The sequence below is a fragment of the Vibrio sp. Isolate22 genome (assembly GCF_022398115.1).
Classification (GTDB): domain Bacteria; phylum Pseudomonadota; class Gammaproteobacteria; order Enterobacterales; family Vibrionaceae; genus Vibrio.
Genome location: NZ_JAKEUW010000022.1, coordinates 1 through 54735, shown reverse-complemented (window position 1 = coordinate 54735; position 54735 = coordinate 1). Strand labels below are relative to the sequence as shown.

Here is a 54735-nt window from a genome sequence, read left to right as displayed (position 1 = left end):
GCCTAGCGTGCGTTTGAGCGTCTTAGTTTGATAGGCGCTCTCCCAGTGATACCCCATACGCATCCGAACCCGGCCCAGTATCACGTACTCAGGTCCATCATGAGGCGCCGCTTGTCTCAGCTTGAGCAAAGAGCGCAACGTATCAGGGCCATTGAGCACCCACACCTTGGCATTGTGAACGGTATCGAGAATTTCTCGGCGCCATTTGTACACCAGGTGCGGCGGGGCTAACAGCAAAAAGCGTTTGGCCTTACCTTCATGGTAGGCTATCGCCGTGGTGGCGATACCCATGATGGTTTTGCCGGTCCCCATTTCGCCGTTGAGTATGCCCGCCGGGGCACGCTCATCGAGCAATAGGGTACTGATGGCCTGAATCGCTTCGGCTTGCGCCTCAAACGGGACCCGCTTGAGCGATTGCATCACCGCCGCGCGCTTTTCACACGCCGACTGATAACGCGCTGGGTGCGCCGCTTCGATGTTGGCCAATAGGCCATCACCGAATTGGTCGATAAAGTCATGCAGAGACAACACGTTGTCTTGCTCGTTTTGTTGAGTGGTGTCTTGAGTGATTTCTGTCGAGTCGCTCATCCCATCGCTCCTTGCGGTACGGTTAACACGCCTTGCTGCAGCGCTTCACTGACTAAGGGCTCCATCACATCAATCTGCAAGTCCAAGTGATACGCAAAGACCCCATAAGCGGGCAGCTCATGAATCATGGATTGCAGTCTCGATTGCAGGGCCGGTTGCCAATGTTCTAACAGCGGCAAATGACACAGTTGCTTGAGCGTTGGCCATAACGCGGTGTGAGAAAGCGGGGTTTGACTCATCACCGTCATACTTTGACCGCTAGGTTTCAGTAACGACGGATGAATAAGCCAGGTGTGCACCCATTCGCCCACAGGCGTGTGTTTGGGTAACCGCGTAGTGCGCTTGGTGAGTGACTTCGCCTGGGCAAAGTCGAGCACCAGATTACCGCTTGGCAATTTAACGGTCATGACGCGTATTCCGCCTTCGCTCATCGGTAGCGTGAGCGCGGCGAAAAAGTGTTGCATGGCGCCATCGCGTCCCCATACGGAGAGAAATTGCACTTGGTTGTCAGCGGTGGTGACCACCGCATCGAGATAAAGCCCGTTATCGAGCGAAATCAGTGGAGTCTTCATGGTTAGGTTCCTTATTAAAAAAATAAGGCGCCTTCCCGTCAGGAAAAGCGCCTGACGGGCAGTGAAGTTATTGTATGACCACGATGCGACCAAAGCGCTCACCGGGGGTGAGGTCAATCGCTCGAATGAGCGGTTGAAATTGGTCTATCACCGTGGTGATGGTTTGACTTTCATCAACCGTCGTCACGGTGCGCTGCACTTTTTGAGTGCCGCCTTTGACCAGCAGGGTCTGAGCGCCATCGTTGCTGTGCACCTGGCCGGCAATTTGTCCCGCCGCAAGCGACAACGACAAATGCCAAGGTGACAGTTTTCTTAACGGCCGAGGCACTTGGTGGTGCCTCGCAAGATTAAATTGGGTGTCAAAGGTCGGCCAAAGCCCCCCATGCGTCCCAAACGCTTGTTCCAGTTGCTCCGTGTCTGGCCGTATCATTTCAAAACGAAATGGCGCGTCATTGACCGGGGCTATCTCAAACGGTCGAGCGGGGTGAGGCAACATCACCTTACCTTCGCCTGCGCTTATCAACAGGGTCGCCGTTTGTGTGCGCTCCGCTTGATGCTCAGGCCCTCTCATGTCCGCTTTGCGCCCTAAGATGACCACTTGTTTAAAGCGGCCCGTTGAGGCGGCGAATACTTCGACTTGTCGTAGCCGCATCGCAAGATAACGACTAAATGCAGGCGAAAGAGAGGGATAGGGCACCACTAACGCCAATACACCGTCACGCCTTAGCGTGGGGAGTAGGCGTTGAGTGAACTGCACTTCCAGTCTGGCCATATCACGATGCTGTTTGTCCACCTGGTCGGTGACCACCGCGCCATACGGCGGGTTTAAAAACAGTAACGTTTGACTGCCTGAGCCGATTTGTGTGTCAAACGCATTGCTGCGCAGCACCGAATCGAGGCATTGAGTGGCAGTGACGGCTCGCGCTTCATCCAGCTCCACCCCATAGGTGTGAAGCGCGCTCTGCTCATGATGGTCGATGTGACTCGCCAACTGAGCCAGCGCCTTGCCTTCCCCGCAACACGGGTCGAGCAAGCGCTGAGTGCCCGCTTTGAACCGCAGCCGCTTGGCTATCTGGGTTAAGGTCGCCTCATCGGTCGGGTAATACCCGTCTTTAAGGTAGTTGTGCGCCACGCGCGGGTGCATCACGGCCATCAGCTTACCTCCTCATCAAGACGAAGGCGCATCCAATGCTGCGCTTTGGGCTCAAACTTCCACACGCGCTCATCATTGATGCGACGCTTGAGGTAAGCCAGTTGTTTGCCCATCACTTCTCGCCCCACTTCTGGGGTGAGTTTGACGATGTCACCAATGTGACTTGGTAATGGCCACAGCGCCCCAAACAAGCTGACTAAGTCCTCTTGACTTTCGTGAGGCGACGCCAACGTCTGACTGGCCACGTCTCGCTGCTCGGTCAGTTGCTGCTGTGCCTTGCGCTCTTTGGCTAATGGATCTTCTTCCATTGGCTCGTCTCGTGGCTGCGCCTCTTCTTTGTAATCACTGAGCCAAATGCCGTTAAGCTCGGCGCGCGTTTCAATCACAAATCGGTTGCTGGTTTGATAGCTGCCCGGATAGATACGTTGTAACCCAAAGGTGCCTTGATAGGTGCCTTCGCTGTATTCATCTAAGACCGCGTCTCGAACGGAGAATTGACCAATATCGGTATCGAGCATGGCGACGTTAAAGTCGCCATAACGCCCGCTAACGGTTTTGATGGTGAGTGTGCCGGGTACTTGGACCATGTTGGCCTCCTGAGTTAAAAGTCAAAAGGCCTCCCACCGGAAGACCTCTCCGGTTAGGGAATGATAAAAGTTAAAGCCAGCCACGCTCAGCAAACGAGGTGACGGTTTCACCGACCACAAAGTGGTCGAGGATGCGCACGTCAATCAGTGCCAGTGCATCCGACAATTGCCGCGTGATGCGCCGGTCTGCCTGACTGGGCTCGCTGCATAGGCTAGGGTGGTTATGACATAAAATGACCGAAGTGGCATTCCAAAGTAGGGCGCGTTTCACGACCTCTCTGGGATAGACACTGGCCGAGTTAACGGTGCCATAAAACAAGATCTCAAACTCAATCAACTGGTGTTGGGTATTAAGAAAGAGCACGCCAAAGACTTCTCTATCCATCCCCTGCAGTAAACCACTGAGGGTGCGTTTCGTTTGCTCTGGGCTGTCTAAGGTGGCCCCGCGTGATAAACGGTCGATGGCGATGGCTTTTGCCATATCCAGCAGTTCATCGGGGCTCACCGGCTCGGTGAGTTGGTAGTATTCGCCAGGGGCGTCTTGCAGCTCTTGCAATTTGCCTTGGCCATAGGAGGATTGGTATCGCATATCATCACCAATCCATACTGGTCATCGGAAGCGCCGCCGGTTGCTCAGGCAAGTGATGGACGGCTTGACAAAACAGCCACCACTCGAAGGCGCTTTTAGGGTGACACACTAAGCGAAATGCTTGTTCATCCCCATATAGGCCGGTTATCGGCTCAACCGACATACGCGCGAGCGTTTGCATCAGCAGCGTCTGAGATTCTGACAGTGCATCAAGTGGCGGCATTGAGTAAAAAGACTTTTCGCATCGGCGTGGGCAACGTGATAAAGGCTCGGCCTGTTTCAATTGCTGCTTAATGCGTTTTATCCAACTCTCAGCCGTACTCCAGCGTCCATTGGGTTTCAGACTGCCAGACTCGACGTCTTCTGACCAACGAATACCAAGGTAACGCACGGCATCAGACGCCGTCAGAAAACCATGGCAGGACCATTCGTCTCGTACGCGCTTGCCGTCATCATCAAACAAGTTGCTCTCACCAAACTCTCCGGTAAAAACAAACGTGTCAGTGCGAGGCAGTGTCAATCCTAAGTGTTCTTTCACATCGGAATGAAAAGCGTCAGTGACGCTAAGGCCTTGCTGCTCAAACCACGCTTTCGCGTCACTCACCAATGCGGTGATGGGGTAGTGCCACGCTTGCATGGCATAACAGATTGAATAAGACATAGGGTGTGCTCCTAATAAAAAGGAGCACCCATGAAGGGAAGCCCCCTCATGGGTAAAGGTGGTGCAAAGCACCACCGTATTGACGGTCAATGATTATGCGTCGTGCACCTCGTCCTCTTTGGTCGTGATGATGAGCATAGGTTGATCGTGTTGGTCTCGCTCAATGCTCGCAATTAAGTCGAGAGAGCGGTTTACGTACAGGTTATCGAGGCTGGGTGGTTGGCACACCGTAAAGGGCACCTGCGACTGAGCCGGTACTTTACGGGCGGCTCGCCGCGCCAGTTTCAGCAATTGAAGGGTGAGCTTCTCTTTGCTGCACTCAATGATAACGTCCGGCACATCAACCGCTTGAAAGTACGCTTGTTGACTGATGCCTGTGTACGGGAAGTAAAAGCCCGCGTCCTTGGCCGTGGATGTAATATCAATAAAGCCCGAAGGATCGAGGGCGTCATTAAGTACATAGTGACCAAATAGCGGTGGGGTGGTTTGACTCATAATCGCTCCTAATAAAAAAGGAGCGACCCCTTTAGGAGAAAGCTCCTAAAAAGGTGAGTTGATTCGGCAAGATAGCTTGAGTGTTAACGTCTTCGGCGTGCGAACTTCATGCGAAGGATCGGCGCCGCGTTGCGTTGAAGCAGTGTCCAATGCGCAGCAAAAAACGTCATGGGTGCATGACTTTTCCAAACCAGCCAAAAGACCAGTAGAAAGATGCACCAAAAAACGAAGTTATCGAGTAGGGTTGTGTAGTCCATGTGTTTCTCCTGTTGTAAAACAAGGAAACACTTGCCCAAAGGAAAGGTTTCCTATGGGTGGTGAGGGGTAGCTGATGGATTATCAGTATGCTTTCACTTCTTTAAAAAGAAGCCGCGACACGTTTCAGAGAGCCATTTAAGGGCGGTTAAACCCGTGTGCTTAATACTGGTGCGTCAGTATTCAACGTTTGAAGTATTTAGGTTAAAAGAGGGTAGGAAGCGTGTCAACCACTTTGTGTTAGTGGGGGGGCTGGCTAAAGGTGAGATTGGTATGACGACGATAAAAACCGAAATACGCATCTATGTCACAAAACTTAGAGAAGGGCTCACAATATGCTTATTAATGTGCGTCTCCCCTACCCAAAATTATTGTATTATAAGGTGATAAAAACGACAGTTAGTCGACTAATAAGCGTTATAAGTTAGAGTTAACTTTGGCATGTGTTTACATGTCTTTTTTGAAATCGGTAAGTAATCAACGAACTTATAATTATCGAAAGTTCAGCGCATTGGTCAGACTTGTCTTTAATGTTGCTGAGAATACGTTCTTTTCATTTTTGGGGAGGGACAAGAGCTACCAAAGGTTGAACAGTCCAAAATCGAAGATTTCATTATACAGGTGCTAGTCCATTCCATCCAAATAGTCTGTTTATCTTAGTTGATGACAGTATAGGTTTTAAGGGAGTGGGGCATAACAGGTATTGATAAAATAAATTTTTAATAAGGCTATGTGGTTCTATGGTTCGAGTTTACAACGCAGATAGGAAAAGCCCGAAGAGCAATAGCTTTATCATGAAGCATTTAGGTACCTCTCCAGTTGCTGCTGCTGAGAGGATTGAGGGGATGTTCGCTCATCAAAAAATGTGCTCTCTTAACTCTGATTGTTCTGTAAATACGTATGATAGTATGGGGCATGTAATTAGCCGTCAGCCTCTATTGGCGCATTTATATGAATTTTGTAGTTATGCGAAAACTTTTGATATTTTTGAATATTCATTAAAGATTAATACCCCATTAAGACTAATCGATTTGTGGGAAGATGATCCTATAGGCAGTGCTGGTCCAAAAGTAGTTGACTCAAGTAAGTTGACTTCATCGCTACAAAAAGAAGTCTATGCGCTGTTTGCACCGTTTTTGGGTGTTATTTATCCACAACATATATTGAGAGTATTCTCTTTCCAGGATATCGAAAACATAAAGCGATATTATGCGGACAACAAGTTATTTATAAATGAGTTTAATAAAAGGAAAGAGCGTTCGAAAGCTATTGGTGAAGATTTTAATCGTTCACAGTATCAAGAAATTATTTGGCTCGATTTTACTATCAAATTAAAAAATTGGGCATTAAAAAATGGTTTTGACTCCTTTGTTTACGCAAATCATAAAGAGGGCAATGGTGAAGATACATATGTTACGTTAATACCGGACCAAGTTAGTTACTCGGGTACATCACTTGAGTTTAATGAAGGAAAGTATCTAGCTGAAATGCCACAACTAATAAGTGAAATGATAATTAACATGAGAAATAAACCTCTACATATGGCTAATCATGTTCTTTGGGCACAGAAAGACCCTATGTGTTTTTGGACAGAGCGTTAAAAAACATACAAGTCCTTTAAAAGGACAAAAAACACTTGGTTTTGCGGTGAACTTTAAGTTCACCGTCTAGAAGGAGTTAGTTCAAAAGAGGAACGCCATTGCTAGATAGGTAAGCTACTGCTCCGCTAGCAGCTGTAGCAATGGTTACTACATTTGCTAGATCTCCTAAAATATCTCGAATTTTACTCCCTGTTTCAGTCTTTTTAAGATCTTCTTTAAACTCAGGGTCTAAAACCGCATGACCAAGTGTCGCCTCTAAAGCGTCTAAGATTGGTTGGGCTCCAGATATCATGTAGTCGTTAATTGCAGTTAGAATTTTTTGTAAGTAGTGGGTTACATACTTTTTAAACTCAGTGCTTAAATTAGAATCAATGGACTCATCTAGTACTGTTTGAATTCTAACCTTAAATTCTGATAGCTCATCAGCATCAATTAACTTCGTATCTAATTTATGTTCAAGCAAAGCCGCTGCCATCGAAAGTGTACTTAAGCTGTGTTGGTCTATGTGACCCGAAAATGATGACCATGATCCACTTAGATTTTGCTTTAGAATCGCTTGATGAAGCTTATTCATTGCATATCGTAGATTGTCGGATTGCTCAGGATAATATAATGAGATTAGCTCCTCAACTTCATATGGGAGTAATACAAATTGACTTAGTTTGGACATCAATATTGACTCTTGCCCAACGCCTTGGTCATCAATATTTAATAGTTCGCTCCATGCGTCCTTAGTCGGTGTACTAGTTGGAAACTCTTGACCTTGTTTGAGTATCTCATGTAGGCGTGCTGCTGGGTTGTCTTTGATCATAAATATCTGTTAGTTACGTACAAGTTAGATAATGATATCAAACTAGGCTCATTAATGCTCTGTAGATGTTCTAGAACTTCACACCGATTCACTGAGGTGACTATGGAATAGGCAAAGGAGTATAATTGGGGTCATGAAGTAAAGTGTACAAAATAATTGAATACTAGAAATGCGGCTCGATAACTCGAAGTGTAGTAGGTTGGGAAATTTGGCCAACAAATTAAATATTTTACCATACCTTTGAGGTATGGCAAAAGGCACGAGTTTTTGATGGATAAAGAAAAGTTTCTCATGTACGAGACTTGAATGTTCTGTTTACTATCTCTAACCTTTAGCCGCCAAAGTCTACGAATAGGTTACAGTGGTTGGTTAGTTGTCGAATAAATGCGTCAACGCTAGTTGAAGCACTTAAATTACGATAATCACCTGCGCCACTATTTTCACTTGAAGCTGCCATGACCGCCGCCGAATCATAAATACGTCTAGCCATAAGTTTACGACACAAAATTTCATAGCGTTCTAGATAAGAAACACCAGCAGCTTGTGGATATTTGCCGTTTATTGGCTGGTAGTGTGTACCCCTGCTATTTTCATCAGCTAAGAACCCCTGCATCACAGGGAAGTGATCCATACAGATTCGAGCAGAACGTCTCGTAGTTTCTGAATCTTCAACTAAAATAAGATACCCCATAAATGGGCGTACGCTTGGCAAAAATGCGTTTTCTTCGATTGCGGTGCTAAGATCTAATCCACTCCCCAAAACCTCTTCTGTACGATTATTAAAGTTATTACCTATTGATCCTACTTGCGATTTTAACTCAACAGCTGCGACTAAATAACCGTGGGAAGTTACAACAATATCCCATGACTTATGAGGCCTGAAATACCCAGGTAATTGGGAGGTGTTTTTCCCTGTGTGGATTTGAAAATCTTCAAGATTCGAGGACTCAACAACTTGGATTATTAGATCAATAAATCCATCTAACGTTTTTCCACCTAATACACCAGTACCACCATTTCTTACTGCCCAGAAGTTTCTAACTGCATTTCTCACTAATTCATTCATTTATTAACCTAGTAACTGTCTTTCTTGTTTATTTAAATTATATAGTTTGGATGTTAAGATAATTGATTTCTCAATGTCATTATTTATAGCAGCCTTTGAAAGAGCTTTAGCTAGATCAGAATCAACGTGTTCCCACCTTGGTAAGCAAATTCGTCTTAAATGTTGAGCTTGAAATCTCAAGTTACCCCCGGCTACTTTCGTTGAGTAGTTCTCAACGAAAAGTTGTCCGATCCCAGATATTAGAACACCTTGTAAAGATCTCAAATCCCAATTAGATGAGCAGATATAATAAATGGAGTTATTTGGGTGATACTGGCCCGAGTCATATACAGTGGTCAACTTAGACTTGATATCAGGTATCAAAAGTTTCTCTTGGGCCGCACGTTCTGGATAAACTCGATCAATGGTCTTAAACCAATGGTGTGGTGATTTTTTAGCAACATGTCGTTTTTGTAAAACTTCTCGAAATTGAGTTAAGTATTCTTCGAGCATTGGAAAGTATTTCAGTTCGACTACACCATTTTTGTCATAAGTGTTCACCATGAACTTCCCCGAGGGAATTAGTGTGCCTGTACGAATGTCAGTTGCAGTAACCAAAGGTACTTTACGGCTTGGCTCTAGCACCGCATCATCACCAACGATATATACTTTATTATTTCCCGTTGCAGCCCCAATGTAGACCTTGCAACCGACATCTTCCATTGTAGGGAAGTCTTTCTCTAATCTTTTAATTAGATTTAGTTCGTCTGCACAACCAAACAACCAAGGCTTCTCAGCATCGATAATGTCCCTTCTTTCAGTTAGTTTATTTGAGCACTTTTCTTGCCCAGTAAGTACTGAGTAAACTGTATCTGAAAGGTCGGAATCTATCTCTGGGTTATGCAGTATTTTTGTTGAGTTATGTTTCTGCCTTGAGAGTTGCGTAATTGCTGGGTACGTTAACACATCAGATTGAAATGCTGATTGGCCATAAAGATCTACGTAAAGATCGAGTTGATAGTTAGCTGATATAAACCTGCGTAATGACGAACCGTAACTGTTCTTAGTCCACCTATCCGTACAAATAAAAGACAAGACCCCTTTTGCCTCGAGTAGCTCCAAACATTTCTGATAGAACGCAATGTATAAATCTGCACGTTCTTTCATTGTTTGGTAACGCGAGCGATACGCAGAAAGCAGTGATGGCGGGATGTTCTCGATCCGAACGTATGGAGGGTTGCCAATTACATGACTGAAGTATGTAGAGAAGTCAGTTAATAAGAAATCGCTGTGATAAAACCAGCTTTCAACAATTGAGTAGGCCTCATTATCTGTTAGGACTTGCATTAAAACTTCACTGGTTTTCTGCTTAGCAATTGCAATATTTTCAGCTGAAATATCGAAAGCTTGAACAAGGCTTTTTATAAAATCTACAGAGTAGTGTTCTTGAGTATCTGCTAAATTTGCAACCAAAAGCTTAGCAATCTCGATAACAAATTCACCTTGTCCGCATGAGGGTTCTAGTATACGAGTGCTCTTTGAGTTTAGAGCATTGGTAACACCAGAGGTTTTTAGCATGAAACTAACAATTTGAGGGTTGGTAAAAACCTCGCCTTTTTCTTTATCTGAGGCTCCCCATGTTAAGGAATCTAAATTTTTTTCAATTTCTAGAAAAGCTAGCTGCATGTATTGATCGATAGTATGACAAAATTAATAAATCGTACCAGAAATTCAGGTTCAAACATACAGTAAAGCGTAATTTCTATATGTCCTTAATTAGGAGAACTTCAGGTAGGGAAAATTCATATCGTTATACGACGCGTATCATAAAAATATGGTCAAGCGCAAGATGGGGTGTGGCAAGATAGTTTTATCGTAACTCCCTGATTTGAGGCGTGATGAGTCAACACAATGATATCCAGTTAAGGCGCCGTATTGAGCGTATTCTAGAGCGCCATCCTAACGCCTCGTCGTTGGCGGTTCGCCAGCGTTTGATAGTCGATGTCAAACCTACTCACTTTTATCTCCACTTAATCCCTTTCTATGATCAGGACCGCATCGATGACAGTTCTGATATACAGCGTGAGCTTGATAAAATGATGGCTATGCATCTAGGGTTGAATGTCATAGCGAGAACACTGTCAACAAAGCCCTATAATTATCGTCAGATAGAGCGGGCGTTACTTAAGTTGACGTTAAATTTTAATCACACAGAACAAGCCCGGCTTTGTAAAATCGTGCATTTTGGGCATGATATGGCGAAAGACGAGCATCATAAGTCTAAGATGGTCATGCACTTGCAAAAGCTTGGGCACCGCTTACCCGACATTTTTTTGATCTTACGGCAAAGTACCAGAGTTGAAATTATCGACCGTTAATCTTTGAATTATCAGTCAGCTGTCCAGTATTTGCGAGCGTCTCAGCAATGTCGCGATATCAATGATATTGGTGCTTGCGAAGTGTTCATTGGATTTTGCACAATGACTTGTGCGGCTTTTCGGGCTGTGGGTTAAAGTGAGCGCATTGAGTACAGCTATAGGGACGTACAAGGATGTGAGAAGCCGCCTATAACAATATTATGTTTGGTGTATGCCTACCTGCAGAATGCAATACAACTATTTTTGAGACTCACGAAACACGACGAATAAGGCAATAACAGACCCCTCGATATTTATCCGTAACTCGCCATCTTTCTTGTTGTGCCTGTGAAGCTGTCTGATACTTCGATGCGTTTCATTTCGATGTTCATGGTGGGTTCGACTTTTTTAAGGCGCGCTATGTCACTGGCGATGCGCTTACAGCCTAAAAACAGAATGCCATCGAGTGGTGTTATGATCTCTCCAGCCTTGAGGCAATCAACGAGAGAAGTGCCTGACAGTGGTGTTTTTATCCCATCAACGTAGCGGGTTGCCACAAAATCATTCGTATAACGGATTTCTCTTGGCAACATTTGTTCGCTTTTGGCGTAAATCATCCCGCTTTGTTTACCATTAATGACGCGATGTTCTTTATACACTCGGGTTTCTTCACCGATGATGGCCATGGCTTGTGGTGCTCGGGTGATGAGTAAGCGAAAAGGCAGATCTTCACTTGTGATGTAATCGACAAGGTTAAACGCTAATCTTGCTCTCGCGACCTCTCCGAGTGGTTTGTCACGACAGATTTGTCGAACCTGATCCCACTGACTGGTCAGGCGAGCGCTTTCTTTATCGCTTCTAACTTTAACTTGCTGAATGTCATAGTGAATTGTCTTTGCCATGGTTGACTTAGCCTTCCGTTTTTTTCGTCGAATTCCAACTTAACATTATGTTTTTATAACACATTAAAACAGTTATCCACAAAAATTGGGCGTAACCTGTGTGAAAATCAGTCAAGCTTAATATTCGATTTGCAACCGCCTGCATAAAGGCGTAATCTGATGGTAATTTAACCGTATTGAGTCAAAAGAGGCCGAAATGTTAGCATTCCTGAAAAAATGGCGTCAGGCATACCGAGATGAGAAAGGTGATCGTCTGCATGCTGAAGTAGAAGCTGAGCGTAATGTTTTGTGCCGTGAAGCTGTAGATTGTGCGAGTGCTTCACGTATTTTTAAATCGACATACAAATCTAAAAAAACAATCGATTTTAATAAAATGCAAGATGATGCTATGAGAGAATTTCCATATTGCGAAGAACAGCGAAATATGTGGTAGCGAATTATCACGCTACCACAATTATGATTTTTATTTAAGTTGTTGTATTTTATTGATAATTACGCCTGTGCCTTGCCGTGTAGCTTGGCTGACTCTTTCCAGTGCACTATCCATCGACACCCCATTCACGCGATAACTCGCGTAACCTAATACCCCAAACCATATCGCGGGCACCACCACGTAAAACGTGATCATCACAAACGCTAATATCGAATCATCCATGCTGTTGATCGTGCCGGTTATCGGGTTAAAGTTGTCATGCATGGAATACACTGCCTCCAACAGCTTACTGTCCAGACTTCGACACAACTCCCACCAAAACGTTAAGAACAACAATCCTGTATAAGAGAGTGACAGCGACATCAACGTCATTATCGAATAATTACTGACCGTTAACACAATCGGACTCGCAATCACCACCACAATGAGCAGCAAAGACTGCAGCATCGGCATCGCCTCTCGCACAATGAAGTAAGCCGGGCCTGTGAAGATATGCCCAATTTGTAAGCCTGCCCAGCCTGCCGCGCTATTCCACACTTCTCTGACTTGGTGATCGAGGGATTTATCAAGCACCTGGCCATAGCCACGAACAATGCGGCCACTGGACGATTGATTTTCAACACTCAACACGCGCTGAACCAGCATGTTCGCCTTATCGGCAGGGGTGACTTCAGAGCCCATGATTTTTGAGAAAAAGCCATCATAGTCAAATATGTCATGAATCAATTCAGGGTTGGTGTCTTCAATGTGATTGAACAAGCGCCACAACAAGCCGGCGCGCTGGCCATCACTGCGACCGCCTTGAGTACTGTCCCACCATTCATCGCACATTGGATACGCCGCATTGGTATCAATCGCTGTGCGGCGATACTTCTGTTGCACCGGATCGTCACGCTCAGAGTTATATGGGAAGTTGAACACGATGTGTTCAGCTTGTAAGCCATTATAGGTGGTCTCTGGCGCGGCCAGGTTATAGCCAAGGAAGTAAGAGCCCCCAATCCAATTGGCATGATCAAAGTCATCTTGGTTAACCAGCTCTTTACGCGCCGCCGCCTTCATCATCAGGCGCGCTCGCGTATAACACTGCTCGTAAAAGTCTTGAGTTTCCTGTCTAAGTTGCTCGCTCTTAATGTCGATTTGAGAGAGTTTCAACATGCTGCGCTCAACATCGTAGTGACACGGCACTGAGGAGACCGCTGCGTTGGTCAGTCCTTGCGAAATACTGTGCCAGAGCACCCACCATATCGGAGCATGAACCAATTCCCCATTTAACGAACTTTGGTCACTGTGGGTTGCGCCGCTGCTGATACCCACGCCGCACGATTCACTGACATTTTGGTCCATGACGAGCGTGTTGACGTTAACCGGGTACAAGGGTATCACTGCAAAAAAGCACACTAATCCGGCCAACATCAGTTTGACCTCGGTGCGGTTCATGCTCAGTAGGCCTTTGTTGCCCTCGTCTTCGCCCTCTTGAGCGACATCAAACCACACTTGGAACACAATGACGGCCAACATAAAGACAATCAGTCCGGTTTGATTCAATATCATGAAGATTTTGCCGGAGATTTGCCAGCTGGTCAGCGTCAGTAAGACGGAAAGCGGATCGTTGACTACCATGAGAAGGCTCCTAAATCGACGTATTGGGTGAGTAAGATGAGTTCGTTGAGCATGAGGGCCAGCGCGATACCAAAGGCGTAGCGCTTAGCGCGCCACAGCGCGAGGCCGTAGACGGCCGCTCGAATGACGACCATGTACCAGGCGTATGCGCTGTTGGATAGCGTGTCCCCGTCCAGTGAAAAAGCCAGTGCGCTGGCGACGAGCAAGCACAAAAGCAGTGTGATGACGTGGCGGCTTCGGCGCCACCGGCTTTGAGGTTGGGCTGTTGAGAGGTTCATTTATTCTTCTCTAGGGCTGTTGTCATATCGGTCTTTGTCTAAAAAGACCGAGTCGGATTTGGGGGTTTGCGGGATAACCTGAGGTCTTTGGTAGCGGTAGTCATCCACCACCGCTTGGGCGGTGCGGGTGCCTATTTGTTGTCTGACCTCGGCTTCGTAGCGCAGCATGTCAATCTCACGCTCAAGGCGAGTAATTGAGTTGTCGATGTCTTTTTGCGCCGTGGCGTGCTGAGCAATATTGACTTCGTACTTGCCCGTGAGCAGCGCGCGGCGCGCGTACAGGGCTTTTTCAATCGCTTGAGAGAGCGCGAGCTCACTGGCAATGCGCGATACGGTGTTGTTGTCCACTTCTCGCTCGGTCAGCGCTTCAATCAGCGTTTTGGGGAAGTGTTCGGTCTCTTTGTTCTCTGCGATGGCGCCTCGAAGTTCACTTTCCAGCGCGGTGCTCACCTCCGTCACCTCTTGAGACAGACCAATTCCCGGCGTGGCCTCGGTTCGGCTTTTGTCCATGCCGGTTTGTACCGACTGGCTACCAATCACTTGAGACACCCACTCACTCATTGTCTCTTCACTGTCCCAATAGCGATAAAGGCCTTGGTGGCTTTCTTTTTGCGATTCATCAGACAATAAGGTGAAGCCGGCGCGCGTCGCATCCGTGGTGGCGTTGATGGCTGGTTGGTTGCGACCGCCGTATTTGGCGCCGCCCACCCAGGTCACCCCAGAGTCGCCCATGTCGTCTTGCACTTCTTGTTTGGCTCTGACGGCGTCGCCACTTTTTACGGCATTGGTCCATGCCTGTGCGCGGGCAAGCGTTGCGTAAGCCTTATCGGTGTTCATCTCACCCATGGTGTCGACCATGGCCTCACACGAGCTGCTGGCGTCGTCAAAATCGAACTTGCCTTGCAGTACGCCGTTGGTCATCAAATCGTAAAGCCCAGGGTCTTTTTTCTGCAGATAGTAGCCTGGCAGGCTCAGTACCGCCGAGGTGGCATTGGTGAGCATGTCGCCCATCATGTCCTGAAACCCTTCGGTCACGCCGTTGAGCTGATTCTCAACGGTGACCGATGGGTCTAACATCCCGCACTGCAGGTTCATGTCCCAACCGACGCCAAGGGCGGTGGGGCTAATGCGCTCTTGTCTGGCGGGCAGAGCGATGACCGGTCCGCCGCCTAAGGTGTAGTGCAGGACGCTGTCGTTGTCCGCTTTGAGGCTCACGTTCGTTCCTATCGAACTGTGTGCGCTGGCGCTCATCAATAGAGGGAGCAGTAACGCCGCTTTGAGCGGCCAAGTATGGGTCATCATTATTCTCCAAAGTGGGCAATCAGCGTGCTACCACGACGCTGGCAGCCTTTGTATAGGCGCCATGCCGCCCAGACGTACTGGTCGTCTGAGGCGATGTGCGGCGCGTAAGGGTCGTAAGGCGTTAAGCTGTCATCGAACTGTGGCCAAACAGACGCATCGGTTTGGGCAATTGGTGACAGCATTTGCCAAGCGGTCTCCTTGTTATTGGGTTTAACAGGCCCCGGTGGCCAAAAGCCTGGGTACGCCGCTTGGGTAAACGGTTGATAGACACGGCCTTCGCCCATTCGGGTCACCACATGCAGCGCGCGAAAGGCGGTCAGCGCGGCGGCTTTAAACGAATGGCGCTGCAAGACAAAGCCGCCACGCGGATAGACATCCCCAAAGTTACCAAGCGCATCGGTCAGTGGGTTCCACGTTTGAGTGGACAGAATGTCCGGCAGGTTGTAGCGCCAACCGAGCGGGTCAAGGCTCGACAAATAATGCGGCATGAGCGGCATCGCTTGACTTGAGAGTGAGTAACCAAAGCTTGCGAGCAGTGAGAAAATCGTCTGCCCGCCTGGGTGGCCGATGACGTCGCTGTTGTAAAAACGCATCGAGGTGTTATCCAGGCCTTGCACGCTGCGACGCGCGCTGTGGCCGCCGTTCTCTGAATAGGCATTGTCTGGTGACATCCAAGCGGTGTCTTGCCAAGGCGCCTCCCCGGTTTCGGGGTAGCTCATCACCACAAAATCGGGCAAGCGGTGTTTGACCTTAATCGAGGTGTCGGTGGAGCATCCCGCCGGGGTGCAGGTCATCCACACGCACGCCCCAATCACTTCGTAATCCAGGCACTCAGGACAGGCTGCGCTGGCGATGACTTCATCCGTGGTCACTTCTTGGCTCATGGCAGGGGACGCGCATAGCCCTCCGCCTAAAATGAATAGATACAAGCCGCGTCTGAGTAAGGTGAGGCTCATCTTATTCCTCCCCCAGATAGTCAAGGCGGGCTTGTTCGATGTCTTTGGCCTTGAGCAGCGCCGCATCGAGCTCACTGATGTCGTGCAAGTCCATGAGGGTTTGGCGTTTTCTTTTCGCTGGACCATCGGTTTCGCCCAGTGCCAGGTAGAGCGCAGGCGGCACAATGCAAAAGCGCTGCATTAGGGTGTTGTCCATGCCGGTGATGACGCCTTCTTTGTATTTGTGCTTTTCCGATTGCATCGAGCGGATGAGGTTTTTCTCCGCCTCGGAGAGTTTTTTAAACGATTCAAGGTGACGGAGTTCGTCCTCTGGCATGTTGAGCATCACCCACCACTCAGCGTTGTTGAGCATCTTGCGGGCAATGGCCGGAAAATCGGCTAAATCTTGGGTTGCTAGCCAAAACCACGCGCTGAGTTTTCGCCACATCTTGACGATTTTGACCGCGTAAGGGGCGAGTAGCTCATTGGTGACAATCAGGTGGGCTTCATCGGTTAGGGTGACAATGTCACGGCCAGAGTATTGGTCGCGCTCCGCAATGCCGTTGATGCGGTTAATCAAAGAGATGTACGCGGCGGCCATTTGCGCTTCATACCCGGTTTTGGCGTAGAGGCCTAGGTCAATGATGGTCACATCCGCTTCGGGCCAGTGCTCGGCTTCTTGGTTGAAGATTTGCCCTTCTAGGCCATCACAGAAAAAGGCCATCGATTCGCTCATTAGGCGTGCGCGAGCTTGGCGGGGCTCAGGTCTGTTCGGGTCTTGACTAAAACGCTCTAGCGCGTCTTTAATGTGCTCTGGGCGCACTTGCTCGCCCGTAGGGTGGCAATGCTCTGCGGCTTCTTTAATCGCATCACGCACCATCGATGAGTCGGCGCGGCGATAATCGTCCATCTCGCGCTGCTCACCGCCGGTTATCATCAGCCTTGCCATGATTTCCAGCTCCCCTAAAATGTCCCGCGCTTCATCGTCTGGCGAATCGCTGTCATTAAGGTGTTCAATGTCTAGCGCTTTCTCATCACTGACGTGAGGCACGGCTTGGCCGACTAAGTGTTTGGCATCGGCAAACGGCGCCATCAGGCCTTTAGAGTGAGCGCTCACCTGAACGCGGTTGACCGATAACCCCAAACGTTCACAGTACTGTCCCAGCAACCCAAAACTGTTGCCGGCTTCGATGATGAATAGCCTTGGGCGATGCATCGCCAGCAGGCGTAAACACATGCCCACTAAGGTCGCGGATTTGCCTGAGCCAGAGGGCCCAAACAGATTGAGGTGCGCATTAGAGAGTTGGTCTCTCAGCGGATCGACGCCGAAGAGCTCTCCGCCTCGGTTGAAAAATTGAAAAGCTTCACTGCCGGTGCCGGTTGCGCGGCCAAATAAAGGAGAGAGCGAGAGCATGTCTTCCAGCCACACCCAGCCGCAGTACCACAGTTTGTCGTCGCGCTCGGGATGGTAGTTCATTGGCAGCCAGCGAAGGTAACTGTCCAGCGGGGACTCTTGGTCGCTGTTTTTGACAAAGCGCAATGACAGGTCGCGATTGTTGAATATTGCGCGCAGCGATTCAGTGCGTCCCTCTATTTCACTGACGCTCTCCCCTTGTACGTAGAACGCCAGTTGCCCGCGCCACAGCGGATGCTTTTCAACTAAGGTGGTGAAGCTGTCGCAGGTATCACGAATCACTTCTAACTCGGTCTCTTCCCCCACCGCCGCTTCTCGAACGGTGCGAATGCGCGCTCTGGCTTGCGCTTTACTTTGCGCGACTAAGGTCATGGCCATCATGGTGCCGGTGGGTAACTCATCGAACAGGACGTGTTGTGGGCGCTTTTCGCCTTTGTCGATGGCTTCATCTCCGATAACCTCCCCAAACACGGCGCCCGCTAAAAAGGTCTCATTGTCCCAAGTGTCGAGTTCCATCACGCGCGTGGCGATAGGTTTCTCCCCCTCAAACCACCATAAGCCGTTTTCAACGTCTGAGCGCACCCCGCTTCTTAGCAGTCGCTCGGAGAAATCTTGGTCAATAAAGCTGCGTGGTGGGCGATAACGCAGGGTTTCGCCCGCAATGCCAGAGGGATTAAAAAAGGGGCTGAGCCAAGCGTGGATACTCTCGCCTGAGCTGGCCTTGATGCTGATGCCTAAATCTTTGAATGTACTCGGGGATAACAGGCGGCGCCTTAGACTCTTTAAGGTGCGAAGGTTGTTTTTTTGCAGTGTTTCACTAGCGTCTTCGGGGAGCCAGCGATAAATAGCGAGACGAACTTGACGCTCGCGGGCGCGCCAGGGGCGACCATCCACCGCAAAGATACCTTGCTCTCGCCCTATCAGTTCGAAATGGCGGCGGTCTTCATCGAGTACCGCGCGGGTGAATTCATCATCAACGCGTGCACTGTTGAGTAATGTCTCATGGGCATCCTCAAATCGGTCGACATCACGCGCAAACAACTGCACCACCCACGGATTGTCTTCGTCAATTAAGGCGGTGAGGGTGTGAGCAACACTTGATACCACCCGCTCAAGCTGCGCTTGCGTTTTGTCTTCCGTAACCAGAGGCGTAATGTCAAAAAACAGACCCATCGAACGACCGTCTTCCAGTTGCACCAGACCTTTATCGCTGATTTCGATCCAAGGCAGTTTGGCCGCAAACGACGGCGGCACACTGTAATCAATGGCTGGCGCTTCCAACTCTTTGCCTTCGGTAAAAAAGTGGGTGACGGTATTGCGTATTTTTTTCAACATTACCAGCGCTCCTTGGGTAGATTTGCGGGACTGTCCAGGGGCGCGGCGTAATGCACGCGCTCATACAAGGGAAAGACGGTGCTGTATCCAGGCACCGGCAACGCGCCCGATTGATGCGGTAGCACGTAAAGCACCACATCGGGATTGGGCAGCCTTGGAAAAACGTTGGTCGCTTCACGCCAGCTGTCTCGGGTGTAGTCGCTTTGGCGCTGCGCCAAAGTGGTCATATCGAGCGGCATACGCAGATCGCCTTGCGTTTGGCTAAGCGAATCAGCATTGGATCCGCCGCCTGACATTTGGTTTTGCCACACTTGCTCTGAGTTGGTTTGAGGATTGGGTAAAGTGTCGTCTTGCGACGTTGAGCAGCCCAGTAATCCGAGCAGGCTCATCGCGCTGATAAGGTTACGGTAATTCATACGTCGCTCCTTGGGTTTGAGTGTCGTAACGCACGCGAACAGGGATAGCGGGGGCGCGCAGTGTGACGGGTTTACGAAGGTGAATACTGGCTTTGGTGCCGGGCGGGGTGTACACCACATCAAAGCTTGAGCCCATGCGGGCCTCAATAAACTCTGAAACGGTGCCCGTGAACGCTGCAGCAGACTCAGCGGCGGCGTTTTTCGCCGCATTGCCCGTCAACGCTGAGGTACTGGTTGAGCCATCGACCGAAATGGTCTGCTGTGAAATGGCCACGGCATTGGCCGCTGCAGAAGCGGCGTCAAGCAATCCTTTGGTGGTGAGGTATTCAGGGGCATTGGAGATACGCTCCCCGGTTAGGCATGGGTTGCCGTTGGGATCGGCCAGAAAACCCAAATCCGTGGTTTTAATCGATGAACCGTCAAACCCCGAATCTACCGTCTCAAGTTCTTCTGGGTAAGAGAGTATCGAGCCATCGGCGCGAATAAAGTCGATGGATTCGACTACGCCGCGCACACAAGACAGGCTCCAGTCGCCGGTGACCGTGCCCGTCACGATGGCCCCTTGGACATCCGGCAGGGTAAACCCACTGGCCATCAGGTTCTTACGCCCTAGAATCATCGAAAACGGATAAGGGTCGGTGACTTGGCCGTTCAAGGGAATGCGCCCCATCAGTGCGGTCATGCTGACTGCATCGGCCAACATGGTGCCGCGATGCAGGGTGTAGACTGGCATTCCGTCTTGTTGATTGGCATCAAATCGGCCCGTCTGGCTGGTAAACGCGTCATCTGCTGCGCCCAGTGCGTTTTTGACCGCTTGGGTGGCAGGGGTTATCCAGTTGCCTTCTTTGTCTTGAGTCGCATCCAGCGGCTCAGTCCAAATCCAGTTGTCTTGAGCTACGCCCTGAGCCTCAAAGGATGGGTGATAGCCGCCCGGCGCCGTGCCCACGGCCAGTCCCTGACGCCCTGAATCAATGCCAAGGTCGTCATAAGAGACGTCTATCACCTCACGCACTGGCGCTTGACGCACCTTGAGGTGGTCTCGGCTTTGACTGACTTTCTCTTCAATGGTGCTTAACGACGAATTGAGCCTTTGGGCAAGCTGACTTAATTGGGTTTCAAGGGCTTTCACTTGTTCACTGTTTTGGGCTTGCTGATTTTCAACCTGAAGCTGCGTTTGCTTTAACGCGTCCGAGAGGGCTTTCTTTTCGGCTTCACTTTTAGAATACGCGGCATTGAGCGTTCGAATGGTATCGGTTGGGCTGTCATCAAACGCCTGCAGCACTTGCGCTTGGGTGGGTGACGCCGTCACGCTGACCGGGGTTGTGTCTTCGCTGGGCTCAACGTTGGCCTCGATGTCTGACGGTTTTAAGACCGCGATGACCAGTACCGCGATAAAACCGGTCGCGCCGATAAGCGCCGCCAGTCGTATGACGGGGTTTCCTTTATTTAACATCGCTACTCCCCTCCATGGTTAGGTAAATGGCTAGGTAAACGGCTGGGTAAACGGCTGGGTAATAGGTATCCTGCCAGGGGCCCTGGCGTGACAATAAAGGCCGTCGCTTGGGCGGTGGGTGAGCCTGCGTTCCCGATTTCAGGATGGGAAAAGCTCACTGCGCAGCGCAGTGCAAAGCAGCGAGGACTGAGAGTAACGAGTCGTGGGTCGAGGGTTTCACGCTTTGATGCCTTATTGGTTAGGCTCACGGCCGTCACCACCTGCTCGCCCAATTGCCAAGCCGCGATGGGTTTGGCATTCACTTGCCACTGACTGAACGCGCTTAGGCTGATATCACGAGGCAGTCCCATCGGCGCTCGTACTACGCCAGATAAAGGCTCAATGGCGTGCGATGGACTGTAGAGATTTTGCATGGCATAGCGCACCAACAAGGCTTGCGGCGCCATTTGGGGCTCAGTAGTAGAGCCCATCTGGCGGTCATTGCCTTTTGATTTACCGCCGGGCAAAACAATATCAATCTGCGGTGGGGTAACCACGCCCGCTTTGGCGCTGACATCGAGTATTAAGCGCAATCCATCACTTAGCCGCATCACTTGAAGTCGAGTTGAATCAAAAGGCTCGGTGGCTGTGAGGTAAATTCGCCCTGCCAGTGAGGTCATGGACAGGTAAGGCGTTAAGTGCGCCGGTTGCGCGACGCGCACGTCGCTGCCCAAGGTCAAGATGGTCTCTTGCCCTGGCGTAAGTACCACTTGCAGTGGGACGCCCTGCCACTCCATGGCGCGAGGCGTACTGGCCTGAGCATGAAGGTGAGTCATCAAACTCAGCAGCAGTGTCAGCCACAGTCCCCCACGTCTTTTCATCATTGTTCGCATCATTGCTCTTTCTCCTGCGCTTCATTGAATTGAATTTCTCTTGCTGGGCCATCAAAACAATCAATGGCGAGCTTCCAAGGGTTGCGCTCGGCATCAATGTCGTAACGCACAATGCGCAGTGGCCAGCGGATAAAGTTATGTTTGACCAAGGTGCCATCCACGTACTCTTTGAGTTCTAAATCGGCTTGTACCGTCCAGCTGTCTCGGCTGTACGTGGTGACGCGCCAATCGTCAAATCCGTAACCGGGAATGGGCGCTAAACTGCGCTCTCGCCCCGACAACTCCCCTGTGCGACGTTTGTTTTGAAAGTCTTGTGTTAAGACCTTTTTGCAGCTGGGCGTTAGGTAATCGGTGTAACGATGCAGGTTCTCGCTGTATTGCTGATTGCCATCGCTGGGCCATCGGTTAATCAGTCCAAATAAATTGACGGCAAAGTCATACACATTGGGCTTAGGCACTTCCCACCACGGGCGTGATGAGCCTGAGCTTAAATCGGGCGGCGTATGCACCGTGATGTCTTGTCCGGCTTGATACCAGCCCCAAGTGGTAACCAGCGCAAGAGTGCTCATCATGGCGAGCGCGCCGCGTAGCGACCGGATGTGACTGTCTCGCCCGGCCAGTGAGGCGCGAAATCGACTTTTCGGTGGTTGACTCATGTTTTCTCCTTATCAGCCGATGCGTTTGCAGGCAAAGCGGCGCGCATCAACGTGATAGCGCTCAGGGTGAAACCAGCGTTCAAAACGTTTGCTGGCGTAATGTTGGCAATGGTGCGTTTTGATTCGGCTGAGCTTTCGCATGAGGCTTTTGGGCAGTGCAAAAGCGCCGAGCGTCCCGAGCAGCAAGGCGGTAAACAGAATGAGAGGCGCGCCAAACACCCAGTACAGCGCCAACCCCAGCAATCCCGTGAGGCTCATACACACAAGGACCAGCAGTCCCATCTCGCCCATCGACAGACCTTTATAAAACGGCGGCATGACGTTCAAGGTTGAAGCGCTGTGCATTACACGCCCTCCAAAATATCAAGGCCGTAGTTGAGTCCCCATACTGACAACAGCAAAAGCACAGCGCCAATCACGCCGTCACTGAGTAGGTCTTTTTTGGTGGCTTGTTTCTCTTTGATTTTGCTGAATACATCCCAGATGTGACCCAGGAAATAGACAAAGCAAAAGGCAATGAAGATGCCGCCCCCGTAAAGCAAGATGTCATAGGCATAGGCGTAAATGAGCTCTAAGATGTTGTCACTGCCGCCCTGAGACGGGGTGTTGTTGGTGGGGATGTCCGCCATCGCGCTCAGGCTGTGCAGCCAAGTGACGACAAAAAGAAAAAACGCTCGAAGTTGGATCATGTTGCGACTCCGTAATATAAAAACCATTGCAGGATGAGAAAGATAAACACGGCGCGAAAGACCAAGCGGCGAAACACCTCTTTGGTCACTTTTTTGTTTTTCATGCCGCGAAAGCCGCTCCAGAATACCCACAGCATCCAGAGCATCAGCAAGACACTGGTGAGTCCGGCCAACACCCATGCCAGCGTGTTGGCCTCAAACCCGGCGCCATGCTCGAAGGCTAAAAGGGGATCATTCATGAGGCGCCTGCGAAAGGTAATCGCCGCCCAGTGGCGTGATAGGTTTTGGCGCGCTGCGCTCAGGGCGTAAATAGGCATCAATGCCCGCTTGAAGGGTGCGGATATCCAGGCGCAGCGCATCGTAATCAAACTGACGTGCGACGCGATAATCGGCTTCGCGCTCAGCACGCGTAATGAGGTAATCGAGGGTACCCAGCTGCGCAGACACTAAAGCCAGCTCTCGCTGCTCGGTATCGACGTCGGCATACAGGTTAGGACTGAGCACGCTCAGACAGAATAAAAGTGGCCATTTCACGGTGTTGACTCCTAATTAGAAAGACGTCAACACGCTAGCAAAAAGGCAATAGAAAAATCTCAATTAGAATTGTCAAAATAAAGTATTTCTAATTGAGATTATTTGATTTTATTAATGTATAATTCCAAAAGCTTTTATTATTATCTTTGATTTACAGATACTTCTTGTAGCTCGCCACACTGGTGCGAACCAGTAATCCTGTCATGCCTGCCGCAGGCAACAACACTAAGGTCGGAGATAGGGGCCAAATTCCAGGAATGAACAGCCATAAATAACCGGCGCCTATCATGGTCATAGAGACGGCTCGGCGCGCGTAGTAATGAGTGGTTTCGGTTTCACGCCCGACAAAGGCGGTGCGCCGCTGACGAGAGACTAGTCCATCGAAGGCCCCGAGAAAGCTTGTCAGTAAGAACAAAGGCCAACTTAAAAAAAGCAAAGCGACACGAACAAACAGCGCAAGGGTCACATACACCACGCCGTGCCAATACACGTTTGCAAAAGCCAATACACCATCAAACTCAATACTAAGCAGTGTCTCGATGCGTTGACTCAGCGCATTCACCAGTCCCATCACCTTTGCCGCCAGATGCGGCTGATCGCTTTGCAGCAAAGTGATGTGCTCAACTAACACGGTTTTGGCGTGTTGCCCCGTCACCTGTCCCCAAAGTGGCGCGAACCATTCGATCAAGATCAACAACACCCATATCCAAAAAAGATGCCCCAAAGCCACGAAAGGCAGGCCATACCAAGGCGTCGGCTCCTCGCGCTTTACGGGTGGGTTCGGTGTTTTTTCTGCCACAAGGCCTCCTCATCGACCTTATCGGATAGACACATAGGCATCATTAAAAGGCGCAGTAGCCTTATTCGCCTTGAGCCTTACGAGTGAAGGCAGCAAAGCCGCGGCGACTTTAGCGAGGTAGGTTGGGTTGTATTGAGTGACACTACGAAGCCCAGCTAATACGTCATCCGCAACGGGGTGCGAAGAAAAATACATTTCAAGGGCGATCATGCGAGCACTGCGCCCTTGCAGGTAATGTGGGGTATTCGCTTCAGTGATGTGACTTTCTAAAGCCGCCACCCATTTTGGCGCTTGTGGGTGATAAGAAGGCAGCTTTTTCATGCTGTAATCGACATACAACTCATCAATGGCGGTGATGTAACGTAGGATTGTCGTCACTTCGGGCTTTTTACCAAGCGCGTCCAGCGCCTTGGTGATGAGGCTCATAAATTGCAAAGAAAAGGCTTGAAACGTCTCCTTGGCGATAGGGTTAGTGTTTTGATAGGCTTCTCTATTCATCGGATTGACTTTCATTTCATGACTCCTGTGATTGTTCTTCATCGAGCCCAAGGTAGGCATTATTCATCCAGCTGTTGAACTGCTCGGTGTCGTGCAGCCAATCGTGCGTACTTTTGACCGATTGGCTTTTTTGGAGCATCCCATCGACTAAGGCTTGAATATTGTCGGGCAGTTCGAGGTCGCCTTCATTGCCTGGTAATGGAAAGCGAAGCTTCCAAATCTTGGCGCCTTCGAGCTCAGCGTAGGCTTGGCCAATGGGTAAATTAGTGATGTCGTTATCGCTGACCAGCAGCACCTCTTTATTTTGCAGGGTGTCTTTATTGCTTGAGTGAAAACCGGTCTGACTGCCCGGTGCATCATTGGCGCCGGTGTCTGGCACAATGTCTTTGATGGTGACGGTTGCCATGCGTGAAGTGAGAATTTGCGCGGTCTTTTGCTCGCGAACCCGAAGGCATATCAAGCTGTTGAAGTTACCTTTGGTTTGCGCCGCTTTTGCGGGTGAGCCAAGGCGCGCTTCAATATCCGATTCGGTTTGCGTGTAGGCGGTGACCACAAATTTAGCCCCGCGCGCTTTGTTGAGGATAGGAATGAACTCATCACCAATCAGCTCATTAAATTCATCGGCGTGTATCATGATGTTGCGCGGCTTGACCTTGGCAAAGCCCGGCGCGTTACCAAACTTATAAATCTCCCCCGCCAGAGAGCACAGGTCGGCAAACATTGAGTTACCGAAGGCGGCGGCCACCGTGGTATCAGAAAGCGCATCCAGCCCCACGTACACCACGCCCCCTTGCATAATGACCTCGCGCCAATCGATGATGGGCCGTTCATCGGCGGGCGTATGCACCGGTGAGATGATTTCAGCGGTCTTACCGGTGCCGAGCTTTTCGAGCAAGGGCAGTAAGGAGGCCACAATTTTATCAAAGTAGGTTTTGTCGTATTGAATGGCGCTTCGAAGTCCGGCCAGCACATCGTCTGCAGCGGGGTGCGCGCCAAAATACATTTCAAGGGCGACCACACGTGCGCTTCGCCCCTGCAGGTGACGCGGCGTGTTTTTCTCGTTGACGTTACTCTCAAGCGCAGTCACCAATTCCGCCGCTTTTGGGTGGTAAGAAGGGAGCTTTTTCACGCAGTAATCGACATACAGCTCATCAATGGCGGTCACGTAGCGCTGAATAGCCGCCATATCCGGTTTTTTGCCGAGCGCGTCCAAGGCTCTGGCGATGATATTGACAAATCGCCACGCAAACTGTTTGAACGCGGCGCTGTTGCCGCCGCCGTCAAGCTGGCCAGAAACGCGGGTCGCGACTTCCGTAATGCGGCCAAAGCGCCCGACCGGTGAGTAGCGCCCACTTTGGTCCGAATACCCTAAGTGCAAGATATAAAACTCATCGAGGCGCCCCGCTCGTAGGCATTCGATGTACATGCGAAGCAGCATGTCGGCGTCCCCTTTAGGGTCAAACATCAACACCACATCGCCACGGCGGATATCTTGCGTCACCAAAAGCTCAGCCAGACGTGTCTTGCCTACCCCTGTGGTGCCAAGCACTAAGGTGTGCCCCGCTCTCGCGCTGCTTGGCAATAAACAATCGACCTCTTCATCAAGGCCGATGCCGTGCATTCGAGAGTCGCCCCCCACCGGGGGTAAAGGTTTCACCGGGTTGATGGCACTAAGAAAAGTATTAATGATGCCCCAGACTTTACCGGCTCTGGCTATCACACGTTTCCCAGACCAAAAGCGCTCTATCCACTTTCCTTCGTACTTGGCTTCCATGGTGCGCGCAAAGCGGTAGAGTTTAGACGGCGTGACGTAGCGCTCTGCCCAGATTTGACGTGTATCATAAAGACGCTGAGCGTGGCGAGGTAGGACTAGAAAGCCTTTCCCGAGAAAGAGTTTGTTTTGATACACCGGCATGTCATCGGAGTTCATCGCCCAATAAGGCATACGAAGCAGTCGCTTGCGATACCCAAGTACGGAGAGCCCTTGTTTAAGGCGAATAAGCGCACACAGGCCAAGGCAAAACCCGAGCGGGGGCGCGAAAACGGGGGCCAGCATGAACACTTGTGGGGCGATGACCACCACAATAGCGGCCATGCTAAACATAGCTGCGCTCAGCAGTTCATCAGCAGGGCGAAGCAGGCCTTCGGCGTAACCACTCATTGTAAGGTCTCATCATCTAGCGTTACTCCCCACTCTCGCTGCCAGGCGCAGCGCTCTTCGAGGATTTCAATGCGGCGCTTGACTTGATGCGCCGCTTTGTCTTTATTACTTCTCTTTTTAGCCGGCGGCAGCTCAAGGCGCTTTGGAGGTAAGCAGCGCTGTGCAAAAGGGTTGTCACTGTTGATGCTCATCACTGTCTCCTTGATATTTTAATAGCATCATTAAGGCGTGCTCAGGGCTCACGTTGTGCGTCTGGCTCTGCTGGGCGAGCGCCAGAATCACTGGCGCTAATGCTTGATTCGCTATCACTTGACGAGTGGTTGCAATCGCATGTTGAATATCTGCATAAGATAAAGCGTGGGTCGGCATAGGCGCTGTCCTCATTAAAAGTCATGAATTATTATTGTTTGAGCTCACCGCGCTCGATGAGTACCGGGTAGTGACGAAGACCAAAAGCGGCGGCGAAATCACGGCCTGCCACGGGGTAGAGCGTTAAGTCATAGTGCTTAAATCGTTGCCACCCAGCCTTCGTCTGCACATTGACGACCATCCCCATGGCGCCAATGCTCGCTAGATAGTCCCGTTTAGCACTGAGCCAGCGATGGGATAAAGCGTCATCCCCAACGATAAACAGAGGTGTGCTCACGCTTTGATTGAGCGAGCGTCGTTCCACCTTGCCAGGGGTTAACTGCGGCGTATTCACCGGCACCATCCCTTGCAATAAATCCGCGGCCGACAAGGCATGACTGCTGAGCAGAAAGAGTAGAGTGATGAGTGTTAATCGGCGATTCATGACGATGGACTCCATTGTTGTAAGTGACGGGCAAAGGTAGCCTCATAACGCCGAGCAGGCTCGCCCCCGCCTGGTCTGTGAAAATACCCAGCCGCTTTTACCCAACTGCCGTGTTTGCGCATGCCTTCGTTGAGTAAGACGGCGGCGTGATTGAGATTCACCGTAGGGTCGAAGACCTCACACGGGCGGCTAAAGTGGTCTTTTTGCCAGCGCCAGTTATGTTGCGTGAGGCCAATATCCACCATCTGTGTGTGTTTCAAAAAGCCATGCAGCGCCTGGCAAGCTTCAGGGTACGTCGCATAGAAATAGGATTGACCTTTGACATTAAGCGTCCAAGGCCAAGGGCGAACTGCGCCGCTTTGCAGCTGGGTTTTGCTTTCACCGAGCGCCAAGGAGTACAGCACGCTCGCAGGAATACCGTGCTGAGCGGCGACCTTCTGATACAACGGCGGAATGGCCGCCTGAGCGCCAAAACACCACAAGCTCATCATTAAGGCAACGCCACGACTGACCATTGACCTCCCCCTTGCTCTGAAATGGCCACAGGAACAGGTTTGCCTTTAGCCAGGGTCATCCATAAGGCGCGCGTGTCGTGATTTAACGTTATCCACTGTTTCTCGACATCACCGTGGCGCACCCCGGCGACCGAGGCCCACGCTTGCAACGCTTTGTCATCACCTCCGAGCATGTATACGTCCACGGCCACACCATGAGAGCGCCATTGCTTAAGTGCATCGACGCAGGTGTCGCACTTGGCGCGAACAAACAGGGCGACGCGCTCTGGCAATCGTGGCCCTATCGGCTTCAAGTTAGGATAGAGCCGCGCCCACGCTGCGCGATACGCCACATCCAGCGCTAACAAGCCATCGGTGCGTTGTTTATCAAACGCCACCAAACGCTCAGCCAAACGCGCCCGCTCTGCTTCACTGCGCGCAAACTGAGCTAAGACTTCTAGGGGACTCGCCTCTTGCATGTCATAGGTGAGTGGACTTTGCATTAATTGCTCATAGCGCGCCCAGTCCGCTTGGCTCAGTTGCCAGTATTGAGCGTCTTGCGAGACGCTCAGCGAGCGGGATTGGTTATGTTCAATGTTGGTTTGTGAGACCTGATTACGCTCAAGCTCTGTGGCCCCTACCCAGAAAATCGGTAGTAAGGCGCACATTGCCCATAAAATGGGAATCTTCATCTTTATCCCTCCCCGACCGTTAACGTTGTACGTTGGCCTTTATAAAGCGCCTCGATGTGCTGATCGTTGACGGCGGTGATTTTCCAGCCGAGATAATGCTGACCGGCTTGAAGGGCGGATAACTCTGCCAGTGTGCTGGCGCCGGGCTTACCGACAATCGCCAGTTGGATATGGCCCCGCGTTTGCACATCAAATAAGACAAAAGGCGCGGTAATGGTCGGTATTTTTACTGTGGGCTTAACGACAGGTTTGGCTCGTACGGGGGGCGCATGTTTTGTTGTGGATTGACGAGAGAGGCGTTGAAGTTTTGTTTCCAATACTTCTAGCTTTTTGCTGTCTAAGCCCAATTCATCCAAACGAGCGCCTTGATTGGATTGCGTGTTCATGAGCTCGGTGATTTCACCCTGTTGCTCATCGATGCGCTGGGTTAACCCATCAAGCGCGAATTGCAATGAGTTCAGCGCCTCAATGCGCGCTTGACGCTCCTTGTCGCGGCTTTCATTCATCGCCAACACCAAACTTTGATGCAGTGCGTCCAATCGCGAGTCAAAGCTCTCCTGTTGAACCGGTGAGAAAACCTGCTGATAGGCGAACAGGCAAGCGGCGCTTAAAATAAGGCTCCACAGGCTAAACAGTAGCCCTCTAAGTAACGTTTTGAGAGTGAATTTCACACCTCGCTCCTACGGTTGTCAGTGATGGGACGACCGTAGCAAAAACACCTTAGAAAAATCTCGATTAGAATTACCAAAATAAAGAAATTCTAATTGAGATTATTTAAATAAAATATGCTACCCTGCGCGGCTTTTAAAATATACAGAACACCTATCTTCTATTATGCTCGCCCTTTTCTGGTAAACTCTTGTTTTAATTGAACAGATAAATGACTGTATGAGCCGAAACCTGAAACACTATCAAGCCCTTGACGCACTCGCGACCCACGCGCTGCTTGCCCTCTATTGCACCATGAGCAAGCAAGGCGGGTTCTGGACCGTGAAAAGAAGAAATGAACGACTCGTGAAATTCATCAAACCAAAAGTCAAACAGCCTCAGTTCTCAACGTGTAAACCTGAAATCAAAACCATGCTCAGCATTGGCCGCAGTCCAACGGGCAACTTAGAGCGCAAGCTTTGGGATGTGAACCGTCTAAATCTTGAGTACCAGGCTAAATTTTCACAAGCGGATGAACTCTACATCATGCTGAGTAGTCTATTTGAACAGCATCAATTCCCATCGATGCTGGAAGACTCAGAAAAAGGCATTGAAATGGATACGCTCTATATGAAAGAGAAAGGCATTGAGAATGGGTTTGATGAAGACAATAACCAAATCAAGCCGCTAGCGATGACGGTGAAAACTCATCGATTAAAAGCGCTTATTGAAGCGGTGCAAGCTAACGGCATTTACCGCGTGGAAGTCGACCATGTGGATGAACATGAAGTGATTCATCTTTTGTTGCATCGAAAGGGGTAAGCGTTGTGGGTTGAGATCGACTAGGGCTTAGTTTTGCCTTGGGTGTATTGGTGCGGGACCAAATGTCCGTCTTTTACCTTAATCGAAAGCTTGTTCATTTTACAGCGAACTCCAAAAGCCGCGCAGTTAAGTAAATCCTCAAGGGAGTGTGCTTTTTCAATACGTAATTTGGGTTTACGCATGAATCGTTTGAAATTGGCTTTGACTAGGCTAGGTTTGGTCGTAGGCATAAAGGTGAGGTTATTAACAGTGGATGGTGCACATAATAAACGAATCTATCTGATCATGCAGCTCCTGACCATTTTTAACAGGACTCTATGCCGTCCTACGGGCTGCGCCCTACCTGCACAGCAGTCAGAAAAGAAAATACTTCGCACTTCCTTTCCTGACCGCTCGATATTGTTTAATAACGCAAGGTAGAGCTCGACGACGAAACTTGAATGATTAACTCAACTTCAATCGCGGTAAGGATTTGTTCCATTAGTGTCTTTTTGATATCAACATACTCTGAGCGCTCTTTAGACAATTCAGCCATGATATTAGGCATGAATCCATCAACCAGTACGACCTTTCCTATCACGCCGAAGTTATCGTGTAAAAACATCATGCAATGTCCACGATGATCATAGCTGACTCTAGCATTGACTCCATCGGGAAGGACATCCTTGGAGAGTTGAGGAAATTGAGTGATAAAGGTGTTTTGTTGTCGGTTCCCCAACGATTCAAGCCCTTGAAGGTTCATTCCCGTACGACCGATAGAGCTGATCACGGCTTGGGAACCTAGATACTCCCCAGAGTCAATCTCAATCGTTCGCCTGTCCATCACATCCATCAGCAACTTAGCAATCTCATTAGCATCAGAGAAAAGGTTCTTTTTCTCTTCCAGAATGAAATGTCGGCCCAGCCCTGGCGATAGCATCACTTCAAAGTCGCCATCCACCAATAGATTGCCGTCCATGATGGTTTCCCCGCAACATTGGTCTTTATAGCGCAAGAGCGTTTCAGAGCAGGCGTGTACGATAGGTTTGAGTTTTAGCTCGGTCTCCGGGTATAAATCCTCCGCAATCGACTCATTCATGACAAAATTGATCCCTCTACGATGAAGAACAAACCGAAAAAGAAACAGGGAAATGTCATGACCAGCCAAGTTTTTCATATTGATATCACCTCTTTAGACACCATCGACTCTAGGCAACGTTAAATGTATTCGACATTGCCTTGATAAATCGGAATGCATAAGAATAGTTTCACGCTGGATGTACTTGTAATAACACAATACCAGAAACTCTAGCGGTGAACGCCAATAAGAATGATAAGAAGCCTCGATACTCACAGGGAGTGGCTTTAATTGTTCAATGTTAAAGAATGAGCCGTGCTTACTCAGTAGAGGTGACGTTAGTATTAATGATTGCCCACTGTATTTTGGGAGCAGTTCAATCAACAGTTCGAGCTCTTGGTACGTATCTCTTGTAAAAGGATAGATCGCCGTTGAAAGGTGAACATGGTATTGGTTTTTCTTTAAGGACGGGGTTAGCTTGAGTAAGGTGAGTTCATTCAAAGCGATCCTTACACTGTACCCAAAACCTATCCACGTAGTGAAAAGAAGAACACCGCCATGGAGGAATAAGGGGAGATGAAGCGGCATCAACCAGACCGTGACGACCATTAAAACGACGACACCTTTGATCCCCCTAATCAAATTTATCTTTGCGGAAGGGGCATGAGAGAAGGTTAATAATCTATGTAGGAAAATGAAAAGTAAAAGTGTGTTGATAAAAAGTATCACAAGATTATCCAATAAGGTTCATTTTGACGGCAATAAGCCCCGCTTGTTGGGGCAAGATGAAGCCGACAATTGAACAGAGTGAAAGCGTCAGGCTTTTGCATCCCACCGCGCCCCCTCGTGGTACAACAAATACCCTCGATGATGCGTTTTTCTTAATAGCCGTATGGCTTGACGATACGTGGTGCGTATCACGCGCCAATCATTACCATCGAGCATTTCCAACACCACAGGGTCGTTGATTTTATAGTCCATATCAGACCTGTCTCTTTCTTAAACGACCTAATGCAGCCAATCCTAGTAGAGATAAAAAGCCGAGAGAACCACCGCTGCCACCAGAACTTGGTGTCGTTGTCGGAGGTGGAACAGGCGTCGGTGCCACAGGGTTGATATCAATCACTTCATTGGTGGTTAGATGCAGTTGACCAGAGCCGCTCACATCGAGCTCATACGTACAGGTATCGAAAGCATCAATCGCAGGCAAGGTTTGGCATGTACCGCCAGTTATCGCTACATCTCCAACTACGTAAGCGGCATCCACCACCGGGTTTTGGTGTAAAGACTGAACCTTAATCGTTTGAGTCCCCGTTCCTTTGATCACGGTTGGGTAGTGCCAGCCGTCCACCGTATCTAAGATGAAATCTTTTGAGTAGAAAAGATCAGGTATAGATTGTCCGCCATAAGTAACGCCTATCACTTCGTTACTTGCATTAAACCATGCGCTACCGCTGTCGCCGGATTCAGTTTCAGAGCCTCCAATAGCATATTTATGATAAAGATGATCGATCGATGGATCGCTAACATTACTGACAGTAAAGTCACCGCGTTTGAGTTCTGTGAGACTACCTGCGAACCCGTAAGAATGAACGGCATCGCCTACGCTAGCCGTAGCCTGATTCAAGTCAGCGAAAAAATGGATGTTTTGTGTTGCCTGTTTATCAATATCCAGGATGGAAACATCGTAATTTCTAAAACCTGTGTAGTTTGGGTGATCAACCTTTGACTTCACGGCAAGATAACTACCGTCGTATATAACAACTACGTTATTAGTAATTCCACAATGTGCAGCAGTTAGAATCTTATCACCACCCACAATCAAGCCCGTGCAATTACCGCTGACATAATCATCAAAATCATGCTTCCAATCAACAACGGTTCCGTTTGTAATAGCAAAACATGAGCTTGATAGTGCGCTCAATCCTAGCGCAAGTAGTGTTTTTTTCATATCCATATACCTAGTGTTTTTCGTTGTAGAATCGAGAAATCTCTAAAATAGACATTCTCTGTTTTCTATTGTTTGTCACGCCTGTTTTTTGCGTAGCTTTCTCGATAGCAGTAAGTACGACTTTTGCTTCACTTTCACTCAGGTACATCTGAGGAATTAGAACTTTACCTTTTCTATAATCGTTTGACATTATTAACAATTAACCTTATCAAGCCCATTTTATATCGGTAAAAATACAATAACAAACAACTAGCGGTTAGTCAATACCACTAGTTGTTTGTGCTTCATTTTAATTAGCATCAAGCTAAGTTTCGTACAAGTCTATTGCACTTCCCAGCAGGTCGCTTTAGCTGAAACAGCGCATCCGCCACAACTAGCACGTCCAGAAGTCAACTTCCAGTACCCTCCAGACTGATAGACATGTGCATCTGTACCTTTTAGACCCCTACCATAAAAGCCACTCACTTTACTTAATGCGCATACCCATCCATTTGTCGGCTTTAGGGTTTTGGTGATAATGGACGTGGACTCTGAACCGGATGAGAATTCCACCACTTGAACTGAACCTGAGCCAGATTGTGGCGGCTCTAGTCCGTCATACAAATCCTTTTCATATTCCGCGCGGTTTTGCTTTACACTCTCGTAATAGTCCGCTTCACTCGCATAACCATCTTCCAGTGTGACCTTTGCAAGTGTTGTGTGGCTTACAATTGCGCCACTCATAAGCGTAATCATTAACATAACTTTTTTCATTGTGATTCTCCGATTAAATACATTGGACTAAAGCCGTTGCTTTACCAAAATGTGTAGCTTCCATTTTTTTTGTTTTTGTATTCTTTGCTGTAGTATCAACCCCGATAGTCCAATAATTGCTATTTTCATTCAGGATGTATGACTTAAACTTGGCTAGGCTCTCATAGTGAGCTGGAGTTTCAATGTCTCCAATATTCAATATCAATTTAGGCGATAAACCTTTACTGCACGCTGGCTTTCTTACCGTCTGACCATGCGACACCGCTTCAATCGTCACCAATCGTTTTGATACGGATATCTGACTACCGTCAGAGGCGGCAATTAAGTAGTCTTTCGCATTGGTAATACCGTGCGCTCCGCCCACATCCCAATCGTCTGTTAATGTGGCGCTCCCATCGCGCATGACAATGTTTTCGTACATCAGTGCTAACGTCGCTTGACGCAAGGTAATGTGGATATCACTACCCGCTCGCTTTGCTCCTGGAATGTCAATCAACACATTTGAGTAACGTGTCCACTCTTTCGGATCGGAAGCCAGTTCAGAAAGAGGAATGCGAATGACTAAATGCTCGTTAAATGCCGGTATGTGCGTAAGGTCGGTGTAAAAGTAAGTACTCAGACGCGACGGACTCCACGGCACGTAATCTGGTAACTTACATTCACCATTGAGTTCTTGGTCAATCGTGCAACTACCCCAGTATTGTTCGGGGTAGTCGTTCATGAGGTTATCCAACGTTGCTGGCCAACTCGCTTGACTGGTCGAATCGACCCCTTCTTCAGTGATCTTGTAGTATTGATATTGATGGATACGTTCTATCAATCCTCTTATGTGCTCACCGTAAGCTTTCGCTTTCTTGTCAGTTTGGTAGTCGTTATAAAATGGTAAGGCTGCTATAAAAATAATCAGACTGAGTACGAGCGTAAGGATGAACTCGACGAGTCCCACGCCACGCTGCTTGAAGGCACTATTCATCAGCGAAGCTCTCCGTCGTAATGGCAGGTACTACGGTTATTGCATCAATATAGGATGGAGACATTACAGCGGGTGGCTGTTCAGTAATGAGATTGATGAACAATTTCTGATTCATGCCTACACTCACACCGGTCAGTAGACCGATCCCCCAACCTAACAAAAAATACAGTTCCATTTTGGTCTTTTGGTTCATTATTGGCCCCGTTTTAAATAAGAGCGTTTTCATTTTATTGTTCATCATTCATTCCTTTATTCGGCAAGCCTATGTTTACCAAGCAAAACACGCTGTAGTTGGGTCAAACTCCATGCGCGATACATCGGTTGGTCCTTTAACGACTCCAAATATCTTTAAAGTTCGACCTTGAAATTGCCAGCTACCTATCACAGTTTGAGCCAGTTCGTTAAGGCGAGTTGCCTCCTGACTGGAGTGCGCTGTCAACGTGAGGTGCTTACCTATCACGCGGCCGCTGTTACGGCTCGCCTGATAGGCAATATCGAGCGTCCAAGGACTGTTATCTCGGATGCTCGTCTCCAACCACCCCTCACTGACCAGCGTATTGATGTTGTCGTCAATCGGTACGTGCAGACAGCCAGTGCGTTCGGTTTCGCTGCGTATCTGCTCATCCATCGCTTGCATGACCGCCGATGTTGTTCGCTCAAATAACGCTTTTTCTCTCGCGCCTTGGTAAGCCAGCAATAACCCAGTGACGACGCCTAACATGGCCAAGGTGCGCAGCGTACTGGCTAGCGTGAGGGAGGTAAGATTCATGCCGACTCCTTACAGTGTCACTGTGATGGTATTGCCAGAGACGGCTAAGGTCGCGCAGCTGGCAGCGCTGTTACAGTTACCGGCACTCAATTTGGCCAGCGTATCGGCCAAATCATCGATGTACTGCGTATCAATGTTGGTGATGCCCACCTTCACGCGCTGCATGTTCGCGCTATCGACCGTCAAGGTGTAATCGCCGCCATATTCATTGGTGCCAACGCCATCACGCGTATCACCACAAATTGTCGAGCTCACCGAGTTACGCCCGGTACTGCATACTTTGCTCATTGAAGTACCCGTGTGATTGACGCTTTTGACTTTCTCCGCACCGGCTTTGATTTGCGTCACTGCCGAGATGGTATTGGCTTGCGCCGACCAAGCGGTTGCCATGTTGTAGAGTTTGACGATGCCAAGAAAGAGAAAAACGGCCAGGATGAGGTACATGATGAAATCAATCAGGCTGATACCACGTTGTTGGTTTGGGTTTGAACGAATGCGTTTCATGTTGTGTTTCCTTAGAGTTGTATCGAGATAAAAAGGGATGCCATGGCGCTACCCACTAGGGCAGCGAGCAGCAAGATGCCCAGAACTAAAATGACTTTTGGGACAATGAGTTTCAGCGTGGCCATTTTTTTCGATAAATGGCGGTGGTGTTGCTCGGCGCTTTTTTCAAGCAAGGTCGAAAGTGGTGCGATATCTCCCATGACATTGAGGTTGACCTGCGCGTCACGGAGCAAAAGCCCTGTATCGAGCGCGCGACCTGGGTTGGTTTCGGTTTCAAGTTGGCGCTGCATTTGATTGAGGTGCGATTTCAAGTAACGAGACGAATACGCGTCCACCTCCGTCATGGCCGCTTTGAGACTCATGCCCGCTTGTGACAAGTTGGCTAATGTGGATAAAAGGTTGCCCGCTACCGCCGTGCGATAGTCGCAAAACGGCCAGAGTTTATCGGCCATATCGCGCCCTTGCCCGGTCCACACCGGCATAAGCAGCGCTTGGACAATCAAGGTGCCAATAAAGAGGCTCAACGCCACCAGTCCTGGCCCAGAGACCGCCTCTCGAACCTGACTGGCCATGGAGTACTCAAGACCCGCCGTCGTAATGATTTCCCCGCTGATATACACGCCTAATACGCCAAGTCCCAGTAAAGTCAGCAGCGGAAAAGCCATCATAAGCAAGAGAGATTTCATGACGCCTTGACCGCCTTCGAGCTCTTTAATGGCAATATCTAAGCCGCTTTTGAGCTGACCATTTTGCTCAGCAATGGCAAGGGTAGATACGACCACGGGCGAGAGCCAGCCACGGAGCACATCGGTAAAGCGTTTGCCTTCCCCTGGCGCTTTGAGCCCCGCTTGCCCAATTTTTTGCGCGCTCCCTGAGCCACTGCTTGCCAGCTTTTGGCAAAAGTCTTTGGTGGTCATGCCGTACTGCGCGCAGGTACGCCACTGCTCAAGGAGGGCGGTTTGGTCTTTTTTGTCAAACAACCACTGTTCAAGAGACACTGACATGACTGACCTCCGCTTGCTTTGAGGTCGCTTGCTCATCCATCTCTTGCCCCATTTGTTGGTACAAAGATTGGGAAGACACGGGCATTAGGCCATCCACCTGCTCAGAGGCGGACGCAATGTCCACTTGACCAAGCGCGATGCGATGCAGCGTATGACGACGAATGTCGGGCCAGCCTTGCGCCTGCAGATAACGACTCCAGCCCAAATAGTCCTGCGCTTTGATGAACTCACGGTCGGCGTCCTCAATAGCAATAAGCTCTAGCACCAACAAGCGGCCTCTTTCCCCCGTTTGACGGCAATACTTGCAGCCTGCGGGATGCTTTACGCGCACTTGATGATGCGCCTCGGGTAACAGCGTCGAAATCTGAGTCAACTTGGTTTGATAGGCGGCTTGCTCATTGTGATGCTCGTACACCGCTTTCGCTTCATCCAGCGTTAAGGCGCAGTGCGGACACAACTTTCGCACCAGCTTTTGGTGGGTAAAGAGTTGCATTAACCCTGGCGCTGAAACAATGGAAGACGGGATACCAAGCTGCTCAATAAAAATAGCCGGCACCCCAAGCGCACTATTGGCGTGCAAGGTCGAGAGAGCCAAACCACCCGTTTCACCTTTACGCGTAAACTCTTTGGTGGTGTCATGACTTCGAAGCTCACCAAACGAGGTGATGTCGATGTCTTGACGAAGCTGCTCTAAGGCATAAAAGGTGTAGTCTAGGTATTGCCCCGAGCCATCGACCAACTCACGCTTAGGCTCAACCAAAGTTTTCGTGATGCCCGTTTGCTCAAACTCAATCGGGTCTTCGAGCGTATGGCAACAACGCGCCACACGGTCAACCGTGTCAAACAAGGCGTACACTAACGAGGTTTTTCCTGAGCCCATGGGGCCGGTGAGCACAATAATGCCTGAGCGGCGCTGCATTTTACTTTCCAGTAAATCGCGTTGAGCAGGCAATAAGTCCATATTGTCGAGCGTGAGCGGCTCACCAAGAGGCGTCAGACAACGCAGCACCAATTTGATGCCGTGGCTGAGTGGCATCATCGCGACGCGCCACTCCACCATCATAGTCACGCGGTGACGTTGCCCTTCCTCATCCAGCTTTGTCACGGAGCAAGGGAGCTCAAAGCGGTCATTAAGTGGCAGTCTGGGTGAATAGTTGGAGTTACCCAAACTGAAGATATACGCCGCCAAAGATTGACCTACCGCGCGGTCGAGTCGCTCAGCGCTCTCCCCGCCAGCAAAGGTTTTGAGCCTTTCACGGCGCCCATCCACGCGCAGTAAAATCTGAGTGCTGTTGCGATGCACTTCAAGGTGAATATCAGAGGCTTTGACCTCCACCGCCGCTTGACATAGCTGCGTCAGTTTATCGCCATAAGCCGACTCCAGCGCCGCTTGCGTCTCTTGATTGAGTAGCGTGCGCGCCATATCAAGTAAGGTTTGTACGCGCGTCTCATCGGTTAACTTCACCATCGGGGGGCGCGCAAAAAATCGCCCGCCACTGAGCGATTCCGTCTCTTGCACGTAACGGCGAATAACGGCGTGTTTTGGGCTGTCATAACAGTCCACCCAAATCACTCCGTCTTCATCCACAATGGTGTGGCCATCTTCGATGCACAACTCAAGTAAGGTTTGGTCGTGCAATAAAGACAAGTCATGTCTGGATTCATTCATCAAAACCCCTCCATACTTAGAAAGCGCTGCGCGCCGTTATCACGCAAGCGAACGCCTTGCTCACTCACACTGACAATCGACAAGGTTCCAACCACGGTGCCTTTTTGCACTTTATGCCAACGGCCATGCACGTTAATGCGGGCTTGCCACGCGCCGTTGTCGATTTGCACAAGGCTGCCCAGCACCACATCAGCGTCTTTCTGCTCTCCAGATGTTGAAGGTGCATTCACCACAGGGGTCACGCTGACGGGTGCGCCGATGAGGCTCAACTCGGTCTCCAGACTGTCCGGTTGCGAACGTAAATGTTGCTCACGCACCTGCGCATCAAGCGTCGCCATGTTGAGCTCAGACAGCTTATTCAGGTACGTCTCAATATCGTCGCTAAGAGGAGGCAGGGGTGCGACCGACTTTGGCTCAAGATTGAGTTTGGCTATTTGCTGAGCGACACCCTCACTGACAGCCTCGACAGGTTGGTCCTGCTTTGCGTCTAGAGTCATCGGTGCCTCGGCGCTTAATGTTGATAAAGGCGTTGAAGCAGACGCCTCACTATCCGGTTCGACATGGTTGTCTTGCTCGGAGTGCTCCGCAGAAGTACCCGCGTACTCAGACTCAACGTCAGGAAATAACGTGGTGTAGCCCATGCCTACAGCTGCCACGCCCATCAAGGCGATGAGACCAATTTTAATTGGGGGAAGGGTCATATTAGAGACCTCCATATAAAGTGATGGAAAAAGAGAGTGACCAACGATGTGGGCTCACCGGTGTGAGTGTGAACGCATTCATCGAGATCGGCATGACCGCAAACAGCGCCGCCAGGGTGTTAAGCTCTGAGGCGCTCACCCCTTGATGCGTCACCTCCCAGGTTTGACTTTGCCAAGAGCTTGATGCTTTCTCGTGGGTCAACTGCGCGACAAACCCCATGGTCACGAGCGCGTCTTGCAAGCGCTGGTCTGTCGGCTGCATCGGCATTACGTGTGACTGCCAGTAAGGCAGCCCAGACGCGAGAGGTAAACGCAGCGTGTGTTGTTCCCCATCTCCATCTAAAAACGGAGAAAGCGAGTCATGTTGGCGCAACCATTGCTGCCACACAGCGATGAGGCCATTCGGCTCACGCTCAATCGTGGCCGTCAGCTCCGCGCCTTGTTGAGTCAAGCCTTTGGCTTTCCAACCTTGAGGCAATAATACTAGGTGGGTCGCGCCAAGTAGCGCCCCTTCCATGACCGAATGCGCGCTGACCGCTTCATGCAGTACCAAGCGATACATCCCCCATGGCGGGAGCGCTTTGGGCTCAGTCGAGTCGCTCTCATGACTCACTTGAGACGTTGCAGGCGTTTGAGGCTCAGGGTGCTGTACATATAGCGCTAAAGCGGCCATGACAACGAGCAACGCGCTCACTCCCATTATCACCTTGCGCTTTTGCAAACGCTGACGGGGCGGCGCTAACCGGTACTGCTCCAGTAAGTTCAACTCTTGGTCGCTTGGCGGCGCAATACGCTCAGGGTTTTCATCCACGGACTCAGCCTGTGAAGACTCAACCAACAAGATGTGTGAGGCGCCTGCATTGGCCGCGCACAGGTGATAGTGCGTGTCAGTCCAAATTTGGCGCACCACACCCCCATCAATCAAGGTCGCGTGCCACAGACCGTCAATGCACTCGATAATGGTGACATTTTGCTCATCAGCATTGTGCTCATTGAGCAGGCCGCGCGCGGTTAACACATCGAGCCACCATTCACTGCGCGCCACGCATTCACAATCACTGCCATACAGGCAGATCCAATTCCCTCGCTGTGACACGTACTGATAAGACTGCAAGCTGCGGCTTTTCAGGCGGCGAATGGTCTTAGTCACGTGACCGTGATGAGGAAGAGACAGTAACTCCATCATCCGTCCGCCCTCCGTGGAGTGAGGAGCACCAGCGTATCGACGCGCTGTTTCACTGCACTGTTACCCCCTAAAAAGGGAATACCCAGGAAGGTACTTTCTTCTGTCGTGGTGTCGATTTGTGACACCGAGGCCACCACTATCGTTTGTCCGTATTTGAGCTTGTTGGCAAAGTTGATTTTGGCTTCACGCATTTGTGGGAAGACCAAGGTTTCACCGCCCACCTCCTGCGTTTCCAGCGACTCAATTTTGGTTAACATGCCCGAGGTTCGAAGGTAAACGTGATTGCGTTGAATGTTCGGAACGACAATGAAATCCACCCCTTCACTACGCTTACCACGCTCGGTATCGGTGGTAATGACGCCCTCATCACTGTCAGAGCTGATGTTTTCAACAAACTCGATAATGCGCTCTTGGGTGATGTGGTTGGTCTGATGGTTTTGCACCAATATCGTGATCGGCGTTTCGGTCGACACCTGCCCTTGCTGGTTCAATGCATTAATCAAGGCCGTTGAGCCGGACCATTTGCCCCCGCCCGTAAACGCAAAACCAGGGCTCGATGAGCCAGAAACCAGGTTGGTACCTGGGATGAAAAAACTCAGGCTGCTGTCGCCGCCGATATCGCGAACGATATTCCAGTCAATTCCTCGGTCGTGACCCAGATTCGAACGAAACTCAAGCACCTGAACCTCCAAGGCCACTTGACGCGTCAGCGATTGTTTCGATTGCTCAACAAACGCCGCCACTTCACGCATGCGCCCTGGCGTGGTACGTACAATTAAGCGAGACAAAGACGGCACCGCTTGCACAGAGCCCACCAAAGCCTCTTGCCCTTCTCCCTCTCCGGTTAAATCTGGGTCGAGTTGCAATAACGCTTCCACACCCAAGGCCACTTCCCCGAACACATCCACATCACTGCTCGATAAAGTCACGTATTGCCCCTCCACTTTTGCAGAGGTTTCCTCATCGCCACTGCCTTCACTGTTTTCACCACTGCCAATCTGGTCGCTGAGCATTCCTGGCGGCAATTCAAGCTCAAACGTGCGAGACACAAAGCGTTCGACGTTCAATGTGTTCCCTTTAGGGGTAAAGCCGATATTTAGCTGACGCTCAATATCATTGAGTAATGCCGATAGTGAGCCGTCATGTTGAATACGCACGCGCGTATTCGGACTCACGCCCGCCCCAAACCACGCTTGTTTATCAAGGGGGGACAACACATCACTGAGTACCATGCTCAGTGGCAAGCCCGACGCGGGCGTGCTGACACGAACGGTCTTACTTAGATAGTCAGTATCGGTGCGGCGCTCAATCGGTATCAAGCTGGCCGGTGGCTGCTCAATGCGCTCGACTTTGAGAGACTCACGATGCCTGTGGCGCTCGATGTCACTGAGTACCGAGGCGGACTCATCATTGCGCTTGTCGTATTCATTGAGCCCAAGGGTTTCACACCCTGAGAGCGTTAAGAGCACGCCAATGAGACAGAAGGATTGAAAACCCGAGAGACGAAATAGGTTCATAATGGCGTCACCTCTTTGATGTAAATAGTTTTAGTCGCGTCTAGGCGCTGCGCTTTGAGTGGATAGGGACCGAGCAGCGTGGTCATGGCCATACTGATGTCCCCATCGATGGTCACCAATGGATAAGGCGTGAAGGTAAAGTCAGCCACAGGCCAAGACGATTTTTCATCCCAGCGCCAACCATAATGCTCAGTGACCTGCTTAGTCGCCGCTTTCAAGGTGTCACCTGAAGCCATTAAGGTCGTCACGCGTTCACCTTTCCACGGATGAAAAGCCAACAGCTTCGAAAGTGTGTTTGAGTACAGCGTTAACGTATTGAGAGACGGATTAGAGGCCGACAGTGCTTTCACAGCACCCGACAGTGAGCCCGTTCGAATAAAATCTTGCGTGGCCACTCCATCCAAAGCAGTCAAAAATGCCTCATCTTGAGCAAACGCCAATGGTTGGTCGCCATGTTTGTAAGCCCAGCGAGTTAATGCAGTGCGAAAGCTTTCTCCAGCGTGGACGCGGTAAGTGGTGAGTGCTTTTTTCTTCACAGACGACTTAGACGGTGTCGATTTTACTTTTGAAGTTGACGAGGCTTTAACCTGCATATCGCTGGCGAAAAACGCATCATTGTCATCCTCAAAACTGGACCACTCTTCTGATGAGGCGCTTTTCGATGCCAGCGACTTTTTCAGTTGCGGGGTCATGACAACACTTGACGTGCCGTCTTTTTTTGAAGGAGAGGCAGAAGATATCGATACGGCTTCGCTCGCTTTCACTGTGCCCACCAAAGGAGACTTCCCTTCTGAAAATCCAGTCACAGCCTTTGGCGCTTGCCACTCATATCCGTACTTGAGGCGAAAACCCACATTGCGCCGAACCACATCTTCTTCAAGCGAGAACGCTTGACCGCCAATGACTTGTAAGGCTTGTCGAAGGCTCATGTGCCCCATATCGGTATGACCCAAAGGCAACGGCTGCGCATAGAGCTGCGTTTCAGCGTAAGACGTTGGAGTGCGCAGCGACACTCCACTGCCTGACAATAAAAACTCGACACCGTCTTTGATGCTCATTTTGCTCATTACGGGTAAACGAGCTTCAATCGGCACGCCTAAGATGTCGGTCATTTGCTCGCCTGCCGAGCGTTCAATGACATAACGTGAGGTCTGCACGCTGCTGCCCGATAACTCGGGGGCAGTGCGAATATTTAATGGGGGTGGCGGCGCTTGTACAGGCTCAGGCGGGGTTTGACACCCGGCCAACAAGCCTGCAAAAGACAACATGAGCCAGCGCGTTTGCATATCATTCTCCTAACAATAAAAGACGTCCACACGCTAACAAAAAGGCAATAGAAAAATCTCGATTAGAATTGTCAAAATAAAGAAATTCTAATTGAGATTGTTTGTGAAATTTCTGATATCCTTACGGGAATATTTTATTAACTACCACCTTGTAAAAATAGAACTAGCGGTTGATGTTAACGATAGAAACAAAAACGCCAGCTTATCGCTGGCGTTTGTCGTTAAAAGACGTTAAGTAAATCAGATTATTTAGCTGAAAAAGTAAAAACCAACACGCTACGAAACCAATCGGGTTGATGGATATCGACCTCATGATTTTTCACCTGCAGCGTTAACTGCTCCAGTTCTTGAAGATGCGCACGGCACTCATTGTGAGCATAAATCAAAAAGCCGAACTCTTTTGTCCACTTCACCACAACCTCAACCACATCGATCGCGGCCTCTTGCGCTGACTGACTTTCCGTTATTTTGGCCACCGCCATGGTGCCTTCATCATCATATACATAGATAACCTGCATCAGTATTACCCTCCATAGTGAGAGAAATGCTCAAGCACATAGTCAGGCCCCACCACGTCGTAATAGCCCTCCTCGTTCTCTTGCTCAGAAAACACCAGGTCTTCCCAAATCTCTTCATGGTTAACCCCGTTTACATACTGGACGTAACCGGCAAAGGCGCAGCCGCATTCAGCAAAGAAGTGAGTGAGCGTGGTCTTTGGAAAACGACGCGCTAACACCTCTATCGGTGGTGTCGCCGGAGACCAGGCGGTATCAAATTCCAATTGATTCTCGCCAACCTCTAAAACAGAGACGCGATCCCACTTCGTGCCAAGGCGTTCAACGTTATCGTGATACCCCGATGGAGTTTGGCTATCGCGAGAAAACAAACCACCATTAAAGCCATTGAGCTCTACCAGTAACATCGGCGGCGCTAACGCACTAAGAGAAAAGTCCTTAGACACTTGCTCTAACTCAGGTAAATCAAGCTTTGCCCAAACAATATCGAGCGGTAATCGACGAAAATAGAGTCCTGTCCAATCTGATGCCTGTTTTTTCAGCAAAGGCACCATCTTCATTCTGGCAGCTTTCGGTAAGTCACCCCAATAACGCTGCTTGAGGCCGCTTTGATCAAAAAGCGCCAACAGCCACTGGCAGACCTCCTCATTGAGTGCCACATCGGGTTGTTTCATTAACGTGACAAACTTTGTAAACGCACGATTTTCTGGTGTTGAACTTCCCACCTCGCGAACAAGGTCTGGGTAGAGTTCAAAACTCATCGGGTAAGTGGGTTTTAACAGCCCACCGACACCGGCTAAAAACAGCTTAGCCGCCGCGCGTGACGCTTGTTGATGAAGCAGTGGTTTAGGTTGGGTCATAAGTTCGATGATGGCATCAGAATCAGGCCCATCGATATGAATTTGGTTTACACACCAATTTGGCATAATCAGTTCCTCTTAAAAAATAAAAGGATGCCCCACCTGGGAGACATCCCAGGTGGGTGGTGCGCAAAGCGCAATATGATTAAAAAAGCCCCTATCTAAGATAGAGGCTTTAAGGTTAAGTCGAATTGAGGTTTATTTAGCGATAGCAGCAACTAAAGCGATCAATGACACGACAAGTGGCGTGATAAGTAATATCGGCTGATATTTAATATCACGTACCATTTTCATCGTATCGATTAATAGCCTCTCTCGCTCAGCTTCAAACTTCTGTTCTTCGGCATTGAGCTTTTCTCGCTCAGCTTCGAACTTTCGCCCTTCAGCATTAAGCTTGTATGTATTAGACAAAGTTTGGTAAAGCTCGGCGTTCTCTTTTTCCAACTCTTCGATACGTTTTTGCTTTTCGCACATATATTTCTCCGTATTCATAAAATAAGAATAACAGAAAACCCCAATCCCCGACAGGAATAGAGGTTCCTGTCGGATGGGTTACATTACGGTTAGATCAACACTTCCACGACGTTATACGAAACATACGGACCATGAATGGTTCTCGTGGTACGTCGAACCACTCCTGCTTGCTCAAGAGCGCCTAAAAATCCAGCGTACTCGTCGCAATCTTTGATGGCCGTTTCATTCTCGTTGAAGTGATTGTTTGGTAAACACACCGTCGGAGTGCCCATAGGCTCCCCTGGAAACGAATCCGAAGCTTCATTTCGTTTTGTATCGGCAGTGCATAACTGGAGCGCGATTTGCTTGTTATTGCGATAGTGATGTTTAGAAACGTCACAATCGATTTTCTGCCCACCGGCCAGTGTTACCGTCACCATAAGTTGAGTCATATCATTTCTTCCTAATGTAAAAAAGAAGGAATGACCCCATAGAGGAGGCATTCCCCTCTATGGGTTTATGGGTTGCCCCTAATGTGAGCGACGCTGAAATCTCAGCGTGTTCACATTAGGGGTAGATTCATCCCACACCATGAAATCATGGCTAAGGCGTTGTTGGATCACTTCAATGTCTTCGACGGGGTAAAAGCGACCTTCACGCATCATAAAGCCAGCGTTTACCAGCTCTGGTGGTGAAATATCACTGCCCCTCGCCACAGAAAAAAGCGCCGTGGCTTTGGTCTGTAAAAGATTGAGTTTGTCCATCTTGCTCTCCTCAAAAATAAATAAGGAGAGCCGTCGCCAAAGGGGAACGAGTCCCCTGTGGGTTGGGTTAATAGTTAATTCAATTTCGCTTGTTCAATACGCGCCTCTAGGCGTGCATCAAAACGCGCGTCCAGCATGGTCTTTTTCCACCAATGAACCACCGCTTGCGGCTCATCAGCATCAAGAAGATAAAACGTACACAGCCAACTCACCACTTCGGGTTCGCTGTACAGCGTCTGTTTCAATTCAGTCCAATGAACGCCTGTTATCGCTTTACCGTTACGGAGTTTTTGTTCGATGTCATCGAATAAACCAGCGTAGTTGCAAGCTTTGAGATAACCGCGTTCATTTTCCTCCATGTTGGCTTCGCACTTAGAGCAAAACTCTTGGTCACACTCATGATGGTCACAGTGAGTACAATCCAATGAGTAAACTGAATTAATGCAACCACCCAGTAACTCATCAAATTCACGTCTTACAGCAGCTTGACCGCAGCAAGGACAGGGTTCTTCACTTGTGAAACCATTGGTGTCGAGTACGCTCTCTAGTACAAAGGCGTTATACGTCTCTTGAATCATCATTGTATTGTTCATTGTCGCTCTCCTAATATTGGCAAAAAGGAGAAACGTCGCCATAGGGGAACGTATCCCCTGTGGGTAATCAATGACAGTAATAAAAAGCCCCAACACACAAAAGTGTATTGGGGCAGTCAAACATCAAGCCGCTTGCTGATTTGCATCAGAACCAGTGGGTGCTGGCGATTGTACAAGTACAACGTCATTCACCTTCAGATACTTCACTTTGAGTAGACGCCCCTTAATGGTTGCGCCAAACTGACCCGCTTTCGTACTGTGGTTGCTTTGATAAGTAAAGGTGTCGAGCGAGATATCACTGATAGTAAAACTCAGTGAGCCTTTATCGCCACCTTGTTGGCTAAAGTCGTAGCTATCAAGACCATGCGCTTCAAAAAGCTCAATCGCCTCTTTCCCTACGACTTTGCAGTCAATGTACGTTCTTTCGTTATCATCACCACGTAAACACGTGATGGTGGTTGCGTAGAACGGGTCACCTTTTTTCGGTGTCACTTTTCTCACGCGGTTTAGAAAACCAAATCCATGAGTGTGAAGGTCGAAATAAGTGTTTTGATTGTTATCAGACATAATGTTTTCTCCGAGACAGGCTGCACGAGAAAAAATTACATCCCACCATGGGAAATAATTTTCCCGTGGGGGTGATAAAAAGTCGGTGTATAGCGCCAAAGCTCTATCAATAATAGGCTGAGGGCAGTTAAGTACGCTTTCACTTCTTTAAGAAGAAGCCACGACACATTTCAGAAAGCCATTTAAGGGGGGTTAACCCCGTGTGTTTAATACTATTCGTCAGTATTCAACGTTTAACATCCTGAGGATAACAGTCCAAATGGGCTTGTAAAGTGATTTATGTCACACCTTATTTGATTCATTTTTCATCATTCTAGAGGCCTTGTTTACGGATGCTTGAGGACTCAGTTATCACTTTTAAGAGTGTACGAACTCAATCTATGCAATTAGAATCATTTTATTCTGCCTATTAATCACTTTGGCTTCAGGACGTTCATAAGACAGGATGCAATGGACACAACACAAGATAACCTACGAAAAGCATTGGATAAGTCACCACTGTACAAGCGCTCAATACTCAATAAAAGTGAGCGGAATGTTTACTTTGCTTTAAAAAAGCTCACCAACTCATTTAAAGGCGAGTTCTACATTTATCCACAAATCAATCTTGGTGAAATTATTTCAGCGCCGGACTCTCCAATCGGTACTGCCGCTTACTCTGCGATTAATTCTAAACGCGTTGACTTTTGTATTGCCGATCGTCATTTCAACCCCATTGCCGTTATTGAATTTCAAGGGGAAGGCCACTTCCAAGGCGACGAAAAACTCCGGGATGATATCAAATACAAAGCAGCAACAAAGGCCGGCATTTACTATGAGCCCATCTATGATAGTGAGTTGTCACGATTAGATGTCGTACTAGAAACTCGTTTAAAGCCGATCCTAGACATTGCCAATATAAAAAACCGCCCCTAACCTGACGGTCAGAGGCGGTTTGTCATCAATGTTGCTCACGTTGCCATTGCAACGTACTTTGCACATCATTGTACCATTTTGGTAGGTGCTTCAAGACATGCTTGTAGACACCTTTATCGTTTGGGAAGCGCTCTGGCCAGCGCTTCGCTCTTTGATACAAGCTTTCCATAATAAGATTTGCTTTCTCTTCCTTCCAAGCAAAATAGTTCGACATTCGCTCAGAAGACCAAAACACACTACAACAAGTAGCCTGCTCCAACTTCAATTGAGTTGGCAAATCGACCAGTGGTAAGGCTTGACCCGCTAAAATAATAATACCAGACATCATGTTTTCTCCAAGATAGATTGCACGAGAAAACTATGTCCCCACAAGGAAAACAAGTTTCCCGCGTGGGTGGTAAAAAGTTGGTGTATCGCACCAAAACTCTACCATTTCGTAGGTTAAGGGCAGTTAAGTACGCCTTCACTTCTTTAAAAAGAAGCCGCGACACGTTTCAGAAAGCCATTTAAGGGCGGTTAAACCCGTGTGCTTGATACTCTTGACGTGAGTAACGGACGTTTTAAATATCTTCTCAACAAAAATTGACTATCAGGATCTATAAGCGTCCTTATCAGCAAACCCAGTTTCCCCCCCCCCCTTGAACCAAAACGATTATTCGTTACAATGCTTGCGCCAGTGGGATACAGGAACTCCATTGGCCGAAGCTCTATCACAGGCGCTTCGTTGCGTGCATCGTATAATGGCTATTACCTCAGCCTTCCAAGCTGATGATGCGGGTTCGATTCCCGCTGCACGCTCCAACTCACGCTCTAAGGTAGTCCTCATGCAAACGCCCCCTTCTGACGAAATGAAACAAGCTAAAAAAGCCTTCAAAGCCAGCTTAAAATCGTATCTGGCTCAGTTTGATGAGTGGACTGAAACACCAGACGTCAGCGTCATACTGGACGCTTTTAAACCCGTCATATTCCAAGAATCCATGGAGCTCATCGGTAAAAGCAAAACCAAAGTAGCCAGAACGCTCAACGTGAACCGTGGCGTGCTGTCTAAAGTACTGCAGCAGCATCCAAAGCCTATGCTCAATATTGATGAAAAGTCGCAGAGCTGAAACAAAAACCACTCACTTTTTGTCGTTACCTTCTGACAATGCAGCTAATCTATCTTCAACCGCAAACACATAAGGGCTTAAAAACAACGTAAACTGAATGTTTTCGCATAACTCTCCTGATATGTGAATATCGTGAAGCCCCACGAGATACCAACCTTCTTCTTTATGCTTCTTCATCCATTGAACCAAGTCTCTGATTTCATCATGCTTCAACAGGCTCAAGTCCTGGATATAGTCATTGTTAAAGTCGGTTCCTATATACCGAGGATTACTCAAGGATAAGTAACCCTCTCCTTTGTAAGGGAGAACACTGGTATGAACCACATCAATTCCATAATCAAAATACGCATAGGGTATATGCGCGAGCAGGTAGCGAGACGCTTCAACAGATAACGTGAACTGGCTTTGCTCTAGTCTCTCTTCAATGTCGACGTTAGGCGAAATAGCTCCTACCGCTATCAGCGTTTTTTTAGATTGGTACTCATGATGACTTTCTGAGCAATAATGCAATCGAATGGGAATGTCACATCTCATGTCAGTTCTCCTAGAGTGGTTCAACCGAAGAAAGCACAAGAGAAGCGTTTAACTTACGCAGCAACAACTCAATAAAACCTTGCACATCGGCACTGTCCCAGAGATCAACCGTAATATGATTCACTCGGCAGGAATCCTGCAAATCAAACCCTGTCGGGATGTGGGGCTGACACCCCACATTGATCGTAATCTCGAACGAATCCCCACTCAACACATGAAGGGGTTGGGGGGCTCGATAACAATAATGCGCCACTGTTTTTCCTGACCAGACAGGCTCCAGCGCCTCCACGAGTTTATCAAAGCTACCCTTGTATTGTGAATGAAGCCGAAGCGCTTCCGAGCCACTGTAATGATCATCAAATAACGATTCGTGTCTCATCGTTTTACTCCTCCATCTCTACCGTAGGTTTTCATCATAACGTCATGCGCGACTTTCAATTTTTTCACCCCGTTATAGATATTGCGGCGCGAAACGCCGGTGATAAACTCCGCCAACTCGTAAGTGTGGCCATGAATAATGCGAAGGCGCACCGCCTTTCGAGTATTGTTAGGGAAGTCCCGCTCTGAATACATCGACAACAACGCATCCAGGTGCCTTTCTGTGAGAAATTGCCTCATATCCCTCTCACCCATTAAGCGCTTAAAGCTGAATATTTGTGTCGTCTAGCCGACTCATTATTCAATGCTTTCTTGGATTCAAACCTCAGACGAACCAATCCACTGCTCACCGAGGTAAGCATCCCAACCGTCTGGACTCACGGAGAAATAATCGACACACTCCAGCGCATCGTGCGTCCACCCGCCCTTAGGGGCGTGGTACTGAACCACTTCCACCCCCTCTAGGCTCAGAATACGAAGCAATGCCAATGTGCGTCCTTCCATCAGGTCAGGCTCAGCCGGTGATAACGAACGGGCGACTATCATGAGCCCATCTCCTTTCCTAATTTGCCTTTGTCATCGAAATGACGCTTCTGACAGCCTTGCTTCCACGCGCTGCAGCTCCAATAGAAACTGCCTTTGTTTTTCCCAGACTTTCGCACCAACACGCCTTTGCCACAGGCACATTTTTGATTTTTGGCGGGCTTGCCGCGCACGCTATCGAGAATAAGGCCACATTGCTCGCGGTCTTCACACGCCCAAAACGGTTTCTTGGTTGAGCGAAGACGCATTGTTTTGCCACACAACGGGCAGGGCGCTTCGGGCTCTACGACTTTCGGTAAGTTGATGGTGATGTCACCGGACTTCACCTTACTAACAATGGCTCGCACAAACCCTTCCTGGTTTTGCATAAAGGCATCGAGGCTCATCTCTCGCTTGGCAATACTCTCTAATGACTGCTCCCAAATTGCGGTCATCACCGGGTTGCTCACTTCATTGGGCAACGCCTGAATCAAACCGCGCCCTGCTTCGCTACTTAGGAGCTTTTTTCCTTTTGCTTCCACAAAGCCGCGCTTTTTGAGCGTCTCAATGATGGCCGCGCGCGTCGCTTGCGTGCCAAGCCCCGCCGTCTCTTTCAAAATCGCTTTGAGCTGAGCGGGGATATTGTCGCTGCGCGCAATATTGGCCATCGCATCGAGGAGCGTTCCTTCGGTAAACGCAGAAGGCGGCGTGGTTTTCTTACTCACCACATTGACCTGAGAAAACGTCAGCGCCTGACCAACCGTGAGAGAGGGCAAAGATTGAGACATACTGTCTTCGCTCTTCCCTTTCCCCTCTTCTTTTTCTTCTTTCGCCACAATTCGCCAACCTTTGACGCGCTCCACTTTGCCGGAGGTTTTAAAGCGGTGACCCCCACACTGCAATTCAATCACGGTGGCGTCATCTTCGGCGTGCGGATAGAACTGAGCCACGTAACGCTGCACGATGGCCTGATACACGTGTTTTTCGCGCTCCGTCAATCCGGTGAGTACCGGCGCTTTCGCGGTGGGAATGATGGCGTGGTGAGAGCTCTGCGCCACTTTTTTATCGTTCCAGCACGCACTGCTTATTGCCTCGTCCGCGCCTTGACACATCGATGCAAACTCAGAAGTCTGACCCAGCGACTTCAAGATTTGAGTCACTTCGCCCTGCTGACTCACCGGTAAGAACGCGCAATCGGTTCGCGGATAGGTGGTCAGTTTGTGTTTTTCATACAAGGCTTGCGCTGTATCGAGTACTTGCTGCGCGGTGTAACCGAACTGAGCCGACATGACCTTCTGCAGAGAGCCCAAGAAAAACAGCGCAGGATGTTTGGCTTTTTGCCGTTTGGTATCAAACACCGTCACAGTCGCCGCTTGTCCCTGACAGTCACGAACCACACACTCAGCCACCTCACGGGACAAACAGCGCCCTGATTCATCACTCTGCGCCTCTGGTGCTTGCCATTTAGACGAAAAGCCCGTGTCACCCATCACGTCATAAAACGGTTTCGAGACAAAGTGAGCGATGGCCAAGTCTCGCTCAACCACTAACCGCAAGGTGGGCGTTTGGACGCGGCCCACCGATAAGGCGCCACGATAACCGGCTTCTCGCCCAACCAAAGAGCAAAGCCGCGTTAGGTTCATGCCCAGCAACCAGTCAGCTTGACTGCGACCAAGTCCTGCCCAATACAGCGATTCGGTTTCACTGCCAGGTTTGAGATTATCCAGACCTTTACGAATGCTCGCTTCGTCTAAGGCGCTGAGCCAAAGTCGAGAGACTTGACCTTGATAGCCCACAAACTCCAAAATCTCACGGGCAATCACTTCCCCTTCACGGTCGGCATCGGTGGCTATCACCACCTCTGTCGCGCTGGCCAATAATTTCTTGATGACATTGAACTGTTTTTTCTTATCGGCTGGCACCACCATTTGCCAGGTCGATGGCACGATGGGAAGCGTGTCATAAGACCAAGCTTTTAATGCGGAGTCATAATGCTCCGGGTCAGCTTGAGACAGAATATGACCAAATCCCCAGGTCACGACCACACCTTGGCCGCGCAGCGCCCCCTCGATTTTTTCATGACAACCAAGTACTTTGGCAATGTCTCGTCCTTGAGACGGTTTTTCACATAAAAGCACACGCATGGTTTACCTCCAACCTACACACAAACAAGGTGACCACGTCACCTTTAGAGTACCTTCTCGATGAAGAAGGCACTGACCCAATAACAAGTCACCCATCATGATGTTGTCACCTTGCTGGCGAGTTGCTTCTTCACCCAACCAGGCGTGACCTTACTGAGCGTCATTCCTTCACGGTTGCCAATTAAAGCTTGCTGCACTTGCGAACAAAATGGCTCTTGCGCTTTCACGCCGAGCTCTGCTTGAGCGCGTTGGTCGGCGTCACCACTTCGGCGCGACCGTACACGAAATCGAAGCGCCGCAATCGCGTTAGATAAATTTACTCCTCTCATCTCTCACCCACCTTTTAAAGTTCAGGTTGAGAGGCTGGGTTATTATGCGCCCCTGATTGTTGCGGCTTTTTTAATAACACCGCATCCACACGCTGCGCCATGATGGTAATTAACGAAGCCGTTAATGCCATGCCTGACGTCATTTGGCCTGGGTTATTTTTATCTTCCCAAACGTCGATGCGGAGTTCGCCTTCAATACGCACGCGCATGCCTTTTTGTAATAACTTACTTAACGCCTCAGCGTCACGCCCCCAATAACTGATATCCACCCAAAACCCGCCCTTATCTTCATAAGGACGCTCTGGGTCTTGTGTTTTAATTAAACGGTCGTACTTGACGTTAAATTTTAATAACGGTCTAGCTTCACCATTCGAGCGGTCATTCGCCGGCTGCCAACGCAATTCTGGTGTCATACCAATATTGCCATCAAAAATAAAAAGACCTTTTGCCATCTGTTTTTCTCCTTTGAATAAAGTCACGAGAAACAGTATCAAAAAGGCAATAGGAAAATCTCAATTAGAATTGTCAAAATAAAGTATTTCTAATTGAGATTATTTTAATTATTTCTGTTACACTATTTAAAGTCACGCCCAATTATAATTTATTATTATACTCATCACGTATCAATACACAGAACTGATCGCTTAACGCTTTATTTCTTTTGCCTCACCCCTTTGCTTTCCCTTTCCCCTCCTGCCTCAACCAATAATATATTGAACCATCAACAAGGTTGTCGCGTTCGCTCCATTTTTCACCTTGCTACTGCCTCATCCGTGTTATTTCTCTTTACTGCCTAATTTATTGACACCTTGCCTCAACGTAATACCGAAATCCCCCGTTTTTATCCCCGTCCCCCTCAGCGCTGATCGCCTTGCTCACCGCTGAGGGGGCCTGTTTGCGCCACATTGAAGCCGTTTAATGGTTTACTGAGGCAAATTCTTACCTTAAGGTTATCTAGAAACCTGTTTTACTTGAGCCCGAATTCAAGTCCGAAGTGCGACACTTCCCCATTTAAGCAGCCATGCACATTTCTTTGAATATCACGGCTGGCTGTTTAAAGCCTAAACACTTCTTTGGCCTGTAATTTATTCTTGCCATGGCGAGAGATATCACGTCCTCACTAACTTCACGTAAATCAGAACCTTTCGGTACATATTGACGAAGCAGACCGTTAGCATTCTCGTTTGCTCCACGCTCCCATGAACTGTATGGATGTGCAAAGTAA

At 49.2% G+C, this 54735-nt stretch carries 69 protein-coding genes, 1 tRNA gene and 1 pseudogene (1 of these 71 only partly in view); 7 read left to right on the top strand and 64 right to left on the bottom strand.

What is annotated here, in order from left to right:
- From L1D55_RS14290 to L1D55_RS14255, 8 genes are all read right to left on the bottom strand, one after another.
- Positions 1-588, bottom strand: partial view of a DEAD/DEAH box helicase family protein gene (locus L1D55_RS14290; protein WP_239917890.1) — the 5' portion only. Its footprint begins 1698 nt before the window's first position; only the first 588 of its 2286 coding nucleotides appear in the window; it begins with the start codon at positions 586-588; its stop codon lies off the left edge, out of view.
- Positions 585-1160 carry a hypothetical protein gene (locus L1D55_RS14285; RefSeq protein WP_239917889.1) on the bottom strand — a complete coding sequence of 192 codons (576 nt, stop codon included), beginning with the start codon at positions 1158-1160 and terminating at the stop codon, positions 585-587. The genes L1D55_RS14290 and L1D55_RS14285 overlap by 4 nt, the downstream gene beginning before the upstream one ends.
- Positions 1161-1227: 67 nt before the next feature.
- The gene (locus tag L1D55_RS14280; RefSeq protein WP_239917888.1) at positions 1228-2313 is read right to left on the bottom strand and encodes a DUF6094 domain-containing protein; all 1086 of its coding nucleotides are present in this window, start codon (positions 2311-2313) and stop codon (positions 1228-1230) included.
- Positions 2313-2900 carry a DUF3275 family protein gene (locus tag L1D55_RS14275; protein WP_239917887.1) on the bottom strand — a complete coding sequence of 196 codons (588 nt, stop codon included), beginning with the start codon at positions 2898-2900 and terminating at the stop codon, positions 2313-2315. Before L1D55_RS14275 ends, L1D55_RS14280 begins: the two co-directional genes overlap by 1 nt.
- Before the next feature lie 70 nt (positions 2901-2970).
- A complete protein-coding gene (radC, locus tag L1D55_RS14270) occupies positions 2971-3489 on the bottom strand; it encodes a DNA repair protein RadC (protein ID WP_019820928.1) in 519 nt (172 codons plus the stop codon).
- A gap of 4 nt (positions 3490-3493) precedes the next feature.
- Positions 3494-4150 carry a hypothetical protein gene (locus L1D55_RS14265; RefSeq protein WP_239917886.1) on the bottom strand — a complete coding sequence of 219 codons (657 nt, stop codon included), beginning with the start codon at positions 4148-4150 and terminating at the stop codon, positions 3494-3496.
- Positions 4151-4243: 93 nt separating this feature from the next.
- Positions 4244-4645 carry a hypothetical protein gene (locus L1D55_RS14260; RefSeq protein ID WP_102501456.1) on the bottom strand — a complete coding sequence of 134 codons (402 nt, stop codon included), beginning with the start codon at positions 4643-4645 and terminating at the stop codon, positions 4244-4246.
- An 83-nt stretch (positions 4646-4728) separates the two neighbouring features.
- Positions 4729-4902 carry a hypothetical protein gene (locus L1D55_RS14255; protein ID WP_239917885.1) on the bottom strand — a complete coding sequence of 58 codons (174 nt, stop codon included), beginning with the start codon at positions 4900-4902 and terminating at the stop codon, positions 4729-4731.
- A gap of 792 nt (positions 4903-5694) precedes the next feature.
- Here L1D55_RS14255 and L1D55_RS14250 point away from each other — a divergent pair.
- Complete coding sequence (locus L1D55_RS14250) at positions 5695-6501, top strand: hypothetical protein (protein WP_239917884.1); 807 nt, start codon at positions 5695-5697, stop codon at positions 6499-6501.
- A 76-nt stretch (positions 6502-6577) separates the two neighbouring features.
- Here L1D55_RS14250 and L1D55_RS14245 read toward each other — a convergent pair whose 3' ends face one another.
- The 3 genes from L1D55_RS14245 to L1D55_RS14235 form a co-directional block, all read right to left on the bottom strand.
- Positions 6578-7312, bottom strand: a complete 735-nt coding sequence (locus tag L1D55_RS14245) for a hypothetical protein (RefSeq protein WP_137025379.1) — start codon at positions 7310-7312, stop codon at positions 6578-6580.
- A gap of 331 nt (positions 7313-7643) precedes the next feature.
- Positions 7644-8378 (bottom strand): PaeR7I family type II restriction endonuclease, encoded by a 735-nt coding sequence (locus tag L1D55_RS14240; RefSeq protein ID WP_239917883.1) that lies wholly within the window; start codon positions 8376-8378, stop codon positions 7644-7646.
- A 3-nt stretch (positions 8379-8381) separates the two neighbouring features.
- The gene (locus tag L1D55_RS14235; RefSeq protein ID WP_137025377.1) at positions 8382-10043 is read right to left on the bottom strand and encodes a TaqI-like C-terminal specificity domain-containing protein; all 1662 of its coding nucleotides are present in this window, start codon (positions 10041-10043) and stop codon (positions 8382-8384) included.
- A 212-nt stretch (positions 10044-10255) separates the two neighbouring features.
- Between L1D55_RS14235 and L1D55_RS14230 the strand changes: the two genes are divergently transcribed.
- Complete coding sequence (locus L1D55_RS14230; protein WP_239917882.1) at positions 10256-10735, top strand: hypothetical protein; 480 nt, start codon at positions 10256-10258, stop codon at positions 10733-10735.
- A gap of 293 nt (positions 10736-11028) precedes the next feature.
- Here the strand turns inward: L1D55_RS14230 and L1D55_RS14225 are convergent, their stop codons facing one another.
- Positions 11029-11616 carry a hypothetical protein gene (locus tag L1D55_RS14225; protein ID WP_239917881.1) on the bottom strand — a complete coding sequence of 196 codons (588 nt, stop codon included), beginning with the start codon at positions 11614-11616 and terminating at the stop codon, positions 11029-11031.
- A 196-nt stretch (positions 11617-11812) separates the two neighbouring features.
- On the opposite strand from L1D55_RS14225, the gene L1D55_RS14220 reads away from it, so the two are divergent.
- Positions 11813-12049, top strand: coding sequence for a hypothetical protein (locus L1D55_RS14220; RefSeq protein WP_102479338.1), 237 nt, complete (start codon positions 11813-11815; stop codon positions 12047-12049).
- Between the two features lie 30 nt (positions 12050-12079).
- Here the strand turns inward: L1D55_RS14220 and L1D55_RS14215 are convergent, their stop codons facing one another.
- From L1D55_RS14215 to L1D55_RS14110, 22 genes are all read right to left on the bottom strand, one after another.
- A complete protein-coding gene (locus tag L1D55_RS14215) occupies positions 12080-13669 on the bottom strand; it encodes a conjugal transfer protein TraG N-terminal domain-containing protein (RefSeq protein ID WP_239917880.1) in 1590 nt (529 codons plus the stop codon).
- A complete protein-coding gene (locus L1D55_RS14210) occupies positions 13663-13947 on the bottom strand; it encodes a hypothetical protein (protein ID WP_239917879.1) in 285 nt (94 codons plus the stop codon). Before L1D55_RS14210 ends, L1D55_RS14215 begins: the two co-directional genes overlap by 7 nt.
- Entirely contained in the window at positions 13948-15249 is a 1302-nt protein-coding gene (locus L1D55_RS14205) for an integrating conjugative element protein (RefSeq protein WP_239917878.1), read from the bottom strand.
- Positions 15249-16205: a TIGR03756 family integrating conjugative element protein gene (locus L1D55_RS14200; protein WP_239917877.1), complete on the bottom strand. Its 957-nt coding sequence runs from the start codon at positions 16203-16205 to the stop codon at positions 15249-15251. The genes L1D55_RS14205 and L1D55_RS14200 overlap by 1 nt, the downstream gene beginning before the upstream one ends.
- A gap of 1 nt (position 16206) precedes the next feature.
- Complete coding sequence (locus L1D55_RS14195; protein WP_239917876.1) at positions 16207-18933, bottom strand: conjugative transfer ATPase; 2727 nt, start codon at positions 18931-18933, stop codon at positions 16207-16209.
- Positions 18933-19349 (bottom strand): TIGR03751 family conjugal transfer lipoprotein, encoded by a 417-nt coding sequence (locus L1D55_RS14190; RefSeq protein ID WP_239917875.1) that lies wholly within the window; start codon positions 19347-19349, stop codon positions 18933-18935. The genes L1D55_RS14195 and L1D55_RS14190 overlap by 1 nt, the downstream gene beginning before the upstream one ends.
- On the bottom strand, positions 19336-20802 hold the full coding sequence (locus L1D55_RS14185; RefSeq protein WP_239917874.1) for a TIGR03752 family integrating conjugative element protein: 1467 nt from the start codon (positions 20800-20802) through the stop codon (positions 19336-19338). Before L1D55_RS14185 ends, L1D55_RS14190 begins: the two co-directional genes overlap by 14 nt.
- Positions 20803-20804: 2 nt before the next feature.
- A complete protein-coding gene (locus tag L1D55_RS14180) occupies positions 20805-21677 on the bottom strand; it encodes a TIGR03749 family integrating conjugative element protein (protein WP_239917873.1) in 873 nt (290 codons plus the stop codon).
- The gene (locus tag L1D55_RS14175) at positions 21674-22330 is read right to left on the bottom strand and encodes a PFL_4703 family integrating conjugative element protein (protein WP_275665310.1); all 657 of its coding nucleotides are present in this window, start codon (positions 22328-22330) and stop codon (positions 21674-21676) included. Before L1D55_RS14175 ends, L1D55_RS14180 begins: the two co-directional genes overlap by 4 nt.
- Before the next feature lie 12 nt (positions 22331-22342).
- Positions 22343-22675: a DUF3487 family protein gene (locus tag L1D55_RS14170; protein WP_239917871.1), complete on the bottom strand. Its 333-nt coding sequence runs from the start codon at positions 22673-22675 to the stop codon at positions 22343-22345.
- Positions 22675-23019 (bottom strand): TIGR03745 family integrating conjugative element membrane protein, encoded by a 345-nt coding sequence (locus tag L1D55_RS14165; protein ID WP_017108824.1) that lies wholly within the window; start codon positions 23017-23019, stop codon positions 22675-22677. The genes L1D55_RS14170 and L1D55_RS14165 overlap by 1 nt, the downstream gene beginning before the upstream one ends.
- Positions 23016-23258, bottom strand: a complete 243-nt coding sequence (locus L1D55_RS14160; RefSeq protein WP_239917870.1) for a TIGR03758 family integrating conjugative element protein — start codon at positions 23256-23258, stop codon at positions 23016-23018. Before L1D55_RS14160 ends, L1D55_RS14165 begins: the two co-directional genes overlap by 4 nt.
- On the bottom strand, positions 23251-23553 hold the full coding sequence (locus tag L1D55_RS14155) for an RAQPRD family integrative conjugative element protein (RefSeq protein ID WP_239917869.1): 303 nt from the start codon (positions 23551-23553) through the stop codon (positions 23251-23253). Before L1D55_RS14155 ends, L1D55_RS14160 begins: the two co-directional genes overlap by 8 nt.
- Before the next feature lie 151 nt (positions 23554-23704).
- Complete coding sequence (locus L1D55_RS14150) at positions 23705-24352, bottom strand: DUF4400 domain-containing protein (protein ID WP_239917868.1); 648 nt, start codon at positions 24350-24352, stop codon at positions 23705-23707.
- 18 nt (positions 24353-24370) lie between these two features.
- Complete coding sequence (locus L1D55_RS14145) at positions 24371-24865, bottom strand: hypothetical protein (RefSeq protein WP_239917867.1); 495 nt, start codon at positions 24863-24865, stop codon at positions 24371-24373.
- 1 nt (position 24866) lies between these two features.
- Positions 24867-27011, bottom strand: coding sequence for a type IV conjugative transfer system coupling protein TraD (gene traD, locus L1D55_RS14140; protein WP_239917866.1), 2145 nt, complete (start codon positions 27009-27011; stop codon positions 24867-24869).
- Entirely contained in the window at positions 27008-27202 is a 195-nt protein-coding gene (locus L1D55_RS14135; RefSeq protein WP_239917865.1) for a hypothetical protein, read from the bottom strand. Before L1D55_RS14135 ends, traD begins: the two co-directional genes overlap by 4 nt.
- Complete coding sequence (locus L1D55_RS14130; RefSeq protein WP_239917864.1) at positions 27186-27380, bottom strand: hypothetical protein; 195 nt, start codon at positions 27378-27380, stop codon at positions 27186-27188. Before L1D55_RS14130 ends, L1D55_RS14135 begins: the two co-directional genes overlap by 17 nt.
- A 31-nt stretch (positions 27381-27411) precedes the next feature.
- A complete protein-coding gene (locus L1D55_RS14125; protein ID WP_239917863.1) occupies positions 27412-27804 on the bottom strand; it encodes an integrating conjugative element protein in 393 nt (130 codons plus the stop codon).
- The gene (locus L1D55_RS14120) at positions 27801-28319 is read right to left on the bottom strand and encodes a hypothetical protein (RefSeq protein ID WP_239917862.1); all 519 of its coding nucleotides are present in this window, start codon (positions 28317-28319) and stop codon (positions 27801-27803) included. Before L1D55_RS14120 ends, L1D55_RS14125 begins: the two co-directional genes overlap by 4 nt.
- The gene (locus L1D55_RS14115; RefSeq protein ID WP_239917861.1) at positions 28295-28990 is read right to left on the bottom strand and encodes a TIGR03759 family integrating conjugative element protein; all 696 of its coding nucleotides are present in this window, start codon (positions 28988-28990) and stop codon (positions 28295-28297) included. The genes L1D55_RS14120 and L1D55_RS14115 overlap by 25 nt, the downstream gene beginning before the upstream one ends.
- Before the next feature lie 2 nt (positions 28991-28992).
- Positions 28993-29661, bottom strand: coding sequence for a hypothetical protein (locus L1D55_RS14110; RefSeq protein ID WP_239917860.1), 669 nt, complete (start codon positions 29659-29661; stop codon positions 28993-28995).
- A gap of 217 nt (positions 29662-29878) precedes the next feature.
- Here L1D55_RS14110 and L1D55_RS14105 point away from each other — a divergent pair, with 217 nt between their 5' ends.
- Positions 29879-30460, top strand: a complete 582-nt coding sequence (locus L1D55_RS14105; RefSeq protein ID WP_239917859.1) for a DUF2913 family protein — start codon at positions 29879-29881, stop codon at positions 30458-30460.
- Positions 30461-30863: 403 nt separating this feature from the next.
- On the opposite strand, the gene L1D55_RS14100 is transcribed toward L1D55_RS14105, so the two are convergent.
- From L1D55_RS14100 to L1D55_RS14000, 21 genes are all read right to left on the bottom strand, one after another.
- Positions 30864-31538, bottom strand: coding sequence for a hypothetical protein (locus L1D55_RS14100; RefSeq protein ID WP_239917858.1), 675 nt, complete (start codon positions 31536-31538; stop codon positions 30864-30866).
- Positions 31539-32499: 961 nt separating this feature from the next.
- Positions 32500-33468, bottom strand: coding sequence for a trypsin-like serine protease (locus L1D55_RS14095; RefSeq protein ID WP_239917857.1), 969 nt, complete (start codon positions 33466-33468; stop codon positions 32500-32502).
- Between the two features lie 10 nt (positions 33469-33478).
- Positions 33479-33658, bottom strand: a complete 180-nt coding sequence (locus L1D55_RS14090) for a hypothetical protein (protein WP_137025360.1) — start codon at positions 33656-33658, stop codon at positions 33479-33481.
- Between the two features lie 131 nt (positions 33659-33789).
- Positions 33790-34191: a hypothetical protein gene (locus tag L1D55_RS14085; protein WP_239917856.1), complete on the bottom strand. Its 402-nt coding sequence runs from the start codon at positions 34189-34191 to the stop codon at positions 33790-33792.
- A gap of 43 nt (positions 34192-34234) precedes the next feature.
- Complete coding sequence (locus L1D55_RS14080; RefSeq protein WP_239917855.1) at positions 34235-35194, bottom strand: hypothetical protein; 960 nt, start codon at positions 35192-35194, stop codon at positions 34235-34237.
- Entirely contained in the window at positions 35187-35369 is a 183-nt protein-coding gene (locus tag L1D55_RS14075) for a hypothetical protein (protein WP_239917854.1), read from the bottom strand. The genes L1D55_RS14080 and L1D55_RS14075 overlap by 8 nt, the downstream gene beginning before the upstream one ends.
- 93 nt (positions 35370-35462) lie before the next feature.
- Positions 35463-35963, bottom strand: a complete 501-nt coding sequence (locus tag L1D55_RS14070; protein ID WP_239917853.1) for a hypothetical protein — start codon at positions 35961-35963, stop codon at positions 35463-35465.
- Positions 35964-35972: 9 nt separating this feature from the next.
- Positions 35973-36467 carry a hypothetical protein gene (locus tag L1D55_RS14065; RefSeq protein WP_239917852.1) on the bottom strand — a complete coding sequence of 165 codons (495 nt, stop codon included), beginning with the start codon at positions 36465-36467 and terminating at the stop codon, positions 35973-35975.
- A gap of 11 nt (positions 36468-36478) precedes the next feature.
- On the bottom strand, positions 36479-37471 hold the full coding sequence (locus L1D55_RS14060) for a type II secretion system F family protein (RefSeq protein WP_239917851.1): 993 nt from the start codon (positions 37469-37471) through the stop codon (positions 36479-36481).
- On the bottom strand, positions 37455-39140 hold the full coding sequence (locus L1D55_RS14055) for an ATPase, T2SS/T4P/T4SS family (protein WP_239917850.1): 1686 nt from the start codon (positions 39138-39140) through the stop codon (positions 37455-37457). Before L1D55_RS14055 ends, L1D55_RS14060 begins: the two co-directional genes overlap by 17 nt.
- Entirely contained in the window at positions 39140-39841 is a 702-nt protein-coding gene (locus L1D55_RS14050; protein ID WP_239917849.1) for a hypothetical protein, read from the bottom strand. Before L1D55_RS14050 ends, L1D55_RS14055 begins: the two co-directional genes overlap by 1 nt.
- A 1-nt stretch (position 39842) precedes the next feature.
- A complete protein-coding gene (locus L1D55_RS14045) occupies positions 39843-40955 on the bottom strand; it encodes a hypothetical protein (protein ID WP_239917848.1) in 1113 nt (370 codons plus the stop codon).
- Between the two features lie 68 nt (positions 40956-41023).
- Positions 41024-42544, bottom strand: a complete 1521-nt coding sequence (locus tag L1D55_RS14040; RefSeq protein ID WP_239917847.1) for a type II and III secretion system protein — start codon at positions 42542-42544, stop codon at positions 41024-41026.
- On the bottom strand, positions 42541-43812 hold the full coding sequence (locus tag L1D55_RS14035) for a hypothetical protein (RefSeq protein WP_275665311.1): 1272 nt from the start codon (positions 43810-43812) through the stop codon (positions 42541-42543). The genes L1D55_RS14040 and L1D55_RS14035 overlap by 4 nt, the downstream gene beginning before the upstream one ends.
- 263 nt (positions 43813-44075) lie before the next feature.
- Complete coding sequence (locus L1D55_RS14030; protein ID WP_239917845.1) at positions 44076-44348, bottom strand: hypothetical protein; 273 nt, start codon at positions 44346-44348, stop codon at positions 44076-44078.
- 5 nt (positions 44349-44353) lie between these two features.
- On the bottom strand, positions 44354-45271 hold the full coding sequence (locus L1D55_RS14025; RefSeq protein ID WP_239917844.1) for a DUF1281 domain-containing protein: 918 nt from the start codon (positions 45269-45271) through the stop codon (positions 44354-44356).
- Positions 45272-45403: 132 nt separating this feature from the next.
- A complete protein-coding gene (locus L1D55_RS14020) occupies positions 45404-45679 on the bottom strand; it encodes a hypothetical protein (protein WP_102420885.1) in 276 nt (91 codons plus the stop codon).
- Positions 45680-45768: 89 nt separating this feature from the next.
- Positions 45769-46110, bottom strand: coding sequence for a hypothetical protein (locus tag L1D55_RS14015; protein ID WP_102333121.1), 342 nt, complete (start codon positions 46108-46110; stop codon positions 45769-45771).
- 78 nt (positions 46111-46188) lie between these two features.
- Positions 46189-46422, bottom strand: a complete 234-nt coding sequence (locus tag L1D55_RS14010; RefSeq protein ID WP_239917843.1) for a hypothetical protein — start codon at positions 46420-46422, stop codon at positions 46189-46191.
- A gap of 74 nt (positions 46423-46496) precedes the next feature.
- A complete protein-coding gene (locus L1D55_RS14005; protein ID WP_239917842.1) occupies positions 46497-47015 on the bottom strand; it encodes a hypothetical protein in 519 nt (172 codons plus the stop codon).
- Between the two features lie 123 nt (positions 47016-47138).
- Positions 47139-47582, bottom strand: coding sequence for a DUF3577 domain-containing protein (locus L1D55_RS14000; RefSeq protein ID WP_136985709.1), 444 nt, complete (start codon positions 47580-47582; stop codon positions 47139-47141).
- 450 nt (positions 47583-48032) lie between these two features.
- On the opposite strand from L1D55_RS14000, the gene L1D55_RS13995 reads away from it, so the two are divergent.
- Positions 48033-48497: a DUF2726 domain-containing protein gene (locus tag L1D55_RS13995; protein ID WP_239917841.1), complete on the top strand. Its 465-nt coding sequence runs from the start codon at positions 48033-48035 to the stop codon at positions 48495-48497.
- 25 nt (positions 48498-48522) lie between these two features.
- Here the strand turns inward: L1D55_RS13995 and L1D55_RS13990 are convergent, their stop codons facing one another.
- Entirely contained in the window at positions 48523-48825 is a 303-nt protein-coding gene (locus L1D55_RS13990; RefSeq protein WP_239917840.1) for a hypothetical protein, read from the bottom strand.
- Positions 48826-49223: 398 nt separating this feature from the next.
- On the opposite strand from L1D55_RS13990, the gene L1D55_RS13985 reads away from it, so the two are divergent.
- Positions 49224-49298 (top strand) — tRNA-Gly (locus tag L1D55_RS13985).
- A gap of 23 nt (positions 49299-49321) precedes the next feature.
- Positions 49322-49603, top strand: coding sequence for a hypothetical protein (locus L1D55_RS13980; RefSeq protein ID WP_239917839.1), 282 nt, complete (start codon positions 49322-49324; stop codon positions 49601-49603).
- A gap of 12 nt (positions 49604-49615) precedes the next feature.
- On the opposite strand, the gene L1D55_RS13975 is transcribed toward L1D55_RS13980, so the two are convergent.
- The 8 genes and pseudogenes from L1D55_RS13975 to L1D55_RS13940 all read right to left on the bottom strand — a co-directional run.
- The gene (locus L1D55_RS13975; RefSeq protein WP_239917838.1) at positions 49616-50137 is read right to left on the bottom strand and encodes a hypothetical protein; all 522 of its coding nucleotides are present in this window, start codon (positions 50135-50137) and stop codon (positions 49616-49618) included.
- Positions 50138-50147: 10 nt separating this feature from the next.
- Complete coding sequence (locus L1D55_RS13970) at positions 50148-50516, bottom strand: hypothetical protein (protein ID WP_239917837.1); 369 nt, start codon at positions 50514-50516, stop codon at positions 50148-50150.
- Positions 50513-50755, bottom strand: a complete 243-nt coding sequence (locus L1D55_RS13965; protein WP_239917836.1) for a hypothetical protein — start codon at positions 50753-50755, stop codon at positions 50513-50515. The genes L1D55_RS13970 and L1D55_RS13965 overlap by 4 nt, the downstream gene beginning before the upstream one ends.
- Before the next feature lie 78 nt (positions 50756-50833).
- Positions 50834-51061, bottom strand: a complete 228-nt coding sequence (locus L1D55_RS13960; protein WP_055318511.1) for a hypothetical protein — start codon at positions 51059-51061, stop codon at positions 50834-50836.
- Positions 51058-53181, bottom strand: coding sequence for a DNA topoisomerase III (locus tag L1D55_RS13955; RefSeq protein WP_239917835.1), 2124 nt, complete (start codon positions 53179-53181; stop codon positions 51058-51060). The genes L1D55_RS13960 and L1D55_RS13955 overlap by 4 nt, the downstream gene beginning before the upstream one ends.
- 95 nt (positions 53182-53276) lie before the next feature.
- Complete coding sequence (locus L1D55_RS13950; protein ID WP_019821570.1) at positions 53277-53510, bottom strand: hypothetical protein; 234 nt, start codon at positions 53508-53510, stop codon at positions 53277-53279.
- A 14-nt stretch (positions 53511-53524) separates the two neighbouring features.
- On the bottom strand, positions 53525-53962 hold the full coding sequence (locus tag L1D55_RS13945; protein ID WP_239917834.1) for a single-stranded DNA-binding protein: 438 nt from the start codon (positions 53960-53962) through the stop codon (positions 53525-53527).
- A gap of 559 nt (positions 53963-54521) precedes the next feature.
- Positions 54522-54735 (bottom strand): annotated as a pseudogene (locus L1D55_RS13940) (IS30 family transposase); the annotation flags it as partial.

Coding starts and splice junctions, on each gene's coding strand:
- L1D55_RS14075 (WP_239917854.1), bottom strand. CDS start 35,369: ATGGAACTGTATTTTTTGTTAGGTTGGGGGATCGGTCTACTGACCGGT.
- L1D55_RS14255 (WP_239917885.1), bottom strand. CDS start 4,902: ATGGACTACACAACCCTACTCGATAACTTCGTTTTTTGGTGCATCTTT.
- L1D55_RS13970 (WP_239917837.1), bottom strand. CDS start 50,516: ATGAGACACGAATCGTTATTTGATGATCATTACAGTGGCTCGGAAGCG.
- L1D55_RS14165 (WP_017108824.1), bottom strand. CDS start 23,019: ATGATCCAACTTCGAGCGTTTTTTCTTTTTGTCGTCACTTGGCTGCAC.
- L1D55_RS14200 (WP_239917877.1), bottom strand. CDS start 16,205: ATGAGCCTCACCTTACTCAGACGCGGCTTGTATCTATTCATTTTAGGC.
- L1D55_RS14220 (WP_102479338.1), top strand. CDS start 11,813: ATGTTAGCATTCCTGAAAAAATGGCGTCAGGCATACCGAGATGAGAAA.
- L1D55_RS14070 (WP_239917853.1), bottom strand. CDS start 35,963: ATGAATCTTACCTCCCTCACGCTAGCCAGTACGCTGCGCACCTTGGCC.
- L1D55_RS13965 (WP_239917836.1), bottom strand. CDS start 50,755: ATGAGGCAATTTCTCACAGAAAGGCACCTGGATGCGTTGTTGTCGATG.
- L1D55_RS14020 (WP_102420885.1), bottom strand. CDS start 45,679: ATGTGCGAAAAGCAAAAACGTATCGAAGAGTTGGAAAAAGAGAACGCC.
- L1D55_RS14115 (WP_239917861.1), bottom strand. CDS start 28,990: ATGAAGATTCCCATTTTATGGGCAATGTGCGCCTTACTACCGATTTTC.
- L1D55_RS14240 (WP_239917883.1), bottom strand. CDS start 8,378: ATGAATGAATTAGTGAGAAATGCAGTTAGAAACTTCTGGGCAGTAAGA.
- L1D55_RS14145 (WP_239917867.1), bottom strand. CDS start 24,865: ATGAAAGTCAATCCGATGAATAGAGAAGCCTATCAAAACACTAACCCT.
- L1D55_RS14180 (WP_239917873.1), bottom strand. CDS start 21,677: ATGATGCGAACAATGATGAAAAGACGTGGGGGACTGTGGCTGACACTG.
- L1D55_RS13995 (WP_239917841.1), top strand. CDS start 48,033: ATGGACACAACACAAGATAACCTACGAAAAGCATTGGATAAGTCACCA.
- L1D55_RS14260 (WP_102501456.1), bottom strand. CDS start 4,645: ATGAGTCAAACCACCCCACCGCTATTTGGTCACTATGTACTTAATGAC.
- L1D55_RS14010 (WP_239917843.1), bottom strand. CDS start 46,422: ATGGACAAACTCAATCTTTTACAGACCAAAGCCACGGCGCTTTTTTCT.
- L1D55_RS14015 (WP_102333121.1), bottom strand. CDS start 46,110: ATGACTCAACTTATGGTGACGGTAACACTGGCCGGTGGGCAGAAAATC.
- L1D55_RS13950 (WP_019821570.1), bottom strand. CDS start 53,510: ATGAGAGGAGTAAATTTATCTAACGCGATTGCGGCGCTTCGATTTCGT.
- L1D55_RS14280 (WP_239917888.1), bottom strand. CDS start 2,313: ATGGCCGTGATGCACCCGCGCGTGGCGCACAACTACCTTAAAGACGGG.
- L1D55_RS13980 (WP_239917839.1), top strand. CDS start 49,322: ATGCAAACGCCCCCTTCTGACGAAATGAAACAAGCTAAAAAAGCCTTC.
- L1D55_RS14005 (WP_239917842.1), bottom strand. CDS start 47,015: ATGAACAATACAATGATGATTCAAGAGACGTATAACGCCTTTGTACTA.
- L1D55_RS14025 (WP_239917844.1), bottom strand. CDS start 45,271: ATGCCAAATTGGTGTGTAAACCAAATTCATATCGATGGGCCTGATTCT.
- L1D55_RS13990 (WP_239917840.1), bottom strand. CDS start 48,825: ATGATGTCTGGTATTATTATTTTAGCGGGTCAAGCCTTACCACTGGTC.
- L1D55_RS13960 (WP_055318511.1), bottom strand. CDS start 51,061: ATGATAGTCGCCCGTTCGTTATCACCGGCTGAGCCTGACCTGATGGAA.
- L1D55_RS14170 (WP_239917871.1), bottom strand. CDS start 22,675: ATGCACAGCGCTTCAACCTTGAACGTCATGCCGCCGTTTTATAAAGGT.
- L1D55_RS14105 (WP_239917859.1), top strand. CDS start 29,879: ATGAGCCGAAACCTGAAACACTATCAAGCCCTTGACGCACTCGCGACC.
- L1D55_RS14060 (WP_239917851.1), bottom strand. CDS start 37,471: ATGTCAGTGTCTCTTGAACAGTGGTTGTTTGACAAAAAAGACCAAACC.
- L1D55_RS14050 (WP_239917849.1), bottom strand. CDS start 39,841: ATGACCCTTCCCCCAATTAAAATTGGTCTCATCGCCTTGATGGGCGTG.
- L1D55_RS14230 (WP_239917882.1), top strand. CDS start 10,256: ATGAGTCAACACAATGATATCCAGTTAAGGCGCCGTATTGAGCGTATT.
- L1D55_RS14225 (WP_239917881.1), bottom strand. CDS start 11,616: ATGGCAAAGACAATTCACTATGACATTCAGCAAGTTAAAGTTAGAAGC.
- L1D55_RS14285 (WP_239917889.1), bottom strand. CDS start 1,160: ATGAAGACTCCACTGATTTCGCTCGATAACGGGCTTTATCTCGATGCG.
- L1D55_RS14205 (WP_239917878.1), bottom strand. CDS start 15,249: ATGATGACCCATACTTGGCCGCTCAAAGCGGCGTTACTGCTCCCTCTA.
- L1D55_RS14265 (WP_239917886.1), bottom strand. CDS start 4,150: ATGTCTTATTCAATCTGTTATGCCATGCAAGCGTGGCACTACCCCATC.
- L1D55_RS14120 (WP_239917862.1), bottom strand. CDS start 28,319: ATGGTCAGTCGTGGCGTTGCCTTAATGATGAGCTTGTGGTGTTTTGGC.
- L1D55_RS13955 (WP_239917835.1), bottom strand. CDS start 53,181: ATGCGTGTGCTTTTATGTGAAAAACCGTCTCAAGGACGAGACATTGCC.
- L1D55_RS14055 (WP_239917850.1), bottom strand. CDS start 39,140: ATGAATGAATCCAGACATGACTTGTCTTTATTGCACGACCAAACCTTA.
- L1D55_RS13945 (WP_239917834.1), bottom strand. CDS start 53,962: ATGGCAAAAGGTCTTTTTATTTTTGATGGCAATATTGGTATGACACCA.
- L1D55_RS14030 (WP_239917845.1), bottom strand. CDS start 44,348: ATGCAGGTTATCTATGTATATGATGATGAAGGCACCATGGCGGTGGCC.
- L1D55_RS14125 (WP_239917863.1), bottom strand. CDS start 27,804: ATGAATCGCCGATTAACACTCATCACTCTACTCTTTCTGCTCAGCAGT.
- L1D55_RS14275 (WP_239917887.1), bottom strand. CDS start 2,900: ATGGTCCAAGTACCCGGCACACTCACCATCAAAACCGTTAGCGGGCGT.
- L1D55_RS14160 (WP_239917870.1), bottom strand. CDS start 23,258: ATGAATGATCCCCTTTTAGCCTTCGAGCATGGCGCCGGGTTTGAGGCC.
- L1D55_RS14000 (WP_136985709.1), bottom strand. CDS start 47,582: ATGTCTGATAACAATCAAAACACTTATTTCGACCTTCACACTCATGGA.
- L1D55_RS14100 (WP_239917858.1), bottom strand. CDS start 31,538: ATGAATGAGTCGATTGCGGAGGATTTATACCCGGAGACCGAGCTAAAA.
- L1D55_RS14035 (WP_275665311.1), bottom strand. CDS start 43,812: ATGTTGTCTTTTGCAGGCTTGTTGGCCGGGTGTCAAACCCCGCCTGAG.
- L1D55_RS14065 (WP_239917852.1), bottom strand. CDS start 36,467: ATGAAACGCATTCGTTCAAACCCAAACCAACAACGTGGTATCAGCCTG.
- L1D55_RS14080 (WP_239917855.1), bottom strand. CDS start 35,194: ATGAATAGTGCCTTCAAGCAGCGTGGCGTGGGACTCGTCGAGTTCATC.
- L1D55_RS14215 (WP_239917880.1), bottom strand. CDS start 13,669: ATGGTAGTCAACGATCCGCTTTCCGTCTTACTGACGCTGACCAGCTGG.
- L1D55_RS14210 (WP_239917879.1), bottom strand. CDS start 13,947: ATGAACCTCTCAACAGCCCAACCTCAAAGCCGGTGGCGCCGAAGCCGC.
- L1D55_RS14135 (WP_239917865.1), bottom strand. CDS start 27,202: ATGAGCATCAACAGTGACAACCCTTTTGCACAGCGCTGCTTACCTCCA.
- L1D55_RS13975 (WP_239917838.1), bottom strand. CDS start 50,137: ATGAGATGTGACATTCCCATTCGATTGCATTATTGCTCAGAAAGTCAT.
- L1D55_RS14130 (WP_239917864.1), bottom strand. CDS start 27,380: ATGCCGACCCACGCTTTATCTTATGCAGATATTCAACATGCGATTGCA.
- L1D55_RS14085 (WP_239917856.1), bottom strand. CDS start 34,191: ATGAGTGGCGCAATTGTAAGCCACACAACACTTGCAAAGGTCACACTG.
- L1D55_RS14235 (WP_137025377.1), bottom strand. CDS start 10,043: ATGCAGCTAGCTTTTCTAGAAATTGAAAAAAATTTAGATTCCTTAACA.
- L1D55_RS14175 (WP_275665310.1), bottom strand. CDS start 22,330: ATGAGTCAACCACCGAAAAGTCGATTTCGCGCCTCACTGGCCGGGCGA.
- L1D55_RS14185 (WP_239917874.1), bottom strand. CDS start 20,802: ATGTTAAATAAAGGAAACCCCGTCATACGACTGGCGGCGCTTATCGGC.
- traD (WP_239917866.1), bottom strand. CDS start 27,011: ATGAGTGGTTACGCCGAAGGCCTGCTTCGCCCTGCTGATGAACTGCTG.
- L1D55_RS14250 (WP_239917884.1), top strand. CDS start 5,695: ATGAAGCATTTAGGTACCTCTCCAGTTGCTGCTGCTGAGAGGATTGAG.
- L1D55_RS14245 (WP_137025379.1), bottom strand. CDS start 7,312: ATGATCAAAGACAACCCAGCAGCACGCCTACATGAGATACTCAAACAA.
- L1D55_RS14195 (WP_239917876.1), bottom strand. CDS start 18,933: ATGTTGAAAAAAATACGCAATACCGTCACCCACTTTTTTACCGAAGGC.
- L1D55_RS14095 (WP_239917857.1), bottom strand. CDS start 33,468: ATGAAAAAAACACTACTTGCGCTAGGATTGAGCGCACTATCAAGCTCA.
- L1D55_RS14190 (WP_239917875.1), bottom strand. CDS start 19,349: ATGAATTACCGTAACCTTATCAGCGCGATGAGCCTGCTCGGATTACTG.
- L1D55_RS14040 (WP_239917847.1), bottom strand. CDS start 42,544: ATGAACCTATTTCGTCTCTCGGGTTTTCAATCCTTCTGTCTCATTGGC.
- L1D55_RS14090 (WP_137025360.1), bottom strand. CDS start 33,658: ATGTCAAACGATTATAGAAAAGGTAAAGTTCTAATTCCTCAGATGTAC.
- radC (WP_019820928.1), bottom strand. CDS start 3,489: ATGCGATACCAATCCTCCTATGGCCAAGGCAAATTGCAAGAGCTGCAA.